Raw genomic sequence first — 57,671 nt, forward strand, 5'->3', positions numbered from 1 at the left:
AACTCGTAGAGCGAGTAGCCGAACTGGGCGGTGGCCGGGGCCGGGTTGTAGAAGCTGCGGCGTTCCCGGCCGAGGACGCGGACGTAGCGGCCGGTGGCCGGGGTGGAGAGCTGGACGGTGTCGTGCAGGCCGACGGCCTCGGCGGGGGACGTGACGTTCGCGCGGCGCGCGGCGACGGTCGCGGCCGAGGGCCGGTAAACGGTGGTCCAGGTGCTGTTGTTGGTGGAGACCTGGAGCTCGTAGTCGACGGCGTAGGCCGCCTCCCAGTACAGGTCCACCGAGTTGATCGTCGAGGTGGCGCCGAGGTCGACGGAGATCCAGCGGTTGACGTTCCAGTCGCTGGACCAGCGGGTGGCGTCGTCCTTGAGGTTCGCGGGCCGGCCGCCGTCGGTGACGAAGGCGGGCGAATTGCCCGCGTGCTGGTAGTAGTTGGTGTACGCGGGGTGGTTCAGGGCGAGGTTGGTGCGGGTCGTGGACGCGGGGGCGGGGACGCCGCCGTAGACCCGGAAGGAGAAGAGCGAGTAGCCGTAGGGCGTGGCGCGCTGGACGCCGCGCATGCGGACGTAGCGGCCCCTGACCTCCTGCGGGTAGGTGTGCGCGGTGACGGAGCCTCCGGTGCCCGCGGTCTCGGTGTAGAACGGCGTCCAGGTGGTGCCGTTCGTCGAGGCTTCGAGGACGTACTGCCTTCCGTAGGCGGCCTCCCAGTCCAGGACGACGCGGTCGATGCGCAGGGTGGTGCCGAGGTCGAGGCTGATCCAGGCGTTGTCGGCGAAGGCGCTGGACCAGCGGGTGGCGCCGTTGTTGTCGAAGGCGTTGCCGGGGCCGAGGGCCGCGCTCTCGTTGCCGGAGGAGGTGGCGGCGGCGGGGTTGGCGAGGTAGGCGGTGGACGCCTGGTCGGTGTCCCAGGCGGCGGCGACGACGTCCGACGGCGCGGCGGGGGCGGCCAGTACCGGTCCGCCGCCCACGAGGACGGCGAGGGTGGCGATGGCGGTGGCCAGGATGCGTGGCGTACGGGATGACATGCGGCTCTCCTAGGGGAGGTTGGGGTGCCGGTGGTTCCGTGTGTGCCGTTGCGGGTCGTGCTGCGCGCGAAGATCAGTCATGCTCATGACAGATCAACAAGAAGATGTCGCCGGTCGGACGCGAGGGTCCCAACACCCGCGTCCGACCGGCCGTCCGATGGCTCAGGCCGCTTCGGCGGCCCCCTGCCGGTGCTCACGGATGATCCCCGCGTACCGGTCACCCGTGCCCTTGATCGTGCGGACCTGGGTGGCGTAGTCGACGTGGACCAGGCCGAAGCGCTTGTCGTAGCCGTAGGCCCACTCGAAGTTGTCGAGCAGGGACCAGGCGAAGTAGCCCGCCAGCGGGGCGCCCTTGCGGGCCGCGGAGGCGCAGGCCGCGAGGTGCTGGACGAGGTACGCCTGGCGCTCCGGGTCGTCGACGGTGCCGTCGGGACGGACGACGTCCGGGTAGGCCGAGCCGTTCTCGGTGACGTACAGCTTGCGGGCGCCGTACTCCTCGGTCAGGCGGAGCAGCAGCGTCTCGATGCCGTCCGCCTCGACCTCCCAGTCCATGCCGGTGCGCGGGACGCCGAGCCGGCGGACCGTGCGCACGTGCGGGACGGGCGCGGTCAGGTCGTCGGCGACCGTCTGCGGGAAGTAGTAGTTGAGGCCCAGCCAGTCCAGCGGCGCCGCGATGGTCTCCATGTCGCCCGGCTGCTCGGGGAGTTCGACGCCGTAGACCTCGCGCATGTCCTCCGGGAAGCCGCGGCCGTGCACCGGGTCGAGCCACCAGCGGTTGGTGTGGCCGTCCATCCGGCGGGCCGCGGCGACGTCCTCGGGACGGTCGGTGGCGGCGTACACGGTGGAGAGGTTGTTGACGATGCCGACCTCGGCGCCCGGGACGGCGGCGCGGATGGCGCCGGCGGCCAGGCCGTGGCCGAGGAGCAGGTGGTAGGAGGCGCGCACGGCGGCCGTGAGGTCGGTCCAGCCCGGGGCCATCGTGCCCTCGAGGTGGCCGATCCAGGCCGAGCACAGCGGCTCGTTGAGCGTGGTCCAGTGCTTGACGCGGTCACCGAGGCGCTCCGCGACGACCGAGGCGTACGTGGCGAAGTGCTCGGCGGTCGCCCGCTCGGGCCAGCCGCCGCGGTCCTGCAACGCCTGCGGCAGGTCCCAGTGGTACAGGGTGACCGACGGGGTGATGCCGGCCGCCAGCAGACCGTCGATCAGCTCGTCGTAGAAGTCCAGGCCCTTGGCGTTGACCACGCCGTCGCCGCCCGGCATCACACGGGGCCACGCGACCGACAGCCGGTAGGCGTTGGTGCCCAGGCGGCGCATCAGGTCGATGTCCTCGCGCCAGCGGTGGTAGTGGTCGCAGGCGACATCGCCGTTGTCGTTGTTCTCGATCTTCCCCGGGGTGTGCGAGAAGGTGTCCCAGATCGACGGGGAACGGCCGTCCTCGGCGACGGCTCCCTCGATCTGGTACGCCGCTGTGGCCGTGCCCCACAGAAAGTCCTGAGGGAGTGCGGCGAGGTCGATACGTTCGGACACGCTAGTCCTTTCAGAAGTGTCGGTCACTTGACGGCCCCCGCCGTCAGACCGGTGACGAGATAGCGCTGGAGCAGCAGGAATCCGGCGACCACGGGCACGCTGACCACGAGCGACGCCGCCATGATCTGGTTCCAGTAGACGTCGTTGAGCGTGGAGTAGCCCTGGAGGCCGACGGCGAGGGTGCGGGTCTCGTCGTTGGTCATCACCGACGCGAAGAGCACTTCTCCCCACGCGGTCATGAAGGCGTAGACGGCGACCGCGACGATGCCGGGGATCGCCGCCGGGACGACGACCCGGAACAGCGCGCCGAGCGGACCGCAGCCGTCGACCAGCGCCGCCTCGTCCAGATCACGCGGCACCGAGTCGAAGTACCCGATGAGCATCCAGATCGAGAAGGGGAGGGAGAAGGTGAGGTACGTGAGGATCAGGCCGCCGCGCGAGCCGAACAGGGCGATGCCGGTGGCGTTGCCGATGTTGACGTAGAGCAGGAACAGCGGGAGCAGGAAGAGGATGCCCGGGAACATCTGGGTGGAGAGCACGGTGACCGTGAAGACGCGCTTGCCGCGGAAGTTGTAGCGGCTCACCGCGTAGGCGGCGAAGACCGCGATCACGACCGAGAAGACGGTCGCCGCGCCGGCCACGATCAGCGAGTTCATGAAGTACTTCGCGAGCGGGACCGTCGACCAGATGTCGATGTACGGGCGGATCGTCAGGGTGCTGGGCAGCCAGCGGAACTCCCCGGTGACGTCCGAGAGCGGCTTCAGCGAGCTGGAGACCATGACGTACACGGGCAGCAGGACGAAACCGGTGAGCACCGTCAGGAAGATCCTCCGGGACCACAGGAAGGACCGCGGGGGCGCCATCGGGGACCGGGCGCCGGCCGTGCGGGCGCTTGAGGTCTGAACGCTAGACATCGGCGGCCTTCCGTCCGCGGGAGGTGAACACCAGGTACAGGCCCGTCACCACGAGCAGGAACAGCAGCAGCAGGACGGACATCGCCGATCCGGTGCCGAAGTTCCAGGTCACGAAGCTGGCCTGGTAGATGTGCACCGAGATGAGGTCGCCGGCGTCCGGTGGTGTCTTGCCGAACAGCACGTACGGCGTGTTGAAGTCGTTGAACGTCCACAGGAACAGCACCAGCACCAGCACCTGGTTGACCGGGCGCAGCGAGGGCATCGTGATCCGGCGGATCTGCTGCCACATGCCCGCGCCGTCCAGCGACGCGGCCTCGTACAGCTCCTTGGGGATGTTCTGGAGTCCGGCCATCACGATGAGGAAGGCGAACGGCCAGCCCTTCCAGACCGACACCGTCAGCAGCGCGATGAAGGCGTTGTCGCCGATCAGCCAGAAGGACGGCTTGTCGGTGATGCCGAGCTGGTCGTGCAGGACGTGGTTCACCAGGCCGTTGTCGTGCTGGAACATAAAGACCCAGGTGATCACGGCCGTGTAGACGGGCAGGGCGTACGGCACCAGGAACAGGGCCCGGAGCACACCGCGGCCGCGGAAGTTGTCCTGGAGGAAGATCGCGGCCGCCGTGCCGATCAGCCAGCACAGGCCGACCGAGAGCACCGTGAAGGCGACCGTGATGAGGAACGAGTTGAGCAGCGCCTCGCCGACGGGGGCGTTGAAGTCCACCGACATCTTGTAGTTGTCGAGGGCGTTCCAGGGCGCGGCGGTCCAGTCACGGATGTAGAACTGCGTGAGTTCCTTGAAGCTCACCACGATGCCGATGACCATCGGCACCAGGTGGACCAGGAGTTCGAGCAGCAGCGCCGGCAGCAGCAGCAGGTAGGGCAGGGAGACGCGCCGGAGCCACCCGGGCCGGCGCGGGCGACGCGCCGGTCCGGGTGGGGTCTTGCGCACCGCCGGCTCGCCGACCTCGGTCGAGGCAGTGGTGGTGGTCACGGTACGGTCGCTCACTTCGTCGGCATCTGCTGCTGGGCCTTCTCGAGTGCCGCCTTCACCGACTCCTCGGTGATCGCGCTGCCTTCGGCGGCGTCGGCGAACAGGTCCTTGATGGCCGTACCGACGGCCGTCTCGAACTGGGACTCGTCCGCGACCTGCGGGGCCGCGATCGCGCTGTTGGCGAGGGTGTTCTTGAGGACCTCGTTGGCCGGGGTGTTGAAGACCGGGTCGGCCTGGGCGCCCTTGACCGGCGGGATCGTGCTGTAGGCCTCGTTGAGGATCTTCTGCTCGGCGTCGCTCGTCATGAACTTGACGAACTCGGTGGCGCCGTCGACGTTGTCGGTGTTCTTGAAGACGGCCAGGTTGATGCCCATGACCATGGAGTTGACCTGGGCGTCGGCGCCGGGGGTGCCGGACTGCACGGGCACCGGGACGATGCCGTAGTCGTCGGCGTTCATGCCCTGCGACGTCAGGTTGGCGGAGGCGGACTGCCAGAGCAGCATGCCCGTCTTGCCGGTGGCGAAGTCGCTGACGGACTGGTTCTGCGCGTACTCGGCGTTGCCGGGCGCGATGATCTTGTCCTTGGCCATCAGGTCGACGAACTGCTTGACGCCGGCGACGACACCGTCGGAGGTGAAGTCGGGCTTGCCGTCGGGGGTGAAGAACTCGGCGCCCTGCTGCTTGGCGAAGACCACGGCGTGGTGGATGTTCTCCGCCGGGTTCGAACCCTCGACGCCGATGCCCCACTTGCCGTCCTTGGACAGCTTCTTGCCTGCGGCGACCAGCTCGTCCCAGGTGGTCGGCGGCTTCGCGATGCCCGCGTCGGCGAACATCTTCTTGTTGTAGTAGAGCGCGTACGACATCGAGTACAGCGGCACCGCGGCCGGGTCCTGGCCCTCGGCGCCGGTCGAGCCGAGCGCGGAGTCGACGAAGCGGTCCTTGCCGCCGATCTTGTCGAGGTTCTCCGCGTTCCAGGGGAGCAGGCCGCCGGTCGCCTGGAGCGAGGCGCTCCAGGTGTTGCCGATGTTCAGCACGTCGGGGCCCTGACCGGACGTGGTCGCGGTGAGGATGCGGTTGAGCAGGTCGGACCAGGGCACGACCTCAAGCTCGACCTTGATCCCGGTCTCCTTCTCGAACTTGTCGAGTTCGGGCTGGAGGACCTTCTTGTCGACCTCGACGCTCGCGCCCTGGTTCGACGCCCAGTACGTGAGAGTCTTCGGAGAGTCGTTGGACCCGCCGCCGTCGCCGGAGGAACCGCCCCCGCAGGCCGAGGCGGCAAGGGCGAGTGACATGGTGACGGCGCCTATGGCCGCGGCTCGGATGCTGCGCATGGCTCAAGTCGTCCCTTCACGGAAGCCATCATGGCTTAATTTAGGACGTGAGTTAAACCTGTGGAGGCGGGCGCGTCAAGAGATCCGGCACGCGCCGAGCAGGGTTCATTTCCTGAACACGCCCAGACGGCCCGACGGACGCGACGCGGGCCCCCTCCCCGGACGGGGAGGGGGCCCTGGCGGGGTGGGCGGAGGCCACGGTTCCGGCCCGGCTCGCCTGCCCGGGGGGAGCCGCCGGACACGGCGGGACGTTCCCGAATCGTTAGCCGCCGCCGACCCTCCGGGCGGGACGTGCACATGCCACGACCGTGGATGTGGCTGCCCAGCGGGCGAGCCGGCGCCCGGGCACAGCCCGTCTCGTTGACCGGCGGGGGCCGGAGCCTCGGCGTAGCCCGTCGGGCGGGGCGGGGCCGTGGTGTGGCCGCGCCCCGCCCCCCTGACCGGCCGGCGCCCGGGGCGGATCCCCTCTCGCGCCGGTCGGTGTCGGCAGCTGGGCCCGGCCCCTCTTGCTAGCCCGCCGGGGCCGGTGCCGGGGCCTGGGCGTAGCCCGTCGGGCGGGTGGTGAAGGTGCCTCGGCCGTGGGTTCGGCTCCGTAGGCGGGTGGCGTAGCCGAAGAGTTCGGCCAGGGGCACGGTCGCCGTGAGCACCGTCGCGCTCCCCCGGGTGTCCGAGCCGGACACCCGGCCGCGGCGCGCGGCGAGATCGCCGAGCACCCCGCCCACGGCATCCTCGGGCACGGTCACCGTGACCTCGACGACCGGCTCCAGGAGCGCCATCGCGGAGCCCCGCAGGGCCTCGCGCAGGGCGAACCGGGCCGCCGTGCGGAACGCCTGCTCCGAGGAGTCCTTCACATGCGTCGCGCCGTCGGTGAGCGTGACCCGCAGCCCGGTCACGGGGTGACCGCCGAGCGGGCCCTCGGCGAGGGCGTCACGGCAGCCGGCCTCCACGGCACGGACGTACTCCTGCGGCACCCGCCCGCCGACCACCGCCGAGCGGAACTCGAAGCCGGAGTCCAGCGGCGCCACGTCCAGCACGACCTGCGCGAACTGGCCCGCGCCGCCGTCCTGTTTGACGTGCCGGTACACCAGCCCGGTCACCCCGCGCAGCACGGTCTCCCGGTACGCCACCCGGGGCCGGCCGACACCCACGTCGATGCCCTGGGCCCGGCGGACCTGCTCCACCGCCACCTCCAGATGCAGTTCGCCCATGCCGGACAGCAGGGTCTGCCCGGTCTCCGGATCGGTCCGTACGACCAGCGACGGATCCTCCTCGACCAGCCGGGCCAGCGCCGCGGCGAGCCGGTCCGTGTCGGTGGACCGGCGTGCCTCGACCGCCACGGAGACCACCGGCTCGGCGACCGTGGGCGGCTCCAGGACCAGCGGGGCGCCCGGCGCGCACAGCGTGGAGCCCGCGCGGGCCGACTTCAGCCCCACGACGGCCACGATGTCCCCCGCGACCGCACGGTCCAGCGGCTCGTGCCGGTCGGCCTGCACGCGCAGGATGCGGCCGATCCGCTCGGTGCGTCGCGCGACCGCGTCCCACACGGCGTCCCCCTTCTCGATCGCGCCCGAGTACAGGCGTACGTAGGTCATCCGGCCCGTCGGTGTGGCGCTCACCTTGAACGCCAGCGCCGCCAGCGGAGCTGCCGGATCGGCGGGCCGCTCCTGGTCCGTCCCGTCGAGCGTGCCGCGTACGGGCGGCACGTCCAGCGGGGACGGCAGATAGGCGACGACCGCGTCGAGCAGCGGTTCGACACCGCGGTTGCGGTAGGCGGAGCCGCACAGCACGACCACCCCCTCGCCGGTACGGGTGAGGTCGCGCAGCGCGGCGGTCAGCGTCCGCTCCGCCAGCGCGCCGTGCGTGACGAACTCCTCCAGCGCGACCGGGTGGAGCTCCGCCACCGCCTCGTCGAGGAGCCGGCGACGCCGCTCGGCCTCGCCCCGCAGCCCGTCGGGCACGGGCACCTCTTCGAGCGTGCCGTCCGTCCACACCAGCGCGCGCATACGCGGCAGGTCGACGACCCCGCGGAAGTCGTCCTCCGCGCCGATCGGCAGCTGCACGACCAGCGGCGCCGGATGCAGCCGCTCGCGGATCGACTCGACGGCGGTGTCGAGATCGGCGCCCGCGCGGTCCAGCTTGTTGACGAACGCGATCCTCGGCACGCCGTGCCGGTCCGCCTGCCGCCACACCGACTCGCTCTGCGGCTCCACACCCGCCACCGCGTCGAACACGGCGACGGCGCCGTCGAGCACCCGGAGCGAACGCTCCACCTCGTCGGCGAAGTCGACGTGCCCGGGGGTGTCGATGAGGTTGATCCGGTGCCCCGCCCAGGCGCAGCTGACGGCCGCCGCGAAGATGGTGATGCCGCGGTCGCGTTCCTGCGGGTCGAAGTCGGTGACGGTGGTGCCGTCGTGGACCTCGCCGCGCTTGTGGGTGGTGCCGGTGGCGAACAGGATCCGCTCGGTGACGGTGGTCTTCCCCGCGTCGACGTGGGCGAGGATGCCGAGGTTGCGGACGACGGCGAGTTGATCGGCGGGACGAGGGTTCTGGTGGGTGCGCACGGCCGTTGGCCTTTCGGGATGCTCCTGAAACGGGCAGCGCGATTTCCCGGACGGACGTATGCCGAAGTGGCACGTATGACGAGGTGGCACGTATGACGAGGTGTGCTGTCTCAGGTGCCCGTCACGGGCATCCGGTGCCGGCCGCGCAGCGGGCACCGGAGCGACGGAGACACCAGGATCACCTCGTAGCGGGAGCGGGGAACGGCGACAGCGGTGTGGTCACGCACGGCCGGCTCCCCTCACTCGTCACGACGGCGCGCCGCCCTGCCGGGGCGGCACGCGCTGGCACGGCGAGTGTAGGGAGCGGCGGCGGCCCTGCGCACCGCATTTTCGAAGAGCGCGGGACCACGCCTTGTTGAGCACGACGACGCCTCGTAGCGTGCGACTACGCCTCGTAGAAACGCTTGCGCACCCGCCGCAGCCAGCTCTCCGCCGCCCGCTCGTCCGGGTGTTCCGGCAGCACACTGCGGGTCTCGGCGAAGGCCTGCTCGAAGTGGCGCAGCAGGGGCCGCGCGGCGTCCGGGTCGGCGGCGACCTCCTCGCCGAAGCTGCGGAACGCCTCCGGGTCGTCGAGCCGGATCGTCAACCGCCCGGTGCGGTACAGCTCGTGGCCCTGGTGGCACAGCCGCTTGAGATGACGGGCGTGCTTGGCGGTGCGTCTGCGGGTGTCGGCGGAGAACGAGCCGTCGGCGCGCGACTCCAGCCGCCGGAACTGCTGGGTGGCGTAGCCGAGGTAGGCGTCGCGGACGCGGGCGGCGCCCAGGAACGTCGTCCGGATCCCGATCAGCTCGTCACCGAGGTCGGTGCGCACCTCGTACAGGTCGTCCGGGAGCCAGACGAGTTCGGTCACCGTGGGGTTGCCGCCGAGGGCGAGCCTGCACCACTTGGCGGCCTCGTGCAGGGTGCGGTCGGGTGCCGTGCTCACATGGGACGCCTTCGGCGGGTGCAGGCCGTGCAGTTCCTCGGTGGGAGCGGCGAAGAGGCCGAGCCGGTCGACGTCGGAGTCCTGGTGGGCGAGGCCGTAGGCGGTGGAGCCGACGATGCCGGCCAGCAGGACGTTCCTCACCTCGGCCGTGCCGCTCCCGTCCGTCCCGGTCATCGTGCCCCCCTGTGTCGGAAACGCCGTGTGCCGGCCGGGATCGCTCCCGGCCGGCACATGGGTGGTGCAACGCTGGTGTCCGAGGGGGGACTTGAACCCCCACGCCCGTTAAAGGGCACTAGCACCTCAAGCTAGCGCGTCTGCCATTCCGCCACCCGGACAAGGTGTCCGCCGCCTTGCACGGGGGTGTTCCCCGTGGCGACGAGCACCACAATACCAAGCTTTGGGAGGGCGTCTCACCTGCGTTTTCCGGGTGGGTTCAGGGCATGAGGTGGTAGTCGGGGAAGTTGCCCGGCAGCCGCTCCTGCGCCGGGCCGTGGGTGACCGCCCGCACAAGCAGCTCGCCGCCGACGAACGCGCCGCGCCAGGACGCCCCGAAGCCGCCGAACAGCTCGTCGCGGTCGCCGCGGGAGCGGGGTTTGCCGTGGCCGACCTTGAAGGCGCGGATCTGCGGCGCGAGCCGGTCGTAGGTCTCGCGGTCGTCGGTGGACAGGGTGGCGACCAGGGCGCCGTTGGACGCGTTCATCGCGGCCAGCAGCTCCGCCTCGGTGTCGACCAGGACGATCGTGTCGACCGGGCCGAAGGGCTCCGCGTGGTGCAGCGGCGAGGAGCGCGGCGGGTTGAGCAGCGTGACGGGGTGGACGTACGCGGAGGTGTCCTGGCCGGGCAGGAAGCGGGCGTCGGGCAGTCTGCCGCGGTGCAGCGGGACGGCGCCGCGGTCGACGGCCTCGGCGACCTGGTCGTTCAGCTCCTTCGCCTTGGCCGCGTTGATCACCGGCCCGAAGTCCAGCTCCGGATAGGGGTCGTCGGGGTGCTCGACGGCCAGCGGGTGGCCGATCCTGAGCGTGCGGACGGCGGGCAGGTAGGCGCCCAGGAACTCGTCGAACAGCTCGCGCTGGACGACGAACCGCGGGTACGCCGTGCAGCGCTGCTTGCCGTAGTCGAAGAGCTTGGGGATCACGGCGGTGAGGGCGTCCCAGTCGGAGTGGTTCCAGATGCCCCAGGTGTTGAGGCCCTCCTGTTCCAGGATGTGCCGCTTGCCGAGGTCGGCGACGGCCGTGGCGACGGCGGCGCCGGTGTCGCGGCCGCCGACGAAGGAGACACAGCCGATCTCGGGCGCCCGCACCAGCGCCTCGGACAGCGCGCCGCCGCTGCCGCTGACGAGGGTGACGGGGATGCCCTCGCGGGCGGCCAGCGCCGAGGCCAGGGTCAGACAGGCGACACCGCCGTCGGTGGGGGTCTTGGCGATGACCGCGTTGCCGGCCAGGGCCTGCACGAGCATGGCGTGCACGAGCACGCTCATCGGGTAGTTCCAGCTCGCGATGTTGGAGACGGGTCCGTCGAGCGGGGCCCGGCCGTCGAGCATCGGCTCGATGCCGTCGACGTACCAGCGCACTCCGTCGATGGCCCGGTCGACGTCGGCGGTGGCCAGCCGCCACGGTTTGCCGATCTCCCAGACCAGGAGCAGGGCGAGCAGTTCGCGGTGCTGGGTGAGCGCGTCGAGGGTGGCGGCGACGCGGGCGCGGCGCTCGTCGAGGGGGACGTGCCGCCAGGCGCGGTGCTGGTCGAGCGCGGCGCGCACGGCCCGGTGCGCGGCGTCGCTGTCCAGGCGGGGCGGTCCGGCGATGGGGCTGCCGTCGACGGGGGTGAAGGCGGGCAGGGACCTGCCGTCGGCCTGCCACTCGCCGTTCCAGAGGTTGAGGACGCGGTCGTCCCGGAAGGCCTCGGGGGCGACGGCCAGACAGCGCTGCCAGGCGTCGGTCCAGGAGGTACCCGATTTGAGGGTGAGGGTAGGGGTGGTGGTTGCCATCGTTGGGCTCCGCTCTCGGTGCACAGTCGGGGCGGGAGTTGCATGGCGGGTCCCGGGCACGGCTCGCACCGCCGTGCACGGAACCTCGTACGGGCTGGGCGGATGGGGCGAGGGGGGTGCGCGGTGCTCACCGGCACCGCGCACGGACCACGGACGGACCACGGACGGACCACGGACGGACCGCGCACGGACCGCGCACGGACCGCGCACGGACCGCGGACGGGGTCAGCCGGCGGTGTCCAGGACGGCCAGCACCAGCCGGGCCGTCTCGGTCGGTGTGCTCCCCACCCGCACTCCGACCTCCTCCAGGGCGGCCTTCTTCGCCTCCGCCGTCCCGGACGATCCGGAGACGATGGCGCCCGCGTGACCCATGGTCTTGCCCTCGGGCGCGGTGAAGCCGGCGATGTAGCCGACGACGGGCTTGGTGACGTGCTCCCGGATGTAGGCGGCGGCCCGTTCCTCCGCGTCGCCGCCGATCTCGCCGATGAGGACGATGAGTTCGGTGTCGGGGTCGTCCTGGAAGGCGGCCAGGCAGTCGATGTGGTTGGTGCCGACGACGGGGTCGCCGCCGATGCCGACACAGGTGGAGAAACCGATGTCCCGCAGCTCGTACATGAGCTGGTAGGTGAGGGTGCCCGACTTCGAGACCAGGCCGATGCGGCCCGGCTTGGTGATGTCGGCGGGGATGATGCCCGCGTTGGACTGGCCGGGGGTGATCAGGCCGGGGCAGTTGGGTCCGACGACCCGGGTGCCCTTCGCCCGCGCGTACGCCGTGAAGGCCACGGAGTCGTGGACGGGGATGCCCTCGGTGATGACGACGGCGAGCCCGATGCCGGCGTCGGCGGCCTCGGTGACGGCCGACTTGGCGAACGCGGGCGGCACGAAGACGACGGTGACGTCGGCGCCGGTGGCGGCCATGCCGTCGGCGACCGTGCCGAAGACGGGCACCGCGCGGTCGTCGAAGTCGACGCTGCGGCCCGCCTTGCGCGGGTTGACGCCGCCGACCACGTTGGTGCCCGCGGCGAGCATCCGCCGGGTGTGCTTCATGCCCTCGCCGCCGGTCATGCCCTGGACGAGGACCTTGCTCTCCTTGGTCAGGTAGATCGCCATGTCCACGTCTCCTTAGGCTGCGGCGGCGAGGTCGGCGGCCGCGCGCGCGGCGCCGTCCATGGTGGTGGCCTGCTGGACCAGCGGGTGCGCGTGCTCGTCGAGGATCGCGCGGCCGCGTACGGCGTTGTTGCCGTCGAGCCGCACCACGAGCGGTTTGGTCAGCCGGACGGTGTCCAGTGCCTGCACGATGCCGTCGGCGACGGCGTCGCAGGCGGTGATGCCGCCGAAGACGTTGACGAAGACGGACTTCACGGCCGGGTCGGAGAGGATCACGGAGAGGCCGTCGGCCATGATCTGGGCGGAGGCGCCGCCGCCGATGTCGAGGAAGTTGGCGGGCCGGGCGCCGCAGCCGGCCACGACGTCGAGGGTCGACATGACCAGCCCGGCGCCGTTGCCGATGATGCCGACCTCGCCGTCGAGCTTGACGTAGTTGAGCCCGCGTTCGGCTGCGACGGCCTCCAGCGGGTCGTCGTGCTCGGTGGCCTCGGCGCCCCAGCGGGCCTGCCGGAAGCGGGCGTTGTCGTCGAGGGTGACCTTGCCGTCGAGGGCGAGGATCTGGCCCTGCGCGGTCCGTACGAGCGGGTTGACCTCGACGAGCAGCGCGTCCTCGCGGATCAGCACCTCCCACAGGCGGACCAGGACGTCGACGGTCTGCGGGGGCAGCCCCGCGGCGTCGGCGATCTCGCCTGCCTTGGCCGAGGTGACCCCGGTCGCCGGGTCGATCGGAATACGGGCCACCGCTTCCGGCCGAGTTGCGGCGACCTCCTCGATGTCCATACCGCCCTCCGCCGAGGCGATGGCGAGGAACTGACCTGCGGCGCGATCAAGGACGTAGGAGACGTAGTACTCCGTCTCGATTTCGACGGGCTGGGCGAGCATCACCCTGCCGACCCGGTGGCCCTTGATGTCCATACCAAGTATCTGGCGGGCCGTCAGCTCGGCGGCGGCCGGGTCGGCGGCCATCCGCACCCCGCCCGCCTTGCCGCGTCCGCCCGTCTTGACCTGAGCTTTCACTACAACCTTGCCGCCCAGTCGGCGGGCGATCGAGCCGGCCTCCTTGGCCGAGTCGGTGACCTCGGCCCGCGGTACCAGGATCCCGTGCTCTTCGAACAGTTCCCTTGCCTGGTGTTCGTACAGGTCCATCTCGGCTCCTGACTGATTTTGTCGCACGCCCCCTGGACACCACCCACCGGATGCGGGATAACAAGCTTCATACAGTATTCGTCGACTGTATGCAATGTACCGTGGGGGCTCCGCAGCCCTCCGACGAAGGGAAAGGACTCCGCCATGCCTGACGCGAGACGCGAAGCGAACGTGCAGCTCAGCCCGGGTGGACACCGCGTCGCCGACGTCACTTCGGACCCCTCCCCCGTCCTCCGGTACCGACCGGTCGACGAGCTCAGCGACTTCCAGCCCCCGTACTTCCAGCCCCTGCACAAGTGAGGAGGCCTCCATGCCCCCGGTTGCGACCAAGGCCCTCGAAGGAGTCCGCGTCCTGGACATGACCCATGTCCAGTCCGGACCCTCAGCGACACAGCTCCTCGCCTGGCTAGGCGCGGACGTCATCAAGCTGGAGGCTCCGTCCGGCGACATCACGCGCAAGCAGTTGCGCGATGTGCCGAACGTGGACTCGCTCTACTTCACGATGCTCAACTGCAACAAGCGGAGCATCACCCTCAACACCAAGACCGAACGCGGCAAGGACATCCTCACCGAGCTGATCCGGCGCTCCGACGTCATGGTCGAGAACTTCGGCCCCGGCGCCGTCGACCGGATGGGCTTCACCTGGGACCGCATCCAGGAGATCAACCCCCGGATCGTCTACGCCTCCATCAAGGGGTTCGGCGAAGGCCCGTACACCAACTTCAAGGCGTACGAGGTCGTCGCGCAGGCCATGGGCGGGTCGATGTCGACGACCGGCTTCGAGGACGGCCCGCCGCTGGCGACGGGATCCCAGATCGGCGACTCCGGCACCGGTGTGCACGTCGTGGCGGGCATCCTCGCCGCGCTGTACCAGCGGGAGCACACCGGACGCGGGCAGCGGGTCAACGTGGCCATGCAGCACGCCGTGCTCAACCTCTGCCGGGTGAAGCTGCGCGACCAGCAGCGCCTGGCCCACGGCCCGCTCGCCGAATATCCCAACGAGGACTTCGGCGACGAGGTTCCCAGGTCCGGCAACGCGTCCGGCGGCGGCCAGCCCGGCTGGGCCGTCAAGTGCGCGCCGGGCGGCCCCAACGACTACGTGTACGTGATCGTGCAGCCCGTCGGCTGGCAGCCGATCACCGAGCTGATCGGCAGGCCCGAACTCGCCGACGACCCCGAGTGGTCGACGCCCGAGGCCCGGCTGCCCAAGCTCGGCAAGATGTTCCAGCTCATCGAGGAGTGGTCCTCGACCCTGCCCAAGTGGGAGGTGCTGGAGAAGCTCAACGCGCACAACGTGCCGTGCGGGCCGATCCTCTCCACCAAGGAGATCATCGAGGACGCCTCGCTGGTCGCCAACGAGATGGTGGTCACGGTCCCGCACCCCGAGCGCGGTGAGTTCGTCACCGTCGGCAGCCCGCTGAAGCTGTCCGACTCCCCTGTGGAAGTAACCAGTTCGCCCCTGCTCGGCGAGCACAACGAAGCGGTGTACGTGGGTGAGCTCGGCCTCGGCGACGAGGAACTGCGCCTGCTCAAGACGAACGGAGTGATCTGACGTGATGGCCGAAGACCGGGTGCTGAGGGTGCGCGAGCTCCTCGACGCAGTGCGGGCCGAGGGGCGGACCGCGCTGACGGCACCCGAGGGAAAGGTGATCGCCGACGCGTACGCGATCGCCGTACCGGGAGAGGAACTGGCGACGGACGTCGAGGAGGCCGTGGCGTACGCCGCGCGCTTCGGCGGGCCCGTCGTGATGAAGATCGTCTCCCCGGACATCCTGCACAAGACCGACGCCGGCGGTGTCGTCGTCGGGGTCGAGGGCGCGGCGGACGTGCGGACCACGTTCCACCGGATCATCGACAACGCGCGGGCCTACGACGCCGACGCGAAGATCGAGGGCGTGCAGGTGCAGGAACTCCTCCCGCAGGGGCAGGAGGTCATCGTCGGTGCGGTCACCGACCCGACATTCGGGAAGGTCGTCGCCTTCGGACTGGGCGGTGTGCTCGTCGAGGTCCTCAAGGACGTCACGTTCCGGCTGGCGCCGGTGACGCCCGACGAGGCGCTGTCGATGCTGGACTCCATCCGGGCGGCCGAGATCCTGCGCGGGGTGCGCGGCGCGCCGGCGGTGGACCGCTGGGCGATCGCCGAGCAGATCCGCCGGGTCTCCGAACTCGTCTCGGACTTCCCGGAGATCGCCGAGGTCGACCTCAACCCGGTGATCGCGACCCCGGAGTCGGCGATCGCGGCGGACATCCGGATCATCCTCGCCGAGTCGCAGCCCAAGCCGCGCCGCAAGTACAGCCGCGACGAGATCCTGACCTCGATGCGCCGCCTGATGCAGCCGAACTCCGTGGCGGTGATCGGCGCGTCCAACGAGCAGGGCAAGATCGGCAACTCGGTCATGCGCAACCTCGTCGACGGCGGTTTCGCGGGCGAGATCCACCCGGTGAACCCCAAGGCCGATGACATTCTGGGCCGCAAGGCGTACAAGAGTGTCACGGACGTTCCCGGTGAGGTGGATGTGGCCGTCTTCGCCATTCCCGCCAAGTTCGTGGCCGCGGCCCTGGAGGAGGTCGGACGCAAGAAGATCCCCAACGCCGTACTGATCCCCTCCGGGTTCGCGGAGACCGGTGAGCAGGCGCTCCAGGACGAGATCGTGGAGATCGCCGAGCGGCACGGTGTCCGGCTGCTCGGGCCGAACATCTACGGCTACTACTCGACGTGGCAGGACCTGTGCGCCACGTTCTGCACGCCGTACGACGTCAAGGGCGGTGTCGCGCTGACCTCGCAGTCCGGCGGTATCGGCATGGCCATCCTCGGCTTCGCGCGCACCACCAAGACCGGTGTGTCGGCGATCGTCGGCCTGGGCAACAAGTCGGACCTGGACGAGGACGACCTGCTGACCTGGTTCGGCGAGGACCCGCACACCGAGTGCATCGCGATGCACCTGGAGGACCTCAAGGACGGCCGTGCCTTCGTCGAGGCCGCGCGGGCGACCGTACCGAAGAAGCCGGTCGTGGTGCTCAAGGCGGGCCGTACCGCCGCGGGTGCCAAGGCGGCCGGTTCGCACACCGGCGCGCTGGCGGGCGACGACGCCGTCTACGACGACATCCTGAAGCAGGCCGGTGTCATCAGGGCGCCCGGTCTGAACGACATGCTGGAGTACGCGCGCGCGTTGCCCGTGCTCCCGCCTCCGCAGGGCGACAACATCGTGATCATCACCGGGGCCGGCGGCAGCGGTGTGCTGCTGTCCGACGCGGTGACCGACAACGGGCTGTCCCTGATGGAGATCCCGCCGGACCTCGACGAGGCCTTCCGGAGGTTCATCCCGCCCTTCGGGGCCGCGGGCAACCCGGTGGACATCACCGGGGGCGAGCCGCCGTCGACGTACGAGGCGACGATCCGGCTCGGTCTGGAGGATCCGCGGATCCACTCGCTGGTCCTCGGCTACTGGCACACCATCGTCACGCCGCCCATGGTCTTCGCCGAGCTCACCGCGCGCGTGGTGGCCGAGTTCCGCGAGCGCGGCATAGAGAAGCCCGTGGTGGCGTCACTCGCGGGTGACGTCGAGGTCGAGGAGGCGTGCCAGTACCTCTTCGAGCGGGGCGTCGTGGCGTACCCGTACACCACCGAGAAGCCCGTGGCCGTGCTCGGCGCGAAGTACCGCTGGGCGAGGGCGGCGGGGCTGTTGGGGGGCGGCTCATGAGGTGAGTGACGGGGGGACCGGCCGACGGTGCGCGTCGGCCGGTCCCGGGCCCGTGAGCGCACGAAAGGCATTTGGACAGGGGGCGCTGGCCAGATCTTTCGACGCAAGGGGTGCAAGTACTCATGACAACCACCGACGTTCCACAGGTGGCCTCGTACCGCGAGGTGACCGACAAGAACGGACGCGTCTACCGCGTCGGCGAGTCCGACATCGACGTAATGGGGCGCAAGCGCAAGTGGATGGTGATCCTGCCCTGGATCGGCATGATGGGCATTTCCTCCGCCGAGTACGCGTTCGCGTCGGCCGAGGACACCCTTCACACCGCGCATCACTGGAACAGTGCACACATCTTCTGGATGATGACCGTCTGGATCTTCTTCCAGGCCGCCGTCGCCTTTCCCGCGGGCAAGCTGCGTGAGAGCGGGAAACTGCCGGCCCGTTGGGCCATGATGTGCGGTGCCGCAGGCACCCTGCTGGGTTATCTGTCACTGGCCTACGCGCCGCATGTGATCGTCGCCTACATAGGCTTCGGCATGTTCAGCGGTATGGGCGCGGGCATGGTCTACGCGACCTGCGTGAACATGGTCGGCAAGTGGTATCCGGAGCGCAAGGGCGGCAAGACCGGCTTCGTCAACGGCGGTTTCGCCTACGGCTCGGTGCCCTTCGTGTTCCTCTTCAACGGTTACATGGACCTCACCAACTTCCGTTGGGTGCTGGTCTCCGTGGGTCTTTTCCTCGCCGGTGTCGTGGCCGTCGCCGGTTACTTCTTCAAGGACCCGCCGAAGAACTGGTGGCCCGACGCGATCGACCCGCTGAACCCCCCGAAGGACCCCCGTGCGGCCCGTTCCATGAAGATGAACCCGCCGGCGATCCACCAGTACACCCCCAAGGAGGCGTGGAGGACGGGCCGTGTGGCCCTGATGTGGTTCTGTCTCGCGTGCACGTCCGGCGTGAACATCTTCGGTATCGCCTTCCAGGTCGACATCGGCGACGAGGCCGGATTCGCCGGTGGTGTCGTGGCGACCGCCATGTCGCTGAAGGCCATCGTCAACGGCACCGGCCGCGGTGTCATCGGCTGGCTCTCCGACCTGTACGGCCGCAAGCGCTGCCTGCTCGTGGTCTGTGTGATCCTCGGACTCTCCCAGTACGGAATCCTCTGGTCGGCGGAGATCAAGAACCTGCCGCTGTTCCTGGTCTTCTCGTCGATCTCCGGATTCGGCGGCGGCGCCATCTTCCCGATGTTCGCCGCGCTCACCGCCGACTACTTCGGTGAGAACAACAACGCGTCCAACTACGGAATGGTGTACAGCGCCAAGCTCGTCTCCGGTCTGGGCGCGGGCATGGGCGCCGTCGTCGTCGGCGCCTGGGGTCACTCCGGTGCCTTCATCCTGGCCGGTTCCATCTCGCTCTTCGCCGGATGCATGGCGTTGTTCCTGAGGCCGCCGGGGCGTGGCGACCACATCAAGCCCAATCCGCAACCGCTCGGCGAGGAGATGGCGTGACATGACGGTCGCCCCCGTCGCACGGAACGGCATCGCCGGCCCGGCCGCCGCAACCAGTCCCCACCTCCGAAAGACCTCGGTGCGTCCGCGCACCAGCACGGCCGGCACGTGGTTCCGCGAGCGACGGGGTGCACGCGGCGGGGGTGTCCCGCAGCCGGCGGGCTGACACCCGCACGCACGCACCACCGCACGTCGAAGGAGGCCCTCCCCAGCCGGGGGAGGGCCTCCTCGTGTGTGGTGCTACGGCACGGGGCCGGCGGTCAGCACTTCTTGCGCAGCGCGTGCAGGTGGGCGCTGGAGCGGCGGGCGAAGGTGAACGACTCGGTCGGGTTGTCGTGCTCCGCCTGCCAGTGGTGGGCGTAGCGATGGCCGCGCAGCTCGGTCACCTTGGAGATGAACTTCTTGTAGTCGATGTCGCCGTCGCCGACGTCCACCATGCGGTAGCCGTACAGGTTGGTCGGGTCCTCCTGGCCGTCCTTCACGTGGAAGAGCGGGTAGCGGTGCGGCTGCTTCAGCACGTACCGCAGCGGGTCGAAGGGGGCGGGCTTGCCGTCGGGGCGCGTGGAGTAGCGGAACTGGCCCGAGTAGGCCCAGAAGATGTCCATCTCCAGGAACACCAGGTCGGGGTCGGTCTCCCGGAGCAGTACGTCGTAGAGCCGGACCTTGGGGTTGTCCGTGGCGAAGGAGAACTCCTCGGAGTGGTTGTGCTGGTAGAACTTCATGCCGCGCTTGCGGGCGGCGGCGCCGTAGGTGTTGAACTCCTCGGCGGCCCGCTTCCAGCCGTCGACGGTCGAGCCGTAGCGGAAGGGTCCGGAGGCGGTGCCGATGTGCTTGAGGCCGAGGGCCTGGGCGTCGTCGAGGACCTTCTCCAGGTTCTGGGCGAATGTGTAGGCGTTGGGGTTGTTGTCGTCCCAGTAGCCGACGTGGCTGCCGATCGGGTTCAGCCCGTAGTTCTTCGCGAGTTTCTTGAGCTGGGCGAGGGTGATGGGCCCGGCCGACCCCTGGGTGTAGCCGGCGAACTCGACCTCGTCGTAGCCGTACTTCTTCAGTTCGGCGAAGACGGCCGCGAAGCCGAGGGTGGAGACCTTGTCACGCAGGCTGTACAGCTGGATGCCGAGCCGGCCGGGCGGCAGGACGGCCTCGCCGCGGTGGCCGTGCCCGTGCCGGTCGGCGGTGCCGGCGGCGGCCTGCGCGGGGACCGCGGCGGCGCCCACCAGCGCGGCCGCGGTGGTGCCTGCGGCCACGCCCAGCATGCCTCGTCTGCTGAGGCGGTGGGCCAGTTCGGGGTCGTGCTCCTTGCTGAAGCGAGGCATGCGGCTCATACGGTTCTCCTCGGGTAGCGGGGCGTTGTCAGTGGTGGGTGCTTCACTGGTGAGCAGTCGGATCGCCGGGTCCGACGGGCCGGCCGAGGCCGGCGAGTTGGAGCAGTAGTGACTTCACATCGGTGGCCGCGACGCGGTCTCCGACGGCACGGGGGGTGGAGCAGATGATGAGCGGACCTTCGTCGTCGCTCGCGGGAAGACGGCCGTGGCTGCCGCGCACGGGCGACGGGTCCAGCGGCACGACCGCCATCCGGTACCGCATACCGAGCTTCTTGCGGGCCAGCGCGGTCGCCGCCTTGACCTTGACGTAGGGGTCGAGCGGGTCCATGAACAGCTCGACCGGGTCGTAGCCGGGTTTGCGGTGGATCTCGACGAGCTGCGCGAAGTCGGGCGCGCGGTCGTCGTCGAGCCAGTAGTAGTACGTGAACCAGGCGTCCGGCTCCGCCACGGCGACCAGTTCGCCGGCGCGCGGATGGTCCAGCTGGTGCTCCTTCTTGCCCTCGTCGTCGAGGAGTTGCTCGATACCGGGCAGTCCGTCGAGCGCGGAGCGTACGGCGTCGAGGTCCTCGGGGCGGCGTACGTAGACGTGGGCGATCTGGTGGTCGGCGACCGCGAAGGCCCGGGAGGCCATCGGGTCGAGGTACTCCATGCCGTCCTGGGTGTGGACCTCGAGGAGTCCGGCCCGGCGCAGGGCCCGGTTGATGTCGACGGGCCGGCGTACGGCGGTGATGCCGTACTCGGAGAGCGCGACGACGGTACGGCCCTCCGCGCGGGCGTCGGCGAGCAGCGGGGCCACGGCCGCGTCCAGGTCCCGGGCGGCCTTCAGGGAGCGCGGGTCGTCGGGGCCGTAGCGCTGGAGGTCGTAGTCGAGGTGGGGGAGGTAGCACAGGGTCAGGTCGGGGTGGCGGGTGCGCATGATGTGGCGGGTCGCGTCGATGATCCACTGGCTGGAGACCAGGTCGGCGCGCGGGCCCCAGAAGCTGAACAGGGGGAAGGTGCCGAGTTTCGCGGAGAGTTCGTCGTGCAGGGCCGGCGGGCGGGTGTAGCAGTCCGGTTCCTTGCGTCCGTCGGCGTAGTAGACCGGGCGCGGGGTGACCGTGTAGTCGGTGTCGGCGCCCATGGCGTACCACCAGCAGATGTTGGCCACGGTGTAGCCGGGGTACGCGCGGCGGGCGGCGTCCCAGAGCTTGTCGCCGGCGACCAGGCCGTTGTGCTGGCGCCACAGCAGGACGTCGCCGAGCTCGCGGAAGTACCAGCCGTTGCCGACGATCCCGTGCTCGGAAGGCGTGGTGCCGGTCAGGAACGTGGACTGGGCGGCACAGGTGACGGCCGGCAGGACGGTGCCGAGCGGGGCGCGGGAGCCGGACCGGCCGAGCGCCCTGAGGTTCGGCATGTGGTCGAGGAGACGGGGGGTGAGGCCCACGACGTCCAGGACGAGGAGGGGGGTCGGGCGGGTGTCCGGGGACGGCCCGTCCTGGGTGCTCTCCGACGGGGGCGGGGTCACGGCAGCTCCTTCAGTCCGAGGTCCGTCAGCAGGTCGCGGGCGAGGGTGAGTTCGGCGGCGATGCCGTCGGCGAGCTGGGCCTTGGCCCGGGGCCGCAGTTCGGGCGGGAGCGCCTGCCAGGTGTAGGTCTCGACCTCCAGATGGCGGGTGAGCGGGACGGGCCCGCCGACCAGCCGGGTCAGGACGGTCCGCAGTACCGGGAGGGTGGAGGTGAGGGGTTCGGCGGGCGCGGCGTGCAGGGGCACGTGGAAGTGGGCGCGCCACGGGGAGGCGTCGGGGAGCAGGTCGCCGCCGAGCGCCTCACCCAGGTCGTCGGTGCCGCGCAGCCCGGCGGCGGTGGCCGTGCGGGTCTGGTGCAGGAAGCGGGGCTCGTCGAAGGCGGCGAGGGCCTCGCGGACCTCGGGGAGGTGGGGCTGTTCGGCGTGCAGGGCGGCCGACAGCTGGGACTTGACGACGGGCACGCGGGCCGCGGTGAGCGCGTCGAGGGCGGTGTGCGGGTCCTCGAAGGAGGTGGCGAGATGACAGGTGTCGACACAGATGCCGACCCGCGGGTGGTCGATCTTGGTGAGCGGGGCGATGGCGTCGGCGGTGGTCTCGACGACACAGCCGGGCTCGGGTTCGAGGCCGATGCGGATGGAGCGGCCGGTGAGGTCCTCAAGGGCGTCCAGGCGTTCGGCGAGGGTACGCAGGGCGGTGCGGGCGGTCTCGTCGCGCTCCGGGTCGGTGGCGGTGCGCCAGGCGAGGGGCAGGGTGGAGATGCTGCCCTCGGTGACGTCGTCCGGCAGCAGTCCGGCGAGCAGGCGGGCCAGCGCGGTGGTGTGTTCCAGGCGCTCGGGGTCGGCCCAGTCCGGCTTGTACACGCGGTACTTGACCTCTTCGGCGCCGAACCCCTCGTAGGGGAAGCCGTTGAGGGTGACGACCTCCAGGCCGCGCAGGTCGAGTTCGGTGCGCAGGGCGCGCAGCGCGGACGGGTCGGTGACCAGGGTGCGCGCGGCGTCCTTGGCGAGCCACAGGCCGATGCCGAGGCGGTCGCGGCCGAGGCGGCGGCGGACGGGCTCGCAGTGGTCGCGGAGCTGGGCGAGGACGCCTTCGAAGGTCTCGGCGGGGTGCACGTTGGTGCAGTAGGAGAGGTGGACCGTGGAGCCGTCGGGGTGCCGGAAGCGCATCGCTCACTCCCCGCCGCGCAGGATGGAGTTGCCCTCGTGGGTGGGGCCGGGGGCGGCGATGTCGAGGTCGAGGCGGCCGCTGAGTCCGTAGAAGGCGACGGGGTTGCGCCACAGCACCCGGTCGACGTCGTCCTCGGTGAAGCCCTCGGCGAGCATCAGGTCGCCGACCTTGCGGGTCTTGAGGGGGTCGCTGCGGCCCCAGTCGGCGGCGGAGTTGACCAGCACCTGCTCGGGGCCGTACTCGCGGAGCACGGCGACCATCCGTTCCTCGTCCATCTTGGTGTCCGGATAGACGGAGAAGCCGAGCCAGCAGCCGCTGTCCTTGGCCTCCTTGACGGTGGTCTCGTTGAGGTGGTCGATCAGGACCCGGTCCAGGGGCAGCGCGGACTCGCGCACGACGTCGATGGTGCGGCGCAGGCCGGTCAGCTTGTCACGGTGCGGGGTGTGCACGAGCGCGGGCAGTTCGTGGTCGGCGGCGAGCTGGAGCTGGGCGGCGAGGGCGGTGTCCTCGGCCGGGGTCATCGAGTCGTAGCCGATCTCGCCGACGGCGACGACCTGGTCCTTGACGAGATAGCGGGGCAGTTCGTCGAGGACGGGGACACAGCGCGGGTCGTTCGCCTCCTTGGGGTTGAGGGCGATCGTGCAGTGGTGCGCGATGCCGTACTGGGCGGCGCGGAAGGGCTCCCAGCCGAGCAGGGAGTCGAAGTAGTCGAGGAAGGAGGTGGGCGAGGTGCGGGGCTGGCCGAGCCAGAAGGCGGGTTCGACGACGGCCCGGACGCCCGCGGCGTGCATCGCCTGGTAGTCGTCGGTGGTCCTGGACGTCATGTGGATGTGGGGGTCGAAGATGCGCATCAGGACTCCTTGCCGTGGGGGTCGGCCGTGCTCTCCTTCGGTGCGGCGCCGGTCAGGGCCAGCACGTGGTGCAGGTCCGCGGGGACGGGGCGGCCCGCGGCGGTGCGCTCGGCGGCGTAGTCGTCGAGCATCCGGGCGAGTTCCGTGTCGCCGCGGGCCCGGCGCGCCAGGTCCGCGACCTCGCTGAGCGGCACCTCGGTGAACAGGCACTTGAGGACCGCGTGGCGCCAGGCGTGGGGGGTGAGGTGGCGGGCTCCGTAGGGGCCGAGGGCGGCGGCGACGAGCCGGGTGTCGTTGGTGCGCAGCGCGTCCTCGACGAGCGGGAGCGCCTCGGGGCCGGCCACGAGGTGGGCCAGGGCGTGCAGGACGGCGCGGCGTTCGGCTGCGGTGCCCTGGGAGTAGACGCGGTGCAGTGCGGCGGTGTCGGCGCGGGCGGCGTCCAGGATGAGGACGCGGGCCGCGTCTGCGTGGTCGGGTCCGCAGCGGCGGCCCGCCTCGGCGAGCCGCAGCTCCCACACGGAGATCGGTCCGTGGGTGCCGGGGTTGGCCTCGGCCTCGCGCAGGGCCCGGTCGAGCCAGGTGCGGGCGGCCGGGTCCAGGCGGGCTCCGAGGCCGGCGCGCAGATCACCGAGGGGGGTGCCGGTGGGCTGGGCGTCCAGGCTGCTGCCGTGGGTCATCTGGTGCTCCCTTGCGGGGGTGCCGCGGCGTGTCGGAGGAACGGGAGGGAGAGTTCGGCGTAGTGCGGGCCCGCGTGGGAGTGGCGGGGCAGTTCGACGACGGTCAGGCCCTGGTAGCCGACGTCGGCGAGGGCCGCGAGGACGGTGGGGAAGTCGATCTCGCCCTCGCCGAACGGGAGATGCTCGTGCACTCCGCGGCGCATGTCCTCGATCTGGACGTGCCGCAGCCAGGGTGCGACGGCGCGGACGCAGTCGGCGGGCGGGAGCGGCTCCAGGCACTGGCAGTGCCCGATGTCCAGGGTGAGGCCGAGGTCCTCGGGGTCGCCGAGTTCCAGGCGCAGCCGGTGGAAGTCGGCGAGGGTGGCGAGGAGGTGGCCGGGTTCGGGTTCGACGGCGAGCGGGATGCCGGCGACGCCGGCCGCGTCCAGGACGGGGGCGAGGGAGTCGGCGAGCCGCTTCCAGCCGGTGTCCGGATCGGTGCCCTCGGGGAGCACACCGCTGAAGCAGTGCACGGCCCGTGCGCCGAGGTCGGTGGCGATCCGCACGGCCCGGATCAGCAGGTCGACGCGGCGTGCGCGGTCCTCGGGTTCCGGGTCGAGCAGCGTGGGGCCGTGCTTGCGGCGCGGGTCGAGCACATAGCGGGCGCCGGTCTCGACGGTGACCTCCAGGCCGAGCGCGTCCAGGAGGTGCGCGGCCTTGCGGGTACGGGCGGCGGCGTCCGGGGCGTACGGGTCGAGGTGCATGTGGTCGAGGGTCAGTCCCACGCCGTCGTAGCCGAGGTCGGCGAGCAGGGCGAGGGCGTCGTCGAGCCGGAGGTCGGCGAGGCCGTTGGTGCCGTAGCCGAACCGGTGCGGCTGGGTACCGGCGGTCGGGGGGACGCCGGGCCGCGGCTCGGGGCTCATGTGACGCTCACCTTCTTCGCGAAGCGGGCCGCCAACGGGCCCAGTGCGGCGACGGCCAGCGCGGTCAGGGGCGCGCCGGAGCGTGCCGCCAGGGCGGCCTGGAGGGGGATCGTGGCCCGGATGCCACCGCCGACGGCCCGTTGGGTGAGCGGGGGCGAGGGGTTGAGTACGGCATGGAAGTAGGGCCGGGCGGCGGTGGCGGCGTACAGGGCTCCGAGGGCGGCACGGAGGGTGGCCGTCGGGGGAAGCGATCCCGGGGTGGATCGCCGTCCCGTGCTCGTGGGCGGCGGGGCGCCGGTCACCGTGGGCGCGGCGTCCGCACGGCGGGGCACCGGTTCCGCGCCCCCGCCCTCCCCCGTGGTGCCCGGCACTCCCCGGGTGGCTGCTTCGCCGGGGGCTGCCGGGAGTCGGGTGGTGAGGTGGGTCAGGAGGGCGGTCGCCGCGAGGGCGGCCAGGGGGGCGAGGGGGGAGCCGCCGCGGGTCTCCTGGCGGGAGACCGCGGTGACGGCGAGGGTGTGGGTGCCCAGGAGCGCTGCGGACGGCAGGGCCGCACGGGTGCGGCCGGTGGTCGCGGCGGCGCCCAGGAGCAGGTCGAGGGAGCGGGTGCCGGCCATGGCGACGGGTCCGGCCGGGGTGCCCTTGAGGGCGAGGTCGTAGGCCCAGACGGTGGCCGCGAGCGGGACGGCGACCGCGAGGGCGGGGCGCCCGGCGCGGGCCGCGAGGGCCAGTCCGGCCGCGGTGAGCACACCCGCCGCGGCGAGGGCCGCCGCGGGGCGGATGCGGCCGGACGGCAGCGGGCGGTGCGGGCGTTCGGCGGCGTCCTCCTCCCGGTCGGCCCAGTCGTTGAGGGCCATACCGGCCTCATAGAGGCACAGGGAGGAGCCGATGGCGAGCAGCGTGCGCGGCGACGGGCGTGCGCCCACCGCGGCGGCGCCCGCGAGGGCGTCCCCGGGGACGGTGAACACGGCCGGGAGGCGCAGCAGTTCGGCCCAGGCGCGCCGCCGCTGTGCGGCGGACAGCTTGGGCCGCGGTACGACCGCGGGCGCGGAGCCCCCGGCATCCCCGGCATCCCCGCCGTCCCCCGCGTCCCGCGCGGGCGACCCCGCCCCGGCCGTCGGCACCGACCGCAGTACCGGCCGGCGCCCGCCCGAGGGCCCCGCTCCCGCCATCGCCTGCCCGGCGAGCCCGGCGACCAGCGCCCGCCACCTCATGAGTCCTCCTGCGCGCGGTCGGCGGCCGTGTCCCGCAGCCGCCCCGCGAACCCGAGCAGTTCCCCGTACTGCTCCCCCAGTGCCGCCGGTCCGTCGCCCACCGGGTCCTTGAAGTAGAAGCCCAGTTCGGACAGCGGGCCGGAGAGCCCCGTCTCGTGGGCGCGGGCGGTGATACGGGCCAGGTCCAGGACCAGGGGGGCGGCGAGCGCAGAGTCGCAGCCCTGCCAGATCGTCTGGAGGACCATCCGGGCGCCGAGGAAGCCGTCGAAGGCGATGTGGTCCCAGGCGGTCTTCCAGTCGCCGAGGGACGGTACGTCGTCGATGTGCACCTCTCCCTCGGGCACGGTGCCGAGGGTGTCGGCGAGGACCCGTTCCTTGCCGGCGTTCTTCGCGGCAGCGGCGGCCGGGTCGGCGAGGGCGGCGCCGTCGCCACCGCCGAGCAGGTTGGTGCCGGACCAGGAACGGACGTTGAGCGCCCGCTGCGCGAACATCGGGCCGAGCACGGAACGCAGCAGTGTCTGGCCGGTCTTGCCGTCCCGGCCGGCGTACGGCAGCCCGCTCGCGGCGGCCTCGCGCGCGGCGACCGGGTGGTGCATCCCCTGGGACGGGGTGAAGTTGACGTAGGGGCAGCCCGCGCGGAGGGCGGCCAGCGCGTAGAGCGTGCTCGACGGCAGCGGGGCGCCGGGGGTCTCGGCGGCCGGCGGCTCCGTGGAGGCCACGTTCACCACCACGGCCCGCGCCAGGCCGTGGCGTCGGACGAAGTCGCGGATGTCCTCGGTGAAGGCCGCGACGAGCTCGTCCTCGCTCCTGGTGTCGCCGGGGGTGGGGCCGCCCGGCCGGATCTCCCGGTCGGCGGCGGCGAGTTCGGCGGCGACGGCGGTGGCGATGCCCGGCGGGAGGACACCGCCGGAGGTCAGGGTCTCGGCCCGTTTGGGCAGCGGGCAGTCGACGGTGTCATGGCCGCCGAAGACGAGGTCGGACAGAGCGGGCAGGCCGCTGTCGGTGAACGGGGGTGTCTCGCTCACCATGCCGGTGGGTGGGTGCAGTCCCGCGGTGACGGCGGCGCACCCCGTGACGACGGTGGTGGCGACGGAGCCTCGTGCTCCGATCAGCCACACCCCCACACGCGGTCGGGAGAGGGACGCGGACATGGGCAGCCTCCTTGTCGTGCGCGAACCCCGGGGGGTGGTGAAGACGGCGGGCGGGGGTCCGGCGTCCCCCGCCCGCCGCCCGCTCAGCCGCCCGTGGTGGGCAGTTCCTTCAACTGGATGTTGCGGAAGGAGACCTGGTCGTCGGCGCCGTGGTTCTGGAGGCCGATATGACCGTCGGTCAGGCTCCGCTCGGGGTCCTTGTTGGTGAAGTCGTTGATCTTGACTCCGTTGAGGAACACCTGGAGGCGTTCGCCCTGGACCTTGATCTCGTAGGAGTTCCACTGGCCCGGCGGACGCAGGACCTGGTCACGGGCCCTGATGTTCGCCGACTTGAACGAGTAGACGGACCCGGTGGTGCGGTCGGCCGCGTCCGAGGCGTCGATCTGGATCTCGTAGCCCTTGTTCACCGCGGACCAGGGGTCGTCGGAGGCGGGGAAGCCCACGAAGATCCCGGAGTTGTCGTCGCCCTGCATCTTCCAGTCGAGCTTCAGGGAGTACGACTTCAGGTCCTTGGCCTGGTACCAGAGCAGACCCATGCCGCCCTCGGACTCCAGCGTGCCGTCCTTGACGTTGAACTTGCCGGGGCCGGCCTGCTTCCAGCCGTCCTGGGTCTGGCCGTTGAAGATCTTCCGGTAGTCCTTGCTCGGCTTGCAGTCGGCCTTGACCTGGCCGGTGGCGTACTGGAGACCGCCGAGCAGATGGGCGCGGAAGGCCTCGTCGGTGTAGGACTCCTTGGTGTGACCGCCGCCGGTGTAGAAGGAGCGGCCGCCGCCGTAGCTCTGGCACCAGGCGATCGGGTGGTCGCCCTTCATGGTGCCGCCGGTGTAGGTCGTCTCGTCCAGGGTGGCGAGGACCTTGGCCTGCTCACGGGGGTTGGTGCGGTAGTTGTACCACTCGTCCGTGCGCTCCCAGGTGTCGCCCAGGTGCCCGGTGGCCGGGTGGTCGTGGTCCTCGACGCGGACCGTGGCCTTCTGGATCTGCGGGTGCGACTGGAAGTAGGCGCCGACGAGGCCGCCGTAGAACTCCCACTCGTACTCGGTGTCGGCGGCGGCGTGGATGCCCATGTAGGCGCCGCCGTTCTTGACGTAGTTCTCGAACGCCGTCTGCTGGGCGGCGTTGAGGACGTCGCCGGTGGTGGAGAGGAAGGCGACGGCGTCGTACTTGGCGAGGTTGGCCGTGGTGAACTGCCCGGCCTCCTCGGTCGCGTCGACGGTGATGCCGGCCGGGGCGCCGAGCTCCTTCAGCGCGGCGATGCCGGCCGGGATGGAGTCGTGGCGGAATCCGGCGGTCTTGGAGAAGACCAGGACCCGCTTGCCGCCCTTGAACGGCTGCTTCGAGAACTCGAAGTCGTCGATGTCGTACAGCGCGCCCTCGCCGCCCTTGAACACCAGGTAGATGTCCGTGGTGCCCTTGGGCAGTGCGCGCAGCGGGACGTCGACGTTCTGGAAGGTGTCCCAGCTGCCGGTCGGCGGGATGTAGGCCGAGCCGTGCAGCGGTCCGTCGGGCGAGCCGGTGCGCAGTTCGACGAAGCCGCCGGCGCCGCCCGAGGAGGCCCGTACGGTCAGCTTCTTCTGGCCGTCGAACCGGTAGGGGGTGAAGGAGATCCAGTCGCCGTCGCTGACGTCGCCGACGGTCTTGCCGCCGTTGGCGCCGGCCTTGTCGTAGACCTTGATGCCGGACTGGGTGCCGAAGTGCTCGGCCTGGCGGTGCGGCGGCTGGATCACCGTGCGGGCGGTGCCGGTCAGGGCCTCCTGGCCGTTCGCGCCGCCGTCGGTGTAGCTGGCGCCGACGACGCCGTAGATGTTGGCGTTGGGGTCGTGACCGCCGTCGCCGGGCGGCGGCTTGAGGGTGCCCTCACAGCCCATCTCGCTGGTCAGCTCGTGGGCGTGGGAGTCGTGGCCGAGGCTGTAGGCGACCTTGACCTTGGAGCAGTCGATCGTCTCCTCGGGGTCGGTGACCTTCACCTTGAACGGGATGGGCTCACCCATGGCGAGCAGGGTGCCGTTGCCCGGGGTCTGGATGGTCACCTTGGGTTCGGTGTTGCCGACCACGATCCGGACGCTGGCGTTGCCGGTGTTGCCCTCGGGGTCCTTGGCGGTGAAGGTGGCGCTGTAGGTGCCGACCTTCTTGTACCGGTGGGTGGGGGTGAGTCCCTCGCCCTTGGTGCCGTCGCCGAAGTCCCAGCTGTAGGTGAGGTCCGGGGAGTCGGCGTCCTTGGCGGAGGCGGTGAACTTCACGTTCAGGCCGGCCGCTCCGGACGTCTTGTCGGCGCTCACCTCGGCGATCGGGGAGAAGCCGTCGGAGGCGTTCTCGATCCGGTAGAGCGCGGAGTGCTCGTCGCCCTGGAACCAGGAGACCCCGTAGTCGAGGACGTAGAGCGCGCCGTCGGGGCCGAACTCCATGTCCATGATCTGGGTGCCGGTCCACGGGAAGTCGTTGATCTTCGCGACGGATCCGTCGGCGTTCTGCTCGATCCGCTTGATCCAGCGGCGGCCGAACTCACCGGCGAAGAAGTCCCCGTCGTACTCCTCGGGGAACTTGACGCTGGACTCCAGGTCGGGGTCGTAGCGGTAGACCGGGCCGCCCATCGGGGACTCGGAGCCGCTGCCGAACTCGGGCAGGGAGCCGCCGTCGTACGGGATCCACGCGGCCTGCGCGGGCGGCAGGTCGGTGAGGCCGGTGTTGTACTTCGAGGTGTTCTTCGGGGCGGCGCAGTCGAACTTCTCGCCGGAGGTGCCGGTGGCGAAGTCGTAGTCGACGTAGGCGTCGTTGTTCCCGGTGCAGAACGGCCAGCCGAAGTTGGCGGCCTCGGTGACCTTCGCGAACTCGACCTGTCCGGCCGGGCCGCGGGTCGGGCTCGCGGTGCCGGCGTCGGGACCGTAGTCGCCGACGTAGACGATGCCGGTCTGGTCGTCGACGCTCATCCGGAACGGGTTGCGGAAGCCCATCGCGTAGATCTCGGGGCGGGTCTTCTCGGTGCCCGGGGCGAAGAGGTTGCCCTCCGGGATCGTGTACGAGCCGTCCTCGGCGACCTTGATGCGCAGCAGCTTGCCGCGCAGGTCGTTGGTGTTGCCGGCGGAGCGGCGGGCGTCGAAGGCGGGGTTGCGGTTCTCGCGCTCGTCCATCGGCGTGTAGCCGTCGGAGGAGAACGGGTTGGTGTCGTCGCCGGTCGACAGGTAGAGGTTGCCGGCCGCGTCGAAGTCGATGTCGCCGCCGACGTGGCAGCAGGTGCCGCGGGAGGCCGCGACGTCCAGGACCTTCTTCTCGCTGTCCAGGTTCAGCGTGCCGTTGGCGTTCAGCGTGAACCGGGAGAGCCGGTTGACACCGTCGAACTTCGCGAAGTCGGCGGCGGTGCCGGTCTCCGGGGCGTCGCCCTCGGGGGTGTCGAGCGGCGGGGCGTAGTAGAGGTAGATCGCCCGGTTGGTCGTGAAGTCCGGGTCGATGCCTACGCCCTGGAGGCCTTCCTCGTCGTGGTTGTACACGTCGAGCCGGCCGGCGACCTTGGTGACGCCGCCCTGGTCGGTGATGCGCAGGGTGCCGTCGCGCGAGGTGTGCAGGACACTGCGGTCCGGCAGCACGGCGAGCGACATGGGCTCGCCCATCTCGGGCTCGCCCTTGGCGAGCGGCACCTGCTGGAACTGTCCCTCGGCGGCGGGTTCGTCGTGCTCCGGGTGCCCGGGATGTGCGCCGGCGACGGTCGCCGGGGTGCCGACGGCCAGGAGCAGGCCGGTGAGCAGGGCGAGTGTGGTGCGAAGCCTGGAGCGTCTTGGGGTGCGGGTGCTGACTCTGGTTCTTTGCACGAAGTCCCTCCGGGAACGGGGGTGGGCCGTACGGAATGGGTGCGTAGGTGCGGTACGGGCGCCGGGGTGCGCCGTCACCCCGGAGGTGGGTGGTCATGGACACGTGCATGCGCCGGGCACGTCCGTGAACCATGAACACGTGCGTGTGTCCTGAACACTTCAGGGACGGTAACTGTCTCCGTCCTGGGACAACAGCCCTTGCGTCAGGATCGGTTGAACTTTTTCCCATCTCAGGACAAAGCCGGATTCGGGCAGGTCGGAGCGGGGTCCGGCGGTGGTTCCGGCCCCCGTCCCCGACCTGCCGCGGGGCGCCCCCGCAGCGGGGCTCAGCTGTTGAACGCGGCGTCGAAGGACGCCGTGGGCGGTTCGAAGTCGAAGGCCTTCAGACGGGTCAGGGCCTCCGGGGCGCCCTGGAGCCGGTCCATGCCGGCGTCCTCCCACTCCACGGAGATCGGACCCTCGTAGGAGATGGAGCGCAGCATCCGGAAGACGTCCTCCCAGGGGACGTCGCCGTGCCCGGCGGAGACGAAGTCCCAGCCGCGCCGCGGGTCGCCCCAGGGGAGGTGGGAGCCGAGGCGGCCGTTGCGGCCGTCCAGGCGCTTGCGCGCCTCCTTGCAGTCGACGTGGTAGATCCGGTCGCGGAAGTCCCACAGGAAGCCGACCGGGTCGAGGTCCTGCCAGACGAAGTGCGACGGGTCGAAGTTGAGGCCGAAGGCGGGCCGGTGGTCGACCGCCTCCAGCGCGCGCTGGGTGGTCCAGTAGTCGTAGGCGATCTCGCTGGGGTGGACCTCGTGGGCGAACCGCACCCCCTCGGCGTCGAAGACGTCCAGGATCGGGTTCCAGCGGTCGGCGAAGTCCTGGTAGCCGCGGTCGATCATGGCCTCGGGCGCGGGCGGGAACATGGCGACCAGGTGCCAGATCGCGGAGCCGGTGAAGCCGATGACGGTGTCCACGCCGAACGCGGCGGCGGCCCGCGCGGTGTCGGCGATCTCGGCGGCGGCCCGCTGCCGTACGCCCTCGGCCTCGCCGTCGCCCCAGATGCGGGCGGGCAGGATCGCCTCGTGGCGCTCGTCGATGATGGCGTCGCAGACGGCCTGCCCCACCAGGTGGTTGGAGATGGCCCAGCACTTCAGGCCGTACTTGTCGAGGAGCTGGTGGCGGCCCTTGACGTAGTCGGGGTCCGCGAGTGCCTTGTCGACCTCGAAGTGGTCGCCCCAGCAGGCGAGTTCGAGTCCGTCGTAGCCGAAGTCGCGGGCGAGACGGCAGACCTCCTCCAGGGGGAGGTCGGCCCACTGGCCGGTGAAGAGCGTGAAGGTGCGCGGCATACGGGGTGGCCTCCTAGACCGCGATCGGGGTGAAGACGGAGTTCTTCTCGGCGCTCTCCTCGACGGCGGCCAGGACCCGCTGGACCTGGAGCCCGTCGGCGAAGGAGGGTTCGGGGGTGCGGCCCTCGGCGACCGCGTGCACGAGGTCGCGCGCCTGGTGGACGAAGGTGTGCTCGTAGCCGAGGCCGTGGCCCGGCGGCCACCAGGCCTCCAGGTAGGGGTGGCCGGGTTCGGTGACGAGGATGCGGCGGAAACCGGCGTGCTCGTCCGGCTCGGTCGCGTCGTGGTACCAGAGCTCGTTGAGCCGCTCCAGGTCGAAGGAGAGCGAGCCGCGCTCGCCGTTGAGTTCGAGGCGCAGCGCGTTCTTGCGGCCGGTGGCGTAGCGGGTGGCCTCGAAGGAGGCCAGCGCGCCGGACGGGAAGCGGCCCGTGAACAGGGCGGCGTCGTCGACGGTGACCTCTCCGGTGCCGTCGGCCGCGACCGCGGACAGGCCGCCGGCCTGCGCGCCGGGCAGCGGACGGCGGCGGACGAAGGTCTCGGTGAGCGCGGAGACGCCGGTCAGCTGCTCGCCCGCCAGGAACTGGGCGAGGTCGACGATGTGCGCGCCGAGGTCGCCGAGCGAGCCGGAACCGGCCTGTTCCTTGCGCAGCCGCCAGGTCAGCGGGGACTGCGGGTCGGCCAGCCAGTCCTGGAGGTAGGTGAGCCGGACGTGGCGCAGGGTGCCGATCCGGCCCTCGGCGACCATCCGGCGGGCCAGCGCGGTGGCCGGCAGCCGGCGGTAGTTGAAGCCCACCATGGCGATCTGGCCGCGGGCGTGGGCCGCCTCGGCGGCGGAGGTCATCGCCTCGGCCTCCTCGACGGTGTTCGCCAGCGGTTTCTCGCACAGCACGTGCTTGCCGGCCGCGAGCGCCGCGAGGGCGATCTCGGCGTGGCTGTCGCCGGGGGTGCAGATGTCGACGAGATCGACGTCGTCGCGGGCGATCAGGGCCCGCCAGTCGGTCTCGGCGGACGCCCAGCCGTGCCGGTCGGCGGCGGCCTGCACGGCCTGTGCGTCCCGGCCGCAGATCACCGAGAGTTCGGGGCGCAGGGGCAGGTCGAAGACGCGGCCCGCGGTCCGCCAGCCCTGGGAGTGGGCGGCGCCCATGAAGGCGTAGCCCACCATGCCGATCCGCAGCGGCGGTCTGCCGGACGCTCCCGCGCCGCCCCCGGGGTTGCCCACCCGGGCCGTGTCCGCGCTGCCGGCGTCGCCCGTTCCCGGCGTGCCGGCCGCTGCCGCTTCGGGCTGCTGCGGCTGTCCCATGGATCAGTCCTCCTCGTCGTGATGGCGCGGTGGGGGGTGAGGTGAGGCCCGCCCGCCCCTCGTGTGCGGGCGGACCCCGTCGTGGGGTGCGGGGAGAGTCCGGTGCGGTACCCACGGTGTCCGGTGCGCGCTCTCGGCCGGCGCGTGCGTTCGGCCGGTACATGCTTCGACCAGTGCGTGCGTTCGGCCGGTACATGCCTCGGCCGATGCGTGCGTTCGGCCGGTGCATGCTTCGACCGGTGCGTGCATTAGGCCGATGCGCGCATTAGGCCGATACGTGCGTTCGGCCGATACGTGCGTTCGGCCGGTGCGTGCTTCGGCCGGTGCGGCGGGAGTGCGTGCCGGACACCGCGGACGCCGTGCGGGGCTCTCCCCGCACCCACGGGGGTCTGCCGTGCGGATCGTCCCGGCGGCGCGGGGTGAGCTCGCCGTCGGCGACGAGCTCGGTTCCGGCCGGTGGACGGCCGGGGGGCACCCGTGCCGCACGGCCGGGGCGATCCGGTGGGCAGGCCCCTGCGGCCCCTCTACTTGAAGCCGGTGGGCATGTACTGGTCGACGTTCTCCTTGTCGACGACGGCCGAGTACAGCGTCATCGAGGCCGGGATCTCGAACTCGGCGAGTCCTCCGACGCCCTTGCCCTGGCCGAGCGCGCGGGCCAGGTCGATCGCGGACGCGGCCATGGTCGGCGGGTACAGGACCGTCGCCTTGAGCACCCCGTTGTCCTGCTTGATGGCCTCGAACGCGGAGAGCGCGCCGGCGCCGCCGACCATCAGGAAGCCGTCGCGGCCGGCCTGCTCGATGGCGCGCAGGGCGCCCACGCCCTGGTCGTCGTCGTGGTTCCACAGGGCGTCGAACTGCGACTGCGCCTGGAGCATCTGGGCCATCTTGGCCTGACCGGACTCGACGGTGAAGTCGGCGGCCTGGCGGGCGACCTTCTTGATGTTCGGGTAGTTCTTCAGGGCGTCGTCGAAGCCCTGGGTGCGCTGCCGCGTCAGCTCCAGGCTGTCCACGCCGGCCAGCTCGATGACCCGGGCGTTCTCCTTGTCCTTGAGCCGCTCGCCGATGTAGTGGCCGGCGTTCAGGCCCATGCCGTAGTTGTCGCCGCCGATCCAGCAGCGGTACGCCTGCGGGGAGTCGAAGATGCGGTCGAGGTTGACCACCGGGATCCCGGCGCGCATCGCCTGGAGGCCGACCTGGGTGAGGGCCTTGCCGTCGGCGGGCAGCACGACCAGGACGTCGACCTTCTTGTTGATCAGCGTCTGCACCTGGCCGATCTGGGCGGCGGTGTCGTTGGAGCCCTCGGTGATCTCCAGCGTCACGTCCTCGTAGTTCTCGGCGCGGCTCTTGGCGTTCTCGTTGATCGCGTTGAGCCAGCCGTGGTCGGCCTGAGGTCCGGCGAAGCCGATCGTGACCTCCTTGCCGGGGGTGTCCGAGGCGGCCGGCTGGTCGTTGCTCGCCGGCTCGTCGTCGGGCTCGTTGCTGGTGCATCCGGAGAGGAGGACACCGGCTCCGACGGCGGCGGTCCCGAAGAGCAGTCCTCTGCGGCTCGTGAACTCTGGCATGGCGGTGAACCCTTTCCTCAAGTCGTGCTCGCGGTACGGCGCTGGACCAGCACGGCGGCGACGATGATCGCGCCCTTGGCGATCTGCTGGACGTCGCTCTGCAAGTTGTTCAGGGCGAAGATGTTGGTGATCGTGGTGAAGATGAGGACACCCAGGACGGAGCCGACGATGGTGCCGCGGCCGCCGGTGAGCAGGGTGCCGCCGATGATCGCGGCGGCGATGGCGTCGAGTTCGTAGAGGTTGCCGTTGGTGTTCTGACCCGACCCGGACAGGATGATCAGCAGGAACGCGGCGATGCCGCAGCACAGTCCGGACAGCAGGTACAGGTAGAGGCGCTGGCGGCGGACGTCGATGCCGGCGAGCCGGGCCGCCTCCGGGTTGCCGCCGACGGCGACCGTGCGGCGGCCGAAGGTGGTGCGGTTCAGGACCAGCCAGCCGACCACGGTGACCGCGGCGAAGACCAGGACCAGCGGCGGGATGCCGAGCACGTAGGAGTCGCGCTCACCGAGGTCCAGGATGCCGTCGACGGTGACGATCTGCGTCTTGCCGTCGGTGATCTGGAGGGCGAGTCCGCGGGCGGAGGCCAGCATGGCGAGGGTCGCGATGAACGGGACCATCCCGCCGTACGCGATGAGTACGCCGTTGACCAGTCCGCAGCCCACGCCGACGATCACCGCGGTGAACAGGATCCCGACGAAGCCGAAGTCCTGGGTGGCCAGCGTCGTCGCCCACACCGAGGCGAGGGCCACGATCGCGCCGACGGACAGGTCGATGCCGCCCGAGATGATGACGAAGGTCATCCCCACGGTGACGACGCCGATCACCGACGCCTGGGTGAGGACGAGTTGCAGGTTGCGGGTGTCGAGGAACTCGTCGGGCTTGGTGATGCCGCCGATCAGGATCAGCGCGGCGAGCACGCCGACGAGCGAGAGGGTGCGGACGTCCGCACGGAACAGCGTGGCACGCCAGGCGGGCGGTCGGGTCGGCGACGGCGCCTTGTCGGTGCTGTCCCGCGGCGGAGAGACGGGCTGCGTCATGACGCCGGGCTTCCTTCCATCACGAGGTCGAGTACGCGGTGTTCGTCGAGTTCACGGGCGGGTGCGGTGTGGACGACCCGGCCCTCGCGGAGCACCAGGACACGGTCGGCGAGGCCGAGCACCTCGGGCACCTCGCTGGAGACGAGGAGCACACCGAGGCCCTCGTCGGCGAGGCGGCGGACGACCGCGTACAGCTCGGCGCGGGCTCCGACGTCGACTCCGCGGGTGGGTTCGTCGAGCAGCAGCACCCGGCAGCCGCGCAGCAGCCAGCGGGCCAGGACCGCCTTCTGCTGGTTGCCGCCGGACAGGGTGCGCACGGGGACCGAGGGGTTGTCGGGCCGCAGCGAGAGCTCGCGGGTGGCGGCGCGGGCCGCCTTCAGCTCGGCGCCGCGGTCGATCCAGCCGGCGCGTGAGAAGCGGGACATGGAGGAGACCGAGACGTTGCGGGTGACGGACTCCAGCATCAGCAGGGCCTGCGCCTTGCGCTCCTCGGGGGCGAGCCCGAGGCCGGCGCGGACCGCGGCGCGGACACTGCCGGGCCGCAACGCCTTCCCGTCCACGAGCACCTGACCGGCGGTGGGCCTGCGGGCGCCGTAGATCGTCTCCAGGATCTCGGAGCGTCCGGAGCCGACCAGGCCGGCGAGTCCGACGATCTCGCCGGGCCGCACGGTCAGGTCGAACGGCTCGAACTCGCCGGCCCGCGCGAGGCCCCTGACCTCCAGGAGCGGCTCCCCCGGCGGCGGGCCGGCCGGCCGCTCCGGAAAGACGTACTCGACGTTGCGGCCGGTCATCAGCGCCACGACGTCACGGGTCGGGGTGTCCTTGGCGGGCAGCCCCCCGGCCACCGCACGGCCGTCCTTGAGGACGGTGACCCGGTCGCCGATGCGGCGGATCTCCTCCAGGCGGTGCGAGATGTAGACGACCGCGACACCGTCCGCGGTGAGGTCGCCGACGATCCGGAACAGGTTGTCGACCTCGTCGGGGTCCAGCGCGGCGGACGGCTCGTCCATCACGATCAGCCGGACCTCGTGCGACAACGCCCGCGCCATGGACACGATCTGCTGCTGCGCCGCCGACAACTCGCCCACCAGCCGGGCCGGATCGATCTCCGGATGCCCGAGTCGCTTGAGCAGCGCGGCCGTCGAGGCGCGGGCGTGTCCACGGCGTACGACGAATCCGGCGGACGTCGGCTCGTGGCCGAGGTGGACGTTCTCCGCGACGGACAGGTGCAGCACCAGGTCGAGTTCCTGGTAGATGGTGGCGATGCCGAGGCGCATGGCGGCGATCGGCGAGCGCAGGGTGACGTCCTCGCCGCGCCAGCGGATGGTGCCGTCGTCGGGCTGGTGGGCACCCGCAAGCACCTTGATCAAGGTGGACTTCCCGGCCCCGTTCTGGCCGAGCAGGCAGTGCACTTCGCCGGCCATGACGTCGAGGTCGACGCCGTCGAGGGCCCGGACGCCGGGGAACGACTTGGTGATGCCGGACATGCTGAGCAGCGGTGGTTCAGGTGCCATCTGGGTTCCCCTTGGCGGGCATGCGGGCCGGTTTCAGGGCAGGGCGGAGCAGGGCAGGGCAGGGCGGAGCGGGACGCCGGCAGGGCGTGCCGCCGGACGCGGTGCTGGAGGTGCCGTCGAACTGGACGTGCCGTCGGTCTGGAGGTGCCGTGGAGCTGGAGGTGCCGTCGGTCTGGACGTGCCGTCGTACGGGGGCGTACTTACGCGGGTGAGAACAGGTGGTCGCTGATCAGGCGGGCCGCGCCGATGACACCGGCGGTGGGGCCCAGTTCACCGAGCACGATGGGCAGGTTGCCGGTCGCCAGGGGCAGCGACTGGCGGTAGACCTGGGTGCGGATCGCGGCGAGCAGGTTGTGGCCGAGGCCGGTCACCCCGCCGCCGATCACCACCAGGCCGGGGTTGAAGAAGCTGACCAGCCCGGCGATGACCTGGCCGACGTGGTTGCCGCCCTCGCGGATCAGGTCGAGGGCGGTGGCGTCGCCGGCGGCGGCCGCGGCGGCCACGTCGACGGCGCTGAGCGTGCCGTTCGCCTCAAGGCGTGCCGCGAGTTCCGGCGAACGGCCCTGCTGGACCGCCTCCAGTGCGTCGCGGGCGAGTGCGGCGCCGCTGAAGTGGGCTTCCAGGCAGCCCCGGTTGCCGCAGGCGCACGGACGTCCGTCGGGCACGGCCTGGATGTGCCCGATGTCGCCCGCGCTGCCCGTCGTACCGCGGTGGACGTCTCCGCCGACGACGATGCCGCAGCCGATACCGGTACCGATCTTGACGCAGAGGAAGTCGCCCACGGAGCGTGCGACGCCCGCGTGCTGCTCCCCCATCGCCATGAGGTTCACGTCGTTGTCGACCATGACCGGGCAGCCCAGTTCCTGGCTGAGCGCCTCCCGTACCGGGAAGCCGTCCCAGCCCGGCATGATCGGGGGCGCCACGGGGATGCCCTCGGGGAAGCGGACCGGTCCGGGTACGCCGATGCCGGCGCCGTCGAAGCCCTCGACGAGCCCCGACGCCTTCAGCTTCGCGGCCATGGCGAGAACCTGCTCGAAGACCGCGACGGGTCCCTCGCGCACCTCCATGGGCTGGTTGATGTGTCCCAGGATCTCCAGCTCGGCGTTGGTCACGGCGACGTCTATCGACGTGGCACCGATGTCGACACCGAGGAAGCGGAGTCCGGGGTTGAGCCGGATGTTGTGGGAGCGGCGGCCACCGCGCGAGGCGGCGAGTCCGTCGGCCACCACAAGACCGGTCTCCAGCAGCCGGTCCACCTCGACGGCCAGCTTCGACCGTGAGAGGTCGACCTGATCGCCGAGCTGTGCCCGGGAGTTGGGCCCGCCGTCGCGCAACAGCTTGAGCAGGCGGGCCTGATGGGCGTTCGCGGGTCGCGCGGTCATACGTCTCACGAGCCCCTCCCCGCCTCGAATCGGCTGTCTCCGTGTGGCTTTCGAGGGGAACGTAGCAGCGGCTGCCGCAGTGGGGAAGAACTTGCGCACAGATTGCCGCCGACTTTTTCCACTGACAGGACAAAGAAGCGGTCGCGAGGGGTGGAAACCGGCCGCGGAGCGCGGCAGACGGAGGGGGCCGTACATGACGAAAACGGCCCGTCCACAAGGCCGGACGGGCCGTCAACCGTACGAAACGAGGGGGCCGGGCGCTCCCGGCTAGTCCCGCGGACGCTCGTGGTAGGACTTGCGCGTGTGTTCCGTGTGGTCCCGCATGATCCGGGTGGCCAGCTGCTCGTCGCGGCCCTTGATCGCCGCGATCAGCTCGCGGTGCTCGATCCAGGACTGGCGGCCGCGCTGGCGGGCGACGGGCGCGTAGTACCAGCGGACGCGGCGGTCGACCTGGCCGGCGAGCTCGGCGAGGACCGTGTTGCCGGCGAGCTCCATCACCTTGGCGTGGAAGCGGGCGTTGAGGATCACCGCGGCCTCCACGTCGTCGGCGGCGACGGCCCGCTCGCCCTCGACGCACAGCTCTTCGAGGGCCGCGACGCCGGGCGTGCCGGCGTTGGCGGCGGCCAGTCGCGCGGCCTCGGCCTCCAGGAGCGTACGGACCGTCAGCAGCTGGTCGGCCTCCTCCTCCGTCGGCTCGTGCACGAACGCGCCCTGGGCGGGCCGCAGATCGACCCAGCCCTCGGTGTTCAGCCGCTGAAGCGCCTCGCGCACGGGCTGGCGGGAGACACCGAGGTGACCGGCGAGTTCACTCTCGACAAGATGCTGGCCGGGCCGCAGTGAGCGGGTGGTGATGAGTTCGAGCAGCGCCTCGTAGACGCGGTCGCGCAACGGGCCAGGACGTTCGAGCTTGGGCACGGCCCCCTGCGGCAGTCCCGTGGACAGCATCGCGGTCCCTCCTCGGCAGCGTCTGCTCAGCGACCGTAAAGGCCAGTGAAGAGTCAGTATTGATTGTCTTTCGTCTACAGTCTACGGCGCACAAGGGCCAGGGAATCCGGGAGTTGGCCATGTCACACCGGACTCTGCACCATCGGGCAGGGCCTCAGGGACAGCGCACGACCTGACCCGCGTAGGAGAGGTTGCCGCCGAAGCCGAACAGCAGGACCGAGTCCCCCGATGTCACCTCGCCACGCTCGACGAGCTTGGACAGGGCGAGCGGGATGCTGGCGGCGGAGGTGTTCCCGGAGTGGGTCACGTCGCGCGCGACGACCGCGTTGACGGCGCCGATCTTCTGGGCGAGGGGTTCGATGATCCGCAGGTTCGCCTGGTGGAGGACGACGGCGGCGAGCTCCTCGGGTGTGACCCCGGCCCGTTCGCAGGCCGCGCGGGCGAGCGGCGGCAGCTGGGTGGTGGCCCAGCGGTAGACGGCCTGTCCCTCCTGCGCGAACCGCGAGGGGGTGCCCTCGATGCGTACGGCGTGCCCCATCTCGGGCACCGACCCCCACAGCACCGGCCCGATCCCGGGCTGCTCGGCGGCCTCGACCACGGCGGCGCCGGCCCCGTCGCCGACCAGCACACAGGTGGTGCGGTCGGTCCAGTCCGTGACGGCGGACATCTTGTCGGCGCCGATCACCAGGGCCCGCCGGGCGGCTCCGGCCCGGACGGTGTGGTCGGCGGTGGCGAGGGCGTGGGTGAAGCCCGCGCAGACCACGTTCACGTCCATCGCGGCCGGTGAGGGGATGCCGAGCCGGGCGGCGACCCGGGCCGCCATGTTCGGGGAGCGGTCGACGGCGGTGGAGGTGGCGACCAGCACCAGGTCGATGTCCTCGGGCCCGAGCCCGGCGGCCGCGAGCGCCTTGGCGGAGGCGTGTGCGGCCAGCTCGTCCACCGGCTCGTCGGGCCCCGCGATGTGCCGGGTGCGGATGCCGACGCGGCTCCGGATCCACTCGTCACTGGTGTCGACCAGGCCCGCCAGTTCCTCGTTGGTGAGCACCTTGGCCGGCTGGTAGTGGCCGACTGCGGCGATGCGCGAGCCGTTCATTGCTGGTGGGCCCCCTCTGATCGGGTAGGGATCCACCAGTCTGATCAGTGACCCGCGGGTACGACGGCACGTGATGGCACAGGATTCGGCCGCCCGGGTTGTCGGCTTCTGTCAGACCCCCGGGTGCCCGGGGCCGGCCCCGCGATCCCCCGGGCGCCCGGTCGCGAGGACCGGGCGCCCGTGCCGTACCCGTGGGGGGCTCATCCGGTGAACAGCTGTGTGGCCTTCTGTACGAGTTCGTAGACGCCGTAGGCGAGCGGCGCGCCCACCCACAGCCAGGCGAAGGCGATCAGCGGGCGCCGGTCAGGCGGACTCTGGCTGCTCTCGTCGGACATCGGCGGCCTCCTTCGGGGCGTCGAGGTGGTGGCGGGGGTCGACCGGGCGGACGAGTTCGTTGGCGACGAAGCCGACGACCAGCAGTCCGATCATGATGAGGAAGGACGTCCCGTAGAGGGCGGCGCCGGACTTGCCGGCCTCCTCCTGCCGGTCGGCGATCCAGTTGACGATCAGCGGGCCGAGCACACCGGCCGTGGACCAGGCGGTGAGCAGCCGGCCGTGGATGGCGCCGACCTGGTAGGTGCCGAAGAGGTCCTTCAGATAGGCGGGGATCGTCGCGAAGCCGCCGCCGTAGAAGGAGAGGATGACCAGCGCGCTCAGGACGAACAGCGGCTTGGAGGAGTCGCCGAACAGGGCGATGAGGCCGTACATCAGCGCACCGACGCCCAGGTAGACGCGGTAGATGTTCTTCCGTCCGATCAGGTCGGACGTGGACGACCAGCCGATCCGGCCGGCCATGTTGGCGGCGGACAGCAGGGCGACGAAGCCGGCGGCGGCCGTGACGGAGACCGGTGTGGAGGTGTCCGCGAAGAAGTCCGTGATCATCGGGGCGGCCTTCTCCAGGATGCCGATGCCCGCGGTCACGTTCATGCAGAGCACCACCCACAGGCACCAGAACTGCGGGGTGCGCACCGCGCTGTTCGCCGACACCTGGACGCCCTCGACGACGCTGGGCGCGTCCGCGACCGGCTTCTCGGTGCGCGGCACCCGGACGAGGAGTACACCGAGCAGCATGAACACCGCGTAGGCGAGTCCGTGCACCAGGAAGGCCAGGGCGATGCCGGAGCTGTCGGAGCCGAACGACTCCAACATCTGCGCGGACCACGGGGAGGCGATCAGGGCGCCGCCGCCGAAGCCCATGATGGCGATGCCGGTGGCCATGCCGGGCCGGTCGGGGAACCACTTGATCAGGGTGGAGACGGGCGAGATGTAGCCGATGCCGAGGCCGATGCCGCCGACGAAGCCGTAGCCGAGGACGATCAGCCAGTACTGCTCGGTGGCCGCGCCGAGGGCGGAGATCAGGAAGCCGGAGGAGAAGCAGACCAGGGCGACGGTCATGGCCCAGCGCGGGCCGTTGCGCTCCACGAACGTGCCGCCGAACGCGGCCGAGAGGCCGAGCATGACGATGGCGAGCTGGAACGGCAGCGCGCTCTGGGTGCCGCTGAGCCCGAGAGCGGATTCGAGCGGTGGCTTGAACACGCTCCAGGCATAGGCCTGGCCGATGGAGAGATGGACGGAGAGCGCTGCGGGTGGCACGAGCCAGCGGCTCCAGCCCGCGGGAGCGACGGGGGGACTCATGATCCCGCACGGTAGGGATGCCAGGGGCCGTTGAGAAGCGGCGCGTAGACCGTATGCGATGAGCGGTATGCACCGAGCGCCGAACGGTCATGGCGCGAACCCTTGTCGACGCAACCTCCATACTGTAGACAATATTCAGTCGACGAATTTCATGCCTCTTCCTTCACCGAGCCCCGGATCCCGGCTCGACCACCTCCGCGGTATCCCTCAAACCGAACGGAGTTGTCCCGTGAAAGTCGCAGTTCTCGGCGCCGGTGCGATCGGTGCCTACGTCGGTGCCGCGCTCCATCGCGCGGGCGCCGAAGTGCATCTGGTGGCCCGTGGACCGCATCTCGCGGCCATGAGGCAGCACGGAGTACAGGTGCTCAGCCCGCGCGGCGACTTCGTCGCGCGGCCCCATGCCACCGACGACCCGGCCGCCATCGGCCCGGTCGACTACGTCTTCCTCGGCCTCAAGGCCAACTCGTACGCGGCGTGCGGGCCGCTGATCAACCCCCTGCTCCACGAGAAGACGGCGGTGATCGCCGCCCAGAACGGCATTCCCTGGTGGTACTTCCACCGGCACGGCGGGCCCCACGACGGCCACCGTGTCGAGAGTGTGGACCCGGGCGGCACGGTCAGCGCCGTGCTCGCCCCGGAGCGGGCCATCGGCTGTGTGGTCTACGCGGCCACCGAGCTCGAAGGGCCGGGCGTCGTCCGCCATCTGGAGGGCACCCGCTTCTCCATCGGCGAGCCCGACCGCAGCATCTCCGAGCGCTGCCAGGAGTTCAGCACCGCCATGAAGGACGGCGGTCTGAAGTGCCCGGTGGAGCCCGACCTGCGCAACGACATCTGGCTCAAGCTGCTCGGGAACATCTCCTTCAACCCGATCAGCGCGCTGGCCCGCGCCACCATGCGCGAGATGTGTGTGCACGGCGGCACCCGCAAGGTCATCGAGATCATGATGACCGAGACGCTGTCGGTCGCCGAGGCCCTCGGCTGCGAGGTCGGCGTCTCGATCGAACGCCGGCTCGCGGGCGCCGAGAAGGTCGGTGACCACCGCACCTCGACGCTCCAGGACCTGGAGCGCGGCAAGCCGCTGGAACTCGACGTACTGCTCGCCGCCGTCGTCGAACTCGCGGAGATCACCGGCGTGGAGGTGCCCACCCTGCGCACCGTGCACGCCATCTCGGATCTGCTGGCACTGCGCAGCGCCGCGTGAGCGGACGTGGAGTCGCGGTGGGCCGGCGGTGCCGGCTCGCCGCGACTCCACGTGCAGGACAATGGCTTCGTCGAGGTCACCCGCCGCACCACGGCCCGGTGGCCCACGGCGACCGACGCATCAAGGGCCGTTTCGGCCACCCGCACGGACAGAACCGGGGCTGATCAGGACATGGGACGAGTCACGGAACGACGCAAGGTGATCCGCATCCGGGACGGCGTGATCTCCACCCGCCCCGACACCCTCGTCGCGGAGGAGCCGCTGGAGATCCGGCTGAACGGGAAACCGCTCGCGATCACCATGCGCACCCCGGGCGACGACTTCGCGCTCGCCGCCGGCTTCCTGGTCAGCGAGGGGGTCCTCGCCGAGCAGAGCGACCTCCAGAACATCGTCTACTGCGCCGGCGCCACGGCCGACGGCTCGAACACCTACAACGTGGTGGACGTACGCACGACGCCCACGGTGGTGATCCCTGACATTACGCTGGAGCGGAACGTCTATACGACCTCGTCGTGCGGCCTGTGCGGCAAGGCCAGCCTGGACGCGGTGCGCACCACGGCCCGCTGGCCGATCTCCGACACTCCCCCGGTCCGGGTCGGACCCGAACTGCTCGCCGGCCTCCCCGACCGGCTGCGCGCGGCCCAACGGGTCTTCGACCGGACCGGGGGTCTGCACGCGGCGGCCCTGTTCACCGAGGACGGCGAGCTGGTGGACGTCCGCGAGGACGTGGGCCGGCACAACGCGGTGGACAAGCTGGTCGGCCGCGCGCTTCAGAACGGCGACCTGCCCCTGTCCCGTTCGGTCCTGCTGGTCTCCGGGCGCGCCTCCTTCGAGCTGGCGCAGAAGGCGGTCATGGCCGGGATACCGGTCCTGGCGGCCGTGTCGGCGCCCTCGTCCCTCGCGGTGGACCTGGCGGCCGAGACCGGCCTGACGCTGGTGGGCTTCCTGCGGGGCAGTTCCATGAACGTGTACGCGGGTGAGGAGCGGGTCGCCCTGCACACGGCGGCCGCGCGAGGCTGACGACACGCCCGGGGACGGGCCGGGTCAGCCGTCCGTTCCGGTGACCCGGTTCAACCGTCCGTTGCGGTGACCCGGTTCAACAGGTCCATGAACTGGTCGCGTTCGGTGGCGGAGAGGGGCGCGAGCAGTTCGTCGTTGGCCTCGCCGGTGAGCCTCTCGCAGCGCCGCAGCAGCCGGTCGCCCTCCTCGGTGAGGGACACGGCGTTCTTGCGGCGGTCCCTGGGGTCGGGCTCCCGCACGACCAGGCCCGCGGACTGAAGGTCGTTGAGTATTCCGACCACGTCCTTGGGGTCCAGGCCGGCACCGCGGCCGACGTCGGCCTGGGCGACGGGGCCGAGATCACGGACGGCCGACAGCACGGCGTGGTGCCACGTCCGCATGCCCTCGACGGCCAGGGCCTCGGTGACCAGCGCACGCCCGCGCGCGGCGGCCCGGCCCAGCAGCCAGCTGGGCTGTGAGCGGATCGCGGGCAGATGCGCTTCGGCCATGGCCACAGCCTAACCGGAAGTTGTTGGACTTCCCAACGATAGTGTGTTAATCATTGGGCCCTCCAATGATCTCGTGGGGAACTCCAACGACCCCGCCCCGGTGAGTCCCCACATCCCCGCCACCTTCTCCCCCCACGTACGAAGGGCAGTCGCCCATGCCTTGTGGCCTGCGCGCACGTCTGAGATCCGTCCTCATCACGGTCGTCGCCTCGGCGGTGACGGCCGTGCTGCTCTCCCCCTCCTCCGCCACCGGCGCCGCACAGGCCGCCGCGGGGGAGTTCGACGAGAGCGTGCTGTTCAAGGCGTCCCAGGACCCGGGTTACGCCTGTTTCCGCATCCCGGCGATCGTCCGCACCACCAAGGGCACCCTGCTCGCCTTCGCCGAGGCCCGGGTGCTCAACTGCGGTGACGCCACCGACATCGACATCGTCCTCAAGCGCTCCACCGACGGCGGCCGGACCTGGGGCCCGCTCCAGGTGGTCACCGAGGGCGCCGGCGACACCCACGGCAACCCCTCTCCCCTGGTCGACCGGGAGACCGGCCGCGTCCTGCTGGCCCAGACGCACAACCCGGGCCGCACGGACAGCGCGAGCTGCGAGATCCCCTGCCCGCGCACGCCCTATCTCCAGCACAGCGACGACGACGGCCGCACCTGGTCCGCGCCGCGCGACCTGAGCGAGCAGATCCAGCCCGCCGACTGGAACTCCTGGTACGCCACCGGCCCGGTGCACGGCATCCAGCTCACCGGCGCCTACGCCGGACGGCTGGTGTTCGGGGTCAACACCGAGACCTGGAACGGCAGCCGGGTCACCGCCAACCACGCCGCGCTGATCGTCAGCGACGACGGCGGCGCGAACTGGCGGGTCGGCGCCACCGGCTCCTGGCCCCTCGCCGACGACGGCACGTTCCGCCAGAAGCCGTCCGAGGTGGCCCTGGAGCAGCTGACCGACGGCAGCCTGCTGGTCAGCGCGCGCGAGCAGGACGGCACCGACCTCGGCCACCGCTCCCACGCGGTCAGCCTGACCGGCGGACTCAGCTTCACCACGCCCTTCCAGGACGTGCCCGACCTGTACACCCCGCAGGTCCAGGGCTCCATCCTGCGCCTCGGCGACCGGCTGCTGCTGGCCTGCCCGGCCGACCCGGACCGCCGCCGGACCATGATGATCCGCTCCTCCTACGACGGCGGACGCACCTGGGACAGCGTGGACCGCGGCACGGTCGTCACCCGCGACTGGGCCGGCTACTCCGACCTGGCCGACCTGGGCGGCGGCGCGGCGGGCCTGCTCTACGAGGCCGGCACCGTCGACGCCCGCGACGAGATCCGCTTCGCCCGCTTCACCGAGGACTGGCTCGTGCCGCGCCGCGGACCCGACCCGACCACCGAGGACCTGGCGCCGGGCGCCTCGCCGGCCGCGGTCCTCGGCGGCGCCGCCACCACGCCCGGTGTGCTCGGCAGCGCCCTGGCGTTCGACGGCAAGGACGACGCCGTACGGCTGCCGTACCGCTCCCAGCTGCCGCTCGACACCAAGGACTTCACGGCATCGCTGTGGTTCCGGTACACCGCGACCTCCGGTGAGCAGCCGCTGCTGTGGATGGGCGGCGTCGGCGTCAACCAGCCGCAGGTGTGGCTGCGCGGCGAGCCGGACAGCGACCGGGTGCGCGGTCTGATCACCACCCGGTCCGGCCCGACGGCCTGGCACTCGGCGTCCCTGAGCACGGACGGCGCCCACAACGACGGCGAGTGGCACCATCTGGCGCTGCGCCGCGGCGACGGCGAGCTGACGATGTTCCTGGACGGTACGCCGGTCAGCACGGCGGACGTGTCCGGCTCGGTCAGCCGCAACTCGCCGTTCGGCGTGCACATCGGCCAGCGGATGGACAGCCGGGCCTTCTTCACCGGGGCCATCGACGACGTACGGGTCTACGACAAGGCCCTGAGCGACGGTCAGCTGACGGCGCTGCGGGTGGCCGGCGTCGGGCCGTTCACCGGTGAGATCCTGCACCTGCCCATGGACCGGATCACCGCGGGCGGCTAACGTCCCGGAGCGTGCCCGACGACCGACGAGCACAACAGCGCACGGGAGCCTGGGTCGGCGTACTGCTGGCCCTGGTTCTCGCCGCCGTGCTGCTCACCGCCCTGCCCGGGGACGACGACGGGTCGGACGGCGCCTCGTGCCCGGCCCGCACGGTGGCGTCCTGGTCCGCCGACGACCGGCTCACCGGGGAGTTCGTCCGCTACGGCGACGACCCGGTCCGCGCCGACGACTGGACCGGCGGCGACGGCACCCACTCGGTGCGGCTGCCGGACGGCCGGCTGCTGTGGCTCTTCTCCGACACCTATCTGGGCCACGTCTACCCGCCGCCCAACCCGGCCGGCGAGTCCCACGCCTGGCGCGACACCACCGCCCCGCTGGTGCGCAACTCGGCGGTCGTGATGTCCGGCGACCGCCTCGACACCACCCTCCCCGCCCCGCTCTTCGCGGACCCGGCCCCCGACCAGTGGCGCTGGCCGGTCGCCGCCCGCGTCGAGCCCCGCGCACCCGGCTCCGGCGAACAGGTCCTGCGGGTGCTGCTCTGGGTGCGCACCGCCGGACAGTCCCCGTGGATCTACGGGGTGCCCACCGCCACCGAGGTCGCCACCCTGTCGCTGCCCGACCTGCGCGTCGAGTCGATCACCAAGGTCTTCGACCAGCAGCTCGTGCAGGATCCCGCCCGGCGCGTCCTGTTCGGCACCACCCTGGTCGAGGAGGGCGGCTGGACGTATGTGTACGGCGGCAACGACGCCCAGGCGGTGGGCCGTCCGGTGTCGTCGGCGTACGTGGCGCGGGTGCCCGAGGGCCGGCTCGCGGAGCCGGCCGCGTGGGAGTACTGGAACGGCGGGGCGTGGACGGCCGGCGAGGGCCCGCGCGCGGTGCTCGGGGACGGGCGGCGGACCGGGGTGGGCAGCGCGTTCTCCGTCGTACGGGACGGGGAGACGTATGTGCTGTTCACCATGGCGGCGGGCACGGAGGGCCTGTCGACGGTCACCTCCTACTGGTCCTGCTCCCCCACCGGGCCGTGGAAGGGCCCCACCCGCGGCTTCAGTCCGCCGCTGCCGCGCGCCGGGGTCGCCGCCTACAACCCGCAGGTGCATCCGCAGGCGGGCGCCGACGGACGGCTCGTGCTGAGCTACGACGTGAACTGGCTGGAGCCCACGGGCGCGGCGGCACAGCTCAGCGGGAACGTGTCCCTGTACCGACCGCGGTTCGTGACCCTGCGGCTGGCGCCCGCCCGGTGACCTCCCCGCCCGCCGGTTCACCGCCGGAGCCGGAGGTGTCCGAGGCGTCGGAGGCGTCGGAGGTGTCGGAGGTGTCCGAGGCGTCGACGGGGTCGCGCGAGCGGCGCTTGGCGATCACCGCGCACACCATCAGCTGCATCTGGTGGAAGAGCATCAGCGGCAGCACCGCCAGGGAGGCCTGTGCGCCGAACAGCACACTGGCCATGGGCAGTCCGGACGCGAGGGACTTCTTGGAGCCGGCGAACTGGATGGCGATCCGGTCCGCGCGGCCGAACCCGAGCGCCTTCGCGCCGTACCAGGTCACCGAGAGCATCACGGCGAGCAGGACCGCCTCGACGGCGAGCAGTCCGGCCATCCTGGCGGGACTGATCCGGTGCCAGATGCCGTGCACCATGCCCTCGCTGAAGGCGGCGTAGACGACGAGCAGGATGGAGCCGCGGTCGACGAGGCCGAGGACCTTCTTGTGCCGGCTCACGAATCCACCGACCCAGCGGCGCAGCAGTTGCCCCGCGACGAACGGCACCAGCAGTTGCAGCACGATCTCGACGACCGAGTCCGCCGCGAACCCGCCCGCGCCGCCACCGAGCAGCGAGGCCGCGAGCAGCGGGGTGACGACGATGCCGATGAGGGAGGAGAAGGAGCCCGCGCAGATCGCGGCGGGCACGTTGCCGCGGGCCATCGAGGTGAAGGCGATGGACGACTGGATGGTGGAGGGCACCAGGGTGAGGAAGAGCAGGCCCTGGTAGAGCGGCTGGGTCAGCAGGACCGGGACCAGCCCGCGGGCGGCGAGGCCGAGCAGCGGGAACAGCAGGAACGTGGCGGCGAGCACGGTGAGGTGCAGCCGCCAGTGCTTGAGGCCGTCCACCGCCTCCCGGGTGGAGAGCCGGGCGCCGTAGAGGAAGAAGAGGAGCGCGATCGCGCCAGTCGAGGCGCCGGAGACGGCGTCGGCCGCGGTGTCCCTGGCGGGCACCAGCGCCGCGAGTCCGACGGTCCCCAGCATCAGCAGGATGTAGGGATCGATCGGCATCCAGCCGGGCCAACGCAGGCGTTTCACGGTGCTCCACTTACTGGTGATCTCGTCGTTCGTCGGGCCGACAGCTGCCCGCTCCATCGTCCTCCTCCGGCACGTGATCGGGAATCCGGCATACCACTCTGACTGTCATCACGAATCGCGATAGCCTCCCCCATATGTACGACCCGTCCCAGTTGCGTACCTTCCTCGCGGTGGCTCAAACACTGAGCTTCACGCAGGCCGCGCGCCGGCTCGGGCTGCGCCAGTCGACCGTCAGCCAGCACGTGCGGCGGCTGGAGGACGCCGCGGGGCGCCCCCTGTTCACCCGCGACACCCACTCGGTGGAGCTGACCGAGGACGGCGAGGCGATGCTCGGCTTCGCCCGCCGGATCCTGGACGTCCACGACCAGGCGACGGCGTTCTTCACCGGGACCCGGGTGCGGGGCCGGCTGCGCTTCGGCGCCTCGGAGGACTTCGTCCTGACCCGGCTCCCGGAGATCCTGGAGAGCTTCCGCCACGACCACCCCGAGGTCGACCTGGAGCTGACCGTCGAGCTCTCCGGCACCCTGCACGCACAGCTCGCCGCCGGGAAGCTCGACCTGGTGCTCGCCAAGCGGCGCCGCGGGGACGCCCAGGGGGAGCTGGTCTGGCACGACCGGCTGGTGTGGATCGGCGCGGAGCGGCTGCGCCTGGACCCGGACCGTCCGGTGCCGCTGATCGTCTATCCGCCGCCGGGGATCACCCGGGCGCTGGCGCTGGAGGCGCTGGAGCGGCAGGGCCGGGAGTGGCGGATCGTGTGCACGAGCGGCAGCCTGAACGGGCTGGTCGCGGCGGCGCGGGCGGGCCTCGGGGTGATGGCGCACTCGCGGGGCTTCGTTCCGCCGGGGCTGGTGCGGGTGCCGGACCGGGCGGGGCTGCCGGAGCTCGGGCGGGTGGACTTCGTGGTGCTGCACGACCGGCGCCGGGCGGCGGCCCAGGGGGCGGCGGACGCGCTCGCCGCGGCGATCCTGGCGGCGGGGGCCGCACTGCACGGGCGCTGACCTCGACGTGTCCCGGCGATCGCGTCGTACAGATTTGATGGAGATTGTCGTACGGATTTGATGGAGATTACGGCACCGAAACTTACTCGGCCGTCAGATATGTGTCCGACCCTTCCCCATGTGGGCCTATTCTCCCGCGCTGACCAGGCGGGACCCGATGGGTACCCGGGCTCCGCACCCCTCCCGGACCGTCCGGGTGTGGGGTAGCTTTCACGGCCTGTGTGGAGCGCCACAGAGACCGGGAGCCGGGTTTTGCGCGAGTTCACCAACCCTCCGTTGGCGTTGGCACCGCCGGTGGGCGGATTGGCCGACGTCGTCTTCCTGCGCGCCCAGGAGGACCCGGGACACATCTCCCTCGGCCGCAAGGACGACGCCGGACGGTGGCGTGACGTCACCGCCGCCGAGTTCCGCGACGAGGTACTCGCCCTCGCCAAGGGGCTGCTCGCCAACGGCATCCGCTTCGGCGACCGCGTCGCGGTCATGTCCCGTACCCGCTACGAGTGGACCCTCTTCGACTACGCGCTGTGGACCGTGGGCGCCCAGGTGGTCCCCATCTACCCCACGTCGTCCGCCGAGCAGTGCTTCTGGATGCTGCACGACGCCGAGGTGACCGCCGCCGTCGTGGAGCACGAGGACCACGCGATGACCATCGCCACGGTCATCGACCGGCTGCCGCGGCTGCACCGGCTGTGGCAGCTCGACAAGGGCGCGGTGCAGGAGCTGTACGACGCCGGTGCCCACCTGGAGGACGACGTGGTGCACCGGCACCGCCAGGCGGTCACGCCGGACTCGGTCTGCACGATCATCTACACGTCGGGCACCACGGGCCGCCCGAAGGGCTGTGTCATCTCGCACGGCAACTTCATGTACGAGGCGGACACGGTCACCGCGCACTGGGAGTCCGTGTTCCACTCCCGCAAGGGCGACGAGGCCGCCACGCTGCTGTTCCTGCCGCTCGCCCATGTCTTCGGGCGGATGGTGCAGGTCGCGGCGATCCGGCACGGGGTGCGCTTCGGCCACCAGCCGCAGCTCAACGCCGCCGCCCTGCTGCCCGACCTGGCCCTCTTCAAGCCGACGTTCATCCTGGCCGTGCCGTACATCTTCGAGAAGGTCTTCAACTCGGCCCACCGCAAGGCGGAGAAGGAGGGCAGATCCGGGCCGTTCGAGAAGGCGGTCGACGTGGCGGTGAAGTACGCCGACGCCGTCGAGGCGAGGGCCTGGGGCATCGGACCCGGGCCCTCGGCGGGTCTGCGTATGCAGCACCAGCTCTTCGACAAGCTCGTCTACACCAAGGTCCGGGCCGCGATGGGCGGCCGGCTGCGCAACGCCATGTCCGGGGGTTCCGCCATGGACCGCCGGCTCGGCCTGTTCTTCGCGGGCGCGGGCGTGCAGATCTACGAGGGGTACGGGCTCACCGAGACGACCGCGGCGGCGACGGCCAACCCGCCCGAACGCACCCGCTACGGCACGGTCGGCCAGGCCATCCCGGGCGTCACCGTGCACATCGCGGACGACGCCGAGATATGGCTGCGCGGCGACAACGTCTTCCAGGGCTATCTCAACAACCAGAAGGCCACCGACGAGACCCTGCACGACGGCTGGCTCGCCACCGGCGACCTCGGCTCCCTCGACGAGGACGGCTACCTCACCATCACCGGCCGCAAGAAGGAGATCCTGGTGACCTCCGGCGGCAAGAGCGTCTCCCCCGGCCTCCTGGAGGAGCGCGTCCGGGACCATCCGCTGGTCAGCCAGTGCATCGTCGTCGGCAACGACCGCCCGTACATCGCCGCCCTGGTCACCCTGGACCCGGAGGCCGTGGAGCACTGGCTCCAGATGCGCGGCAAGCCGTCGATGCCGGCGGCGCAGCTGGTGCGCGACGCCGATCTGGAGACGGAGGTGCGGCGCGCGGTGGTCGCCGCCAACACCCTGGTCTCGCAGGCCGAGTCGATCCGGACGTTCCGTATCCTCGCCCAGCCGTTCACCGAGGAGCACGGGCTGCTCACACCGTCGCTGAAGCTGAAGCGCAAGGCCATAGAGAAGGCCTACGCGAGTGAGGTCGACGCGCTCTACCGGTCGTGAGCGTGCCGCTCACCGGCCACGGGTCCGCGGCCCACCGGTCGCGCGCGTGCGGCGGCGGATCGCGGGCAGGAGCCCCGGGACAGCAACGGGACAACGTCGGGATTTCGCTGTCCGGAATGCGGACCGGCCGCGGTTCGTTGAGGATGGGGTACGACCTGACGACTATCCGAAGGATCGAGAGCGCGTGAGCACCAAGGTCCCCCCGATCATCCTGAACAACGGCGTCGAGATGCCCCAGCTGGGCTTCGGCGTCTGGCAGGTGCCGGACGACGAGGCGGAGCGGGCGGTCGCCACCGCGCTGGAAGCCGGGTACCGGAGCATCGACACGGCCGCGGCGTACGGCAACGAGGAGGGCACCGGCCGGGCGATCGCCGCCTCGGGTGTGCCCCGCGAGGAACTCTTCGTCACCACCAAGCTCTGGAACGACGACCACGGCTACGACGCCACCCTGCGGGCCTTCGACACGTCGATGACCAAGCTGGGCCTCGACTACCTGGATCTCTACCTGATCCACTGGCCGGCGCCGAAGCAGGACAACTACGTCGACACGTACAAGGCGTTCGAGAAGCTGCACTCCGACGGCCGGATCAAGGCGATCGGCGTGTCCAACTTCCTGCCGGAGCACCTGGAGCGGCTGATCGGCGAGACGTCGGTCATCCCGGCCGTCGACCAGATCGAGGTGCACCCGCACCTCCAGCAGCATGCCGCCCGTGAGTACAACGCGGAGCAGGGCATCGCCACCGAGGCCTGGTCGCCGCTGGGTTCGGGCAAGGGCATCCTGGAGGTCCCGGCGATCGTGGCCGTGGCCCAGAAGCACAACCGCACCCCGGCCCAGATCGTGCTGCGCTGGCACCTCCAGCTGGGCAACGTCGTGATCCCCAAGTCCGTGACACCGTCCCGGATCAGGGAGAACATCGACGTGTTCGACTTCAGTCTGGACACCGAGGACCTCGCGGCGATCAGCGCGCTGAACGAGGACCGGCGCACGGGTCCGGACCCGGCGAAGTTCGGCTGAGCCGCGCGAGCCGCCGAAGTGCCCCCGGAACCGGGCCGGTTCCGGGGGCACTGTCCGTTCTCTCCTCAGTCCCCGGCACAGGCGTCCCGGTAGGGCACGGACGGCAGACTGCGCCGCCACTCCGCCTCCGGAAGCCCGCCCCCGGCCAGTGCGCACAGCCTCCGTGCCGCCCGCTCGGGCACCAACTCCCAGGCGCGGTCCGCCAGATGCGCGGTCTCGACCCGGAGCCGTCCGGCGTTGTCGAACCCCACCGCCCGCACGGGCCGGTCCCCCACCTGCACCACCGCCGCCGCGAGGCCCGGCGACGCCGTCTCCCACACCCGCACGGTCCCGTCGGCCACGGTCGCCGCGAGCAGCGCGCCGTCCCGGGAGAACGCCAGCACACGGTGGTCCACGTTCGACAGGTCGGAGGCCCGCAGTACGGCGATCCGCCCGCCGTCCGTGACGTTCCACAAGGTGATGCGCCCCTGTCCGTCGGAGACGGCGAGCCGGCGGCCGTCGGGGCTGAACGCGGCGGCGGCGAGGAAGTCCTCGCCGGTGACCAGCGTGCGCCGCCTGCCCGTGGCGAGGGTGACGAGGGTGCCGTCGGAGGCCAGCCGTGTGCGGCCGGCCGGGTCGACGGCCACGATGTCGGCGTCGGACCTGGTCACGGCAGGTTCCTTCCGCCAGTCCCGGCCGCCGAGTCCTTGCAGCGAGACCGTGGAGACGACGTCGGTGCGGCCGCCCTGCCGGTAGCGCAGCACGCCGTCGTCGAGATCCAGCCGGAAGTCGCCGACCGAGTCTCCGCCGACGGGATAGGTCAGCAGCGGTTGGCGGGGCAGGTCGGTGCCGGGCGTGGGCAGGTCGGTGCGCCAGAGCTGGAGGGACCCCGTCGTCCAGCTCAGCGCGTACGCGCCGGCGAACTCCACGCTCAGCGCGCCGCCCGCGACCGGCAGCGGCGGCCGCTCGCGTTTGCGGACGAAGTCCCAGGTCAGGACACCGGCGGCGGTGCCGGTGGCGACGGCCCGGCCGTCGGGGGTGAAGACCAGGGTGTCGCCGCCGCACAGGGTGCGGGCCGTGCCGCGCGGGATGCCGGTGTCGACGAGTCGTCCGGAGGGGACGTCCAGGACGCGCAGTTCCCCACCGCTGTCCGTGCACCAGGCCAGCCGTTTCCCGTCGGCGGTGGAGACGGGTACCCCGCCGTCGTCGACCCCGTGGTCGTAGCGCGCGGTGAGCCGCTGCCGTCGTACGTCCCACACCTCGACGATCGCGCGCCCGTCGGCGTTCGGCACCAGCCGGCGCAGCACAAACGTGTCGCCCCGCGGCCCGAACGCGATGTCCGTGTTGGTCCACGAGCCGGTCGGGAGGGTGCGGGTGCGGCCGTCGGCCACGTCCGTGACGACCAGCCCCCGGCCTCCCTCGCCGCGGGTCGCGATCGTCCGGCCGTCCGGACTGACGTCGGCTATGCCGGACGGGGCGCCGGAGAGCGGCACGGCCCGCAGGCGGCGGTGGGTGCGTACGTCCCACTGCTCGGCCGTGTCGCCGACGGCCGAGGTCAGGATGCGGCCGTCCCGGCTGAGCCAGACGGGTGTGCTGGGTTCGCGTCCGGGGTTCTCGGGGCGGACGAAGGTGTCCTGCTCGCTCTGTGCCGCCGCGGTGCGCAGCGCCTGCCGGGTCTCGGGCAGGTCGGCGGTGCGCCAGGCGGCGAGGGCGAGCCGCATCGCGGTGCGCGGCTCGCTGCCGCGCAGGGTGTCCGCGAGCGCGGCGACCCGGCGGGCCTCGGCCTCGTCCCGGCGCCGGTCGCTGACTCCGCTCTCCCGCCAGGCGGCGAGACCGGCGACCACGGCGAGGCACAGCAGCGCGGCGAGCCCGGCGGTCAGTGCCCGCATCCGGCGGGTGGCCCGGGTGGCGGCCCGCCGGCGTCCGTCGTCGGCGTCGATGCTGGCCGCGAGGAACTCCCGCTCCTGCTCGGTCAGTTCGCCGGACGTGTCCCCGAACACCTCGCGCGCCTCACTGAGCCGCACCCCCCGGTACAGCGCCCCGTCGTCGTGTGCCAGCTCGGTCCAGGTGCGGGCGGCCTGGGTGAGGCGCCGGTGGGCGCGCAGCCGCTCCCGGTCCTCCGTGAGCCAGCCGCGCAGCCGGGGCCAGGCGCCGATGAGGGCCTCGTGAGCGAGGTCCACGGTGTCGCCGTCGACGGTCAGCAGCCGGGCCCGGACCAGGCGTTCGAGCACGTGGGCGGTGGTGGGGTCGGAGCCGAGTTCGGTGCGCTCGACGGGGCGGCGGGTGTCGGCCGTGCCGTCGCCGGGGGTGACCAGGCGCAGCAACAGGTGGCGGGCGGCGGCCTGTTCGGCGGGGGTGCAGTCGGCGTAGGCGGTTTCGGCGGTGTGGGCGACGGCGCCGTGGACACCGCCGACGGCCTCGTAGGCGGCGAGGGTGAGTGTCTTGCCGTTGCGTCGGCGCCAGACCTCGCGCAGGGCGTGTGCCATCAGGGGCAGTCCGCCGGGCTCGCCGTCGACGTCGGCGACGATCCGGGCGGTCAGGGTGCGTTCGACGATGAGGCGGCGGGCGGCGGCCGGCCGGACGACGGCCTCGCGGAGCTGCGGCGGTGACAGGGGTCCGACGAGGAGTGTGGAGTCGCGCAGCGCCTCGGCGAGCGGGCCGTGGTCGGCGCAGCGGCCGTAGAAGTCGGCGCGGACGGCGAGCAGGACGCGCAGCCGGTTCGCCGGGTCCTGGGCGGCGAGCAACTGGCCGACGAACCGCTCGCGTTCTGCGGGGTCGGCGCAGAGCGCGAAGGTCTCCTCGAACTGGTCGACGACGACGAGGGTGTCGCCGGGGGCGGTGTGCGGGGTGAGGTGGGGGGCGTGGGTGCGGGCGGGGTGGGTGCCGGGGGTGAGGACGCGGATGGCGGCCGGGCGGAGCGCGGGGTGCTCGGACTCGCGCAGGGCGGGCACGAGTCCGGCCCGCAGCAGGGACGACTTGCCGCTGCCGGAGGCGCCGACGACCGCGCAGACCCGGCGGCGGGCGGTGAGTTCGAGCAGATCGGCGACGAGGTCGTCGCGGCCGTGGAAGTGGTCCCGGTCCGCGGTGTCGAACCGGGCGAGCCCCGGGTAGGGGCTGTCGGTGTCGTCCTGTCCCTCCGGTGCGGCGGACTCGGCGACGGCGGTCCGCCAGCGGTCCGTCCAGTCGTCCGGGTCGCCGCCGCAGGCGGTCACGTAGGCCATGAGGACGGGCAGGGTCGGCAGGCGCTCGCCGGCCGCGGCGGCGGAGAGGGTGGGTCCCGAGTAGCCGGCGCCCCGGGCCATCTCACGGTAGGTGGGCGCGCCCGCCTCGTCGCGCAGTTTGCGCAGCTCGTAGGCGAAGCGCTGCACCGGACCCGCCGCCGGATCCAGCGGTTTCTCCTTGCGCCCCATCCCCCGTGTCCCCCTTCTCACCGGTCGTTCACACGCTAGCAACCCGCCCCCGCCGATTGAT

Annotated in this window: 43 protein-coding genes and 1 tRNA gene (1 of these 44 running past the window's edge); 11 read left to right on the forward strand and 33 right to left on the reverse strand. The window is 71.5% G+C overall.

The annotated features are described in order from the left end of the window. From ACIQAC_RS07620 to sucC, 11 genes are all read right to left on the reverse strand, one after another. Nucleotides 1–1,022: the 5' portion of a discoidin domain-containing protein gene (locus ACIQAC_RS07620; protein ID WP_402187975.1), read on the reverse strand. Its footprint begins 859 nt before the window's first position; only the first 1,022 of its 1,881 coding nucleotides appear in the window; it begins with the start codon at nucleotides 1,020–1,022; its stop codon lies beyond the left edge, outside the window. A 162-nt stretch (nucleotides 1,023–1,184) separates the two neighbouring features. Beyond that, nucleotides 1,185–2,549 carry a GH1 family beta-glucosidase gene (locus ACIQAC_RS07625; RefSeq protein ID WP_402187977.1) on the reverse strand — a complete coding sequence of 455 codons (1,365 nt, stop codon included), beginning with the start codon at nucleotides 2,547–2,549 and terminating at the stop codon, nucleotides 1,185–1,187. A 23-nt stretch (nucleotides 2,550–2,572) separates the two neighbouring features. Then, entirely contained in the window at nucleotides 2,573–3,412 is an 840-nt protein-coding gene (locus ACIQAC_RS07630; RefSeq protein ID WP_402188210.1) for a carbohydrate ABC transporter permease, read from the reverse strand. A gap of 43 nt (nucleotides 3,413–3,455) precedes the next feature. Continuing rightward, nucleotides 3,456–4,454: a carbohydrate ABC transporter permease gene (locus tag ACIQAC_RS07635; RefSeq protein ID WP_402187979.1), complete on the reverse strand. Its 999-nt coding sequence runs from the start codon at nucleotides 4,452–4,454 to the stop codon at nucleotides 3,456–3,458. Nucleotides 4,455–4,465: 11 nt separating this feature from the next. Further along, nucleotides 4,466–5,785 carry an ABC transporter substrate-binding protein gene (locus tag ACIQAC_RS07640; RefSeq protein ID WP_402187981.1) on the reverse strand — a complete coding sequence of 440 codons (1,320 nt, stop codon included), beginning with the start codon at nucleotides 5,783–5,785 and terminating at the stop codon, nucleotides 4,466–4,468. Nucleotides 5,786–6,294: 509 nt separating this feature from the next. Next, entirely contained in the window at nucleotides 6,295–8,346 is a 2,052-nt protein-coding gene (gene fusA / locus ACIQAC_RS07645; protein WP_402187983.1) for an elongation factor G, read from the reverse strand. A 385-nt stretch (nucleotides 8,347–8,731) separates the two neighbouring features. Beyond that, nucleotides 8,732–9,445 (reverse strand): DNA polymerase beta superfamily protein, encoded by a 714-nt coding sequence (locus ACIQAC_RS07650; RefSeq protein ID WP_402187985.1) that lies wholly within the window; start codon nucleotides 9,443–9,445, stop codon nucleotides 8,732–8,734. A 73-nt stretch (nucleotides 9,446–9,518) separates the two neighbouring features. After that, nucleotides 9,519–9,606 (reverse strand) — tRNA-Leu (locus ACIQAC_RS07655). Between the two features lie 98 nt (nucleotides 9,607–9,704). Next, the gene (locus tag ACIQAC_RS07660; protein WP_402187987.1) at nucleotides 9,705–11,255 is read right to left on the reverse strand and encodes an aldehyde dehydrogenase family protein; all 1,551 of its coding nucleotides are present in this window, start codon (nucleotides 11,253–11,255) and stop codon (nucleotides 9,705–9,707) included. A 225-nt stretch (nucleotides 11,256–11,480) separates the two neighbouring features. Next, entirely contained in the window at nucleotides 11,481–12,365 is an 885-nt protein-coding gene (gene sucD / locus ACIQAC_RS07665) for a succinate--CoA ligase subunit alpha (protein WP_402187989.1), read from the reverse strand. A gap of 12 nt (nucleotides 12,366–12,377) precedes the next feature. Beyond that, nucleotides 12,378–13,508: an ADP-forming succinate--CoA ligase subunit beta gene (gene sucC / locus ACIQAC_RS07670; protein WP_402187991.1), complete on the reverse strand. Its 1,131-nt coding sequence runs from the start codon at nucleotides 13,506–13,508 to the stop codon at nucleotides 12,378–12,380. A gap of 144 nt (nucleotides 13,509–13,652) precedes the next feature. Here sucC and ACIQAC_RS07675 point away from each other — a divergent pair, with 144 nt between their 5' ends. The 4 genes from ACIQAC_RS07675 to ACIQAC_RS07690 all read left to right on the forward strand — a co-directional run bounded on the left by ACIQAC_RS07675 (nucleotide 13,653) and on the right by ACIQAC_RS07690 (nucleotide 18,711). After that, a complete protein-coding gene (locus ACIQAC_RS07675) occupies nucleotides 13,653–13,808 on the forward strand; it encodes a hypothetical protein (protein ID WP_402187993.1) in 156 nt (51 codons plus the stop codon). A gap of 10 nt (nucleotides 13,809–13,818) precedes the next feature. Beyond that, entirely contained in the window at nucleotides 13,819–15,060 is a 1,242-nt protein-coding gene (gene frc, locus ACIQAC_RS07680; protein WP_402187995.1) for a formyl-CoA transferase, read from the forward strand. Nucleotides 15,061–15,064: 4 nt separating this feature from the next. Continuing rightward, the gene (locus ACIQAC_RS07685) at nucleotides 15,065–17,209 is read left to right on the forward strand and encodes an acetate--CoA ligase family protein (protein WP_402188212.1); all 2,145 of its coding nucleotides are present in this window, start codon (nucleotides 15,065–15,067) and stop codon (nucleotides 17,207–17,209) included. Between the two features lie 122 nt (nucleotides 17,210–17,331). After that, nucleotides 17,332–18,711: an OFA family MFS transporter gene (locus ACIQAC_RS07690; protein ID WP_402187997.1), complete on the forward strand. Its 1,380-nt coding sequence runs from the start codon at nucleotides 17,332–17,334 to the stop codon at nucleotides 18,709–18,711. A gap of 260 nt (nucleotides 18,712–18,971) precedes the next feature. Here the strand turns inward: ACIQAC_RS07690 and ACIQAC_RS07695 are convergent, their stop codons facing one another. The 19 genes from ACIQAC_RS07695 to ACIQAC_RS07785 all read right to left on the reverse strand — a co-directional run bounded on the left by ACIQAC_RS07695 (nucleotide 18,972) and on the right by ACIQAC_RS07785 (nucleotide 43,089). Continuing rightward, on the reverse strand, nucleotides 18,972–20,024 hold the full coding sequence (locus ACIQAC_RS07695; protein ID WP_402188214.1) for a sugar phosphate isomerase/epimerase family protein: 1,053 nt from the start codon (nucleotides 20,022–20,024) through the stop codon (nucleotides 18,972–18,974). Between the two features lie 52 nt (nucleotides 20,025–20,076). Beyond that, the gene (locus ACIQAC_RS07700) at nucleotides 20,077–21,537 is read right to left on the reverse strand and encodes a nucleotide pyrophosphatase/phosphodiesterase family protein (protein ID WP_402187999.1); all 1,461 of its coding nucleotides are present in this window, start codon (nucleotides 21,535–21,537) and stop codon (nucleotides 20,077–20,079) included. Then, nucleotides 21,534–22,703: a metabolite traffic protein EboE gene (gene eboE / locus ACIQAC_RS07705; protein WP_402188001.1), complete on the reverse strand. Its 1,170-nt coding sequence runs from the start codon at nucleotides 22,701–22,703 to the stop codon at nucleotides 21,534–21,536. Before eboE ends, ACIQAC_RS07700 begins: the two co-directional genes overlap by 4 nt. Nucleotides 22,704–22,706: 3 nt before the next feature. Then, nucleotides 22,707–23,555 carry a TatD family hydrolase gene (locus ACIQAC_RS07710; protein ID WP_402188003.1) on the reverse strand — a complete coding sequence of 283 codons (849 nt, stop codon included), beginning with the start codon at nucleotides 23,553–23,555 and terminating at the stop codon, nucleotides 22,707–22,709. Beyond that, a complete protein-coding gene (locus tag ACIQAC_RS07715; RefSeq protein ID WP_402188005.1) occupies nucleotides 23,555–24,232 on the reverse strand; it encodes an EboA domain-containing protein in 678 nt (225 codons plus the stop codon). Before ACIQAC_RS07715 ends, ACIQAC_RS07710 begins: the two co-directional genes overlap by 1 nt. Next, the gene (locus ACIQAC_RS07720) at nucleotides 24,229–25,134 is read right to left on the reverse strand and encodes a sugar phosphate isomerase/epimerase family protein (RefSeq protein ID WP_402188008.1); all 906 of its coding nucleotides are present in this window, start codon (nucleotides 25,132–25,134) and stop codon (nucleotides 24,229–24,231) included. Before ACIQAC_RS07720 ends, ACIQAC_RS07715 begins: the two co-directional genes overlap by 4 nt. Then, complete coding sequence (locus ACIQAC_RS07725) at nucleotides 25,131–26,345, reverse strand: SCO3242 family prenyltransferase (protein WP_402188010.1); 1,215 nt, start codon at nucleotides 26,343–26,345, stop codon at nucleotides 25,131–25,133. The genes ACIQAC_RS07720 and ACIQAC_RS07725 overlap by 4 nt, the downstream gene beginning before the upstream one ends. Then, nucleotides 26,342–27,496 (reverse strand): inositol-3-phosphate synthase, encoded by a 1,155-nt coding sequence (locus ACIQAC_RS07730; protein ID WP_402188012.1) that lies wholly within the window; start codon nucleotides 27,494–27,496, stop codon nucleotides 26,342–26,344. The genes ACIQAC_RS07725 and ACIQAC_RS07730 overlap by 4 nt, the downstream gene beginning before the upstream one ends. An 83-nt stretch (nucleotides 27,497–27,579) precedes the next feature. Next, a complete protein-coding gene (locus tag ACIQAC_RS07735) occupies nucleotides 27,580–31,296 on the reverse strand; it encodes a ThuA domain-containing protein (RefSeq protein ID WP_402188014.1) in 3,717 nt (1,238 codons plus the stop codon). Between the two features lie 326 nt (nucleotides 31,297–31,622). Then, on the reverse strand, nucleotides 31,623–32,621 hold the full coding sequence (locus tag ACIQAC_RS07740; protein WP_402188016.1) for a sugar phosphate isomerase/epimerase family protein: 999 nt from the start codon (nucleotides 32,619–32,621) through the stop codon (nucleotides 31,623–31,625). A gap of 13 nt (nucleotides 32,622–32,634) precedes the next feature. Then, nucleotides 32,635–33,783 carry a Gfo/Idh/MocA family protein gene (locus ACIQAC_RS07745; protein ID WP_402188216.1) on the reverse strand — a complete coding sequence of 383 codons (1,149 nt, stop codon included), beginning with the start codon at nucleotides 33,781–33,783 and terminating at the stop codon, nucleotides 32,635–32,637. 662 nt (nucleotides 33,784–34,445) lie between these two features. Beyond that, nucleotides 34,446–35,483: a substrate-binding domain-containing protein gene (locus tag ACIQAC_RS07750; protein ID WP_402188018.1), complete on the reverse strand. Its 1,038-nt coding sequence runs from the start codon at nucleotides 35,481–35,483 to the stop codon at nucleotides 34,446–34,448. A 17-nt stretch (nucleotides 35,484–35,500) separates the two neighbouring features. Then, the gene (locus ACIQAC_RS07755; protein WP_402188020.1) at nucleotides 35,501–36,520 is read right to left on the reverse strand and encodes an ABC transporter permease; all 1,020 of its coding nucleotides are present in this window, start codon (nucleotides 36,518–36,520) and stop codon (nucleotides 35,501–35,503) included. Further along, complete coding sequence (locus tag ACIQAC_RS07760; RefSeq protein WP_402188022.1) at nucleotides 36,517–38,034, reverse strand: sugar ABC transporter ATP-binding protein; 1,518 nt, start codon at nucleotides 38,032–38,034, stop codon at nucleotides 36,517–36,519. Before ACIQAC_RS07760 ends, ACIQAC_RS07755 begins: the two co-directional genes overlap by 4 nt. Before the next feature lie 200 nt (nucleotides 38,035–38,234). Continuing rightward, nucleotides 38,235–39,416 carry an ROK family protein gene (locus ACIQAC_RS07765; protein ID WP_402188023.1) on the reverse strand — a complete coding sequence of 394 codons (1,182 nt, stop codon included), beginning with the start codon at nucleotides 39,414–39,416 and terminating at the stop codon, nucleotides 38,235–38,237. A gap of 267 nt (nucleotides 39,417–39,683) precedes the next feature. Continuing rightward, nucleotides 39,684–40,361 (reverse strand): GntR family transcriptional regulator, encoded by a 678-nt coding sequence (locus ACIQAC_RS07770; RefSeq protein ID WP_402188025.1) that lies wholly within the window; start codon nucleotides 40,359–40,361, stop codon nucleotides 39,684–39,686. 154 nt (nucleotides 40,362–40,515) lie between these two features. Then, nucleotides 40,516–41,454 (reverse strand): beta-ketoacyl-ACP synthase III, encoded by a 939-nt coding sequence (locus ACIQAC_RS07775; RefSeq protein ID WP_402188027.1) that lies wholly within the window; start codon nucleotides 41,452–41,454, stop codon nucleotides 40,516–40,518. A 200-nt stretch (nucleotides 41,455–41,654) separates the two neighbouring features. Further along, nucleotides 41,655–41,789: a hypothetical protein gene (locus ACIQAC_RS07780; RefSeq protein WP_402188029.1), complete on the reverse strand. Its 135-nt coding sequence runs from the start codon at nucleotides 41,787–41,789 to the stop codon at nucleotides 41,655–41,657. Beyond that, complete coding sequence (locus tag ACIQAC_RS07785) at nucleotides 41,758–43,089, reverse strand: OFA family MFS transporter (RefSeq protein WP_402188031.1); 1,332 nt, start codon at nucleotides 43,087–43,089, stop codon at nucleotides 41,758–41,760. The genes ACIQAC_RS07780 and ACIQAC_RS07785 overlap by 32 nt, the downstream gene beginning before the upstream one ends. Before the next feature lie 229 nt (nucleotides 43,090–43,318). Between ACIQAC_RS07785 and ACIQAC_RS07790 the strand changes: the two genes are divergently transcribed. Beyond that, nucleotides 43,319–44,290, forward strand: coding sequence for a 2-dehydropantoate 2-reductase (locus ACIQAC_RS07790; RefSeq protein ID WP_402188032.1), 972 nt, complete (start codon nucleotides 43,319–43,321; stop codon nucleotides 44,288–44,290). A 171-nt stretch (nucleotides 44,291–44,461) separates the two neighbouring features. Next, on the forward strand, nucleotides 44,462–45,310 hold the full coding sequence (fdhD, locus tag ACIQAC_RS07795; protein ID WP_402188034.1) for a formate dehydrogenase accessory sulfurtransferase FdhD: 849 nt from the start codon (nucleotides 44,462–44,464) through the stop codon (nucleotides 45,308–45,310). Between the two features lie 50 nt (nucleotides 45,311–45,360). On the opposite strand, the gene ACIQAC_RS07800 is transcribed toward fdhD, so the two are convergent. After that, nucleotides 45,361–45,798, reverse strand: a complete 438-nt coding sequence (locus tag ACIQAC_RS07800; RefSeq protein ID WP_402188036.1) for a MarR family winged helix-turn-helix transcriptional regulator — start codon at nucleotides 45,796–45,798, stop codon at nucleotides 45,361–45,363. A 155-nt stretch (nucleotides 45,799–45,953) separates the two neighbouring features. On the opposite strand from ACIQAC_RS07800, the gene ACIQAC_RS07805 reads away from it, so the two are divergent. Then, nucleotides 45,954–47,834: an exo-alpha-sialidase gene (locus ACIQAC_RS07805; RefSeq protein ID WP_402188038.1), complete on the forward strand. Its 1,881-nt coding sequence runs from the start codon at nucleotides 45,954–45,956 to the stop codon at nucleotides 47,832–47,834. Nucleotides 47,835–47,845: 11 nt separating this feature from the next. Continuing rightward, nucleotides 47,846–49,075: a DUF4185 domain-containing protein gene (locus tag ACIQAC_RS07810; RefSeq protein ID WP_402188039.1), complete on the forward strand. Its 1,230-nt coding sequence runs from the start codon at nucleotides 47,846–47,848 to the stop codon at nucleotides 49,073–49,075. Here ACIQAC_RS07810 and ACIQAC_RS07815 read toward each other — a convergent pair. After that, a complete protein-coding gene (locus ACIQAC_RS07815; protein ID WP_402188218.1) occupies nucleotides 49,011–50,102 on the reverse strand; it encodes a bile acid:sodium symporter family protein in 1,092 nt (363 codons plus the stop codon). The two genes, ACIQAC_RS07810 and ACIQAC_RS07815, sit on opposite strands and share 65 nt — an antisense overlap. Before the next feature lie 161 nt (nucleotides 50,103–50,263). Between ACIQAC_RS07815 and ACIQAC_RS07820 the strand changes: the two genes are divergently transcribed. The 3 genes from ACIQAC_RS07820 to ACIQAC_RS07830 all read left to right on the forward strand — a co-directional run bounded on the left by ACIQAC_RS07820 (nucleotide 50,264) and on the right by ACIQAC_RS07830 (nucleotide 54,221). After that, complete coding sequence (locus ACIQAC_RS07820; protein WP_402188041.1) at nucleotides 50,264–51,127, forward strand: LysR substrate-binding domain-containing protein; 864 nt, start codon at nucleotides 50,264–50,266, stop codon at nucleotides 51,125–51,127. A 252-nt stretch (nucleotides 51,128–51,379) separates the two neighbouring features. Further along, nucleotides 51,380–53,206 carry an AMP-dependent synthetase/ligase gene (locus tag ACIQAC_RS07825; RefSeq protein ID WP_402188043.1) on the forward strand — a complete coding sequence of 609 codons (1,827 nt, stop codon included), beginning with the start codon at nucleotides 51,380–51,382 and terminating at the stop codon, nucleotides 53,204–53,206. Between the two features lie 184 nt (nucleotides 53,207–53,390). Then, nucleotides 53,391–54,221 carry an aldo/keto reductase gene (locus ACIQAC_RS07830; protein ID WP_402188045.1) on the forward strand — a complete coding sequence of 277 codons (831 nt, stop codon included), beginning with the start codon at nucleotides 53,391–53,393 and terminating at the stop codon, nucleotides 54,219–54,221. Between the two features lie 65 nt (nucleotides 54,222–54,286). Here the strand turns inward: ACIQAC_RS07830 and ACIQAC_RS07835 are convergent, their stop codons facing one another. Beyond that, nucleotides 54,287–57,610 (reverse strand): hypothetical protein, encoded by a 3,324-nt coding sequence (locus ACIQAC_RS07835; RefSeq protein WP_402188047.1) that lies wholly within the window; start codon nucleotides 57,608–57,610, stop codon nucleotides 54,287–54,289. Between the last annotated feature and the right edge of the window lie 61 nt (nucleotides 57,611–57,671).

The sequence above is a fragment of the Streptomyces sp. NPDC088387 genome, assembly GCF_044753385.1.
Classification (GTDB): domain Bacteria; phylum Actinomycetota; class Actinomycetes; order Streptomycetales; family Streptomycetaceae; genus Streptomyces.

Coding starts and splice junctions, on each gene's coding strand:
- ACIQAC_RS07785 (WP_402188031.1), bottom strand. CDS start 43,089: ATGAGTCCCCCCGTCGCTCCCGCGGGCTGGAGCCGCTGGCTCGTGCCA.
- ACIQAC_RS07650 (WP_402187985.1), bottom strand. CDS start 9,445: ATGACCGGGACGGACGGGAGCGGCACGGCCGAGGTGAGGAACGTCCTG.
- ACIQAC_RS07730 (WP_402188012.1), bottom strand. CDS start 27,496: ATGTCCGCGTCCCTCTCCCGACCGCGTGTGGGGGTGTGGCTGATCGGA.
- ACIQAC_RS07710 (WP_402188003.1), bottom strand. CDS start 23,555: ATGCGCATCTTCGACCCCCACATCCACATGACGTCCAGGACCACCGAC.
- ACIQAC_RS07780 (WP_402188029.1), bottom strand. CDS start 41,789: ATGTCCGACGAGAGCAGCCAGAGTCCGCCTGACCGGCGCCCGCTGATC.
- ACIQAC_RS07770 (WP_402188025.1), bottom strand. CDS start 40,361: ATGCTGTCCACGGGACTGCCGCAGGGGGCCGTGCCCAAGCTCGAACGT.
- ACIQAC_RS07815 (WP_402188218.1), bottom strand. CDS start 50,102: ATGCCGATCGATCCCTACATCCTGCTGATGCTGGGGACCGTCGGACTC.
- ACIQAC_RS07690 (WP_402187997.1), top strand. CDS start 17,332: ATGACAACCACCGACGTTCCACAGGTGGCCTCGTACCGCGAGGTGACC.
- ACIQAC_RS07685 (WP_402188212.1), top strand. CDS start 15,065: ATGGCCGAAGACCGGGTGCTGAGGGTGCGCGAGCTCCTCGACGCAGTG.
- ACIQAC_RS07720 (WP_402188008.1), bottom strand. CDS start 25,134: ATGAGCCCCGAGCCGCGGCCCGGCGTCCCCCCGACCGCCGGTACCCAG.
- eboE (WP_402188001.1), bottom strand. CDS start 22,703: ATGCGCTTCCGGCACCCCGACGGCTCCACGGTCCACCTCTCCTACTGC.
- ACIQAC_RS07725 (WP_402188010.1), bottom strand. CDS start 26,345: ATGAGGTGGCGGGCGCTGGTCGCCGGGCTCGCCGGGCAGGCGATGGCG.
- ACIQAC_RS07630 (WP_402188210.1), bottom strand. CDS start 3,412: ATGGCGCCCCCGCGGTCCTTCCTGTGGTCCCGGAGGATCTTCCTGACG.
- ACIQAC_RS07715 (WP_402188005.1), bottom strand. CDS start 24,232: ATGACCCACGGCAGCAGCCTGGACGCCCAGCCCACCGGCACCCCCCTC.
- ACIQAC_RS07755 (WP_402188020.1), bottom strand. CDS start 36,520: ATGACGCAGCCCGTCTCTCCGCCGCGGGACAGCACCGACAAGGCGCCG.
- ACIQAC_RS07775 (WP_402188027.1), bottom strand. CDS start 41,454: ATGAACGGCTCGCGCATCGCCGCAGTCGGCCACTACCAGCCGGCCAAG.
- ACIQAC_RS07750 (WP_402188018.1), bottom strand. CDS start 35,483: ATGCCAGAGTTCACGAGCCGCAGAGGACTGCTCTTCGGGACCGCCGCC.
- ACIQAC_RS07740 (WP_402188016.1), bottom strand. CDS start 32,621: ATGCCGCGCACCTTCACGCTCTTCACCGGCCAGTGGGCCGACCTCCCC.
- ACIQAC_RS07695 (WP_402188214.1), bottom strand. CDS start 20,024: ATGCCTCGCTTCAGCAAGGAGCACGACCCCGAACTGGCCCACCGCCTC.
- ACIQAC_RS07805 (WP_402188038.1), top strand. CDS start 45,954: ATGCCTTGTGGCCTGCGCGCACGTCTGAGATCCGTCCTCATCACGGTC.
- frc (WP_402187995.1), top strand. CDS start 13,819: ATGCCCCCGGTTGCGACCAAGGCCCTCGAAGGAGTCCGCGTCCTGGAC.
- ACIQAC_RS07675 (WP_402187993.1), top strand. CDS start 13,653: ATGCCTGACGCGAGACGCGAAGCGAACGTGCAGCTCAGCCCGGGTGGA.
- fdhD (WP_402188034.1), top strand. CDS start 44,462: ATGGGACGAGTCACGGAACGACGCAAGGTGATCCGCATCCGGGACGGC.
- ACIQAC_RS07765 (WP_402188023.1), bottom strand. CDS start 39,416: ATGACCGCGCGACCCGCGAACGCCCATCAGGCCCGCCTGCTCAAGCTG.
- ACIQAC_RS07640 (WP_402187981.1), bottom strand. CDS start 5,785: ATGCGCAGCATCCGAGCCGCGGCCATAGGCGCCGTCACCATGTCACTC.
- ACIQAC_RS07820 (WP_402188041.1), top strand. CDS start 50,264: ATGTACGACCCGTCCCAGTTGCGTACCTTCCTCGCGGTGGCTCAAACA.
- ACIQAC_RS07745 (WP_402188216.1), bottom strand. CDS start 33,783: ATGGTGGGCTACGCCTTCATGGGCGCCGCCCACTCCCAGGGCTGGCGG.
- sucD (WP_402187989.1), bottom strand. CDS start 12,365: ATGGCGATCTACCTGACCAAGGAGAGCAAGGTCCTCGTCCAGGGCATG.
- ACIQAC_RS07800 (WP_402188036.1), bottom strand. CDS start 45,798: ATGGCCGAAGCGCATCTGCCCGCGATCCGCTCACAGCCCAGCTGGCTG.
- ACIQAC_RS07760 (WP_402188022.1), bottom strand. CDS start 38,034: ATGGCACCTGAACCACCGCTGCTCAGCATGTCCGGCATCACCAAGTCG.
- ACIQAC_RS07835 (WP_402188047.1), bottom strand. CDS start 57,610: ATGGGGCGCAAGGAGAAACCGCTGGATCCGGCGGCGGGTCCGGTGCAG.
- sucC (WP_402187991.1), bottom strand. CDS start 13,508: ATGGACCTGTACGAACACCAGGCAAGGGAACTGTTCGAAGAGCACGGG.
- ACIQAC_RS07660 (WP_402187987.1), bottom strand. CDS start 11,255: ATGGCAACCACCACCCCTACCCTCACCCTCAAATCGGGTACCTCCTGG.